Annotated in this window: 41 protein-coding genes, 11 pseudogenes and 1 riboswitch (2 of these 53 cut by a window edge); of the genes and pseudogenes, 29 read left to right on the top strand and 23 right to left on the bottom strand. The window is 61.7% G+C overall.

The window, feature by feature from the left end; translation table 11 throughout:
• Together N7E02_RS26560 and N7E02_RS26555 are read left to right on the top strand one after the other, a co-directional pair.
• Positions 1–74 carry the 3' end of a hypothetical protein gene (locus tag N7E02_RS26560; protein ID WP_286580754.1) on the top strand. The gene continues 172 nt to the left of window position 1, outside the view, so only the last 74 of its 246 coding nucleotides appear in the window; the start codon falls outside the window, past its left edge; the stop codon is at positions 72–74.
• A 323-nt stretch (positions 75–397) separates the two neighbouring features.
• Positions 398–2,224: a L,D-transpeptidase family protein gene (locus N7E02_RS26555; protein WP_374730748.1), complete on the top strand. Its 1,827-nt coding sequence runs from the start codon at positions 398–400 to the stop codon at positions 2,222–2,224.
• Between the two features lie 67 nt (positions 2,225–2,291).
• Here N7E02_RS26555 and gph read toward each other — a convergent pair whose 3' ends face one another.
• Entirely contained in the window at positions 2,292–2,981 is a 690-nt protein-coding gene (gene gph, locus N7E02_RS26550; protein ID WP_286580751.1) for a phosphoglycolate phosphatase, read from the bottom strand.
• 188 nt (positions 2,982–3,169) lie between these two features.
• Between gph and rpiA the strand changes: the two genes are divergently transcribed.
• The 3 genes and pseudogenes from rpiA (at position 3,170) to gor (ending at position 5,973) form a co-directional block, all read left to right on the top strand.
• On the top strand, positions 3,170–3,865 hold the full coding sequence (gene rpiA, locus N7E02_RS26545) for a ribose-5-phosphate isomerase RpiA (RefSeq protein ID WP_286580749.1): 696 nt from the start codon (positions 3,170–3,172) through the stop codon (positions 3,863–3,865).
• A gap of 18 nt (positions 3,866–3,883) precedes the next feature.
• Positions 3,884–4,476, top strand: a pseudogene (locus tag N7E02_RS26540) (DUF2059 domain-containing protein).
• A 107-nt stretch (positions 4,477–4,583) separates the two neighbouring features.
• Positions 4,584–5,973 (top strand): annotated as a pseudogene (gene gor / locus N7E02_RS26535) (glutathione-disulfide reductase).
• A gap of 50 nt (positions 5,974–6,023) precedes the next feature.
• Here the strand turns inward: gor and N7E02_RS26530 are convergent.
• Positions 6,024–7,343, bottom strand: a complete 1,320-nt coding sequence (locus N7E02_RS26530) for a pilus assembly protein TadG-related protein (protein ID WP_286580747.1) — start codon at positions 7,341–7,343, stop codon at positions 6,024–6,026.
• Positions 7,344–7,653: 310 nt separating this feature from the next.
• Between N7E02_RS26530 and N7E02_RS26525 the strand changes: the two genes are divergently transcribed.
• Positions 7,654–9,027 carry a class II 3-deoxy-7-phosphoheptulonate synthase gene (locus N7E02_RS26525; RefSeq protein ID WP_286580744.1) on the top strand — a complete coding sequence of 458 codons (1,374 nt, stop codon included), beginning with the start codon at positions 7,654–7,656 and terminating at the stop codon, positions 9,025–9,027.
• Positions 9,028–9,120: 93 nt separating this feature from the next.
• Here N7E02_RS26525 and N7E02_RS26520 read toward each other — a convergent pair whose 3' ends face one another.
• Together N7E02_RS26520 and N7E02_RS26515 are read right to left on the bottom strand one after the other, a co-directional pair.
• On the bottom strand, positions 9,121–10,842 hold the full coding sequence (locus N7E02_RS26520; protein WP_286580742.1) for a pilus assembly protein TadG-related protein: 1,722 nt from the start codon (positions 10,840–10,842) through the stop codon (positions 9,121–9,123).
• Positions 10,843–11,263 (bottom strand): annotated as a pseudogene (locus N7E02_RS26515) (TadE/TadG family type IV pilus assembly protein). It lies immediately after the preceding gene.
• Positions 11,264–11,437: 174 nt separating this feature from the next.
• Between N7E02_RS26515 and N7E02_RS26510 the strand changes: the two are divergent.
• From N7E02_RS26510 to bluB, 4 genes are all read left to right on the top strand, one after another.
• Complete coding sequence (locus N7E02_RS26510) at positions 11,438–13,111, top strand: NAD+ synthase (protein ID WP_286580741.1); 1,674 nt, start codon at positions 11,438–11,440, stop codon at positions 13,109–13,111.
• A gap of 74 nt (positions 13,112–13,185) precedes the next feature.
• On the top strand, positions 13,186–13,920 hold the full coding sequence (locus N7E02_RS26505; protein ID WP_286580739.1) for an NYN domain-containing protein: 735 nt from the start codon (positions 13,186–13,188) through the stop codon (positions 13,918–13,920).
• Positions 13,917–14,750, top strand: a complete 834-nt coding sequence (locus N7E02_RS26500) for a TolB family protein (RefSeq protein ID WP_286580737.1) — start codon at positions 13,917–13,919, stop codon at positions 14,748–14,750. The genes N7E02_RS26505 and N7E02_RS26500 overlap by 4 nt, the downstream gene beginning before the upstream one ends.
• A gap of 38 nt (positions 14,751–14,788) precedes the next feature.
• A riboswitch (cobalamin riboswitch) is annotated at positions 14,789–14,969 on the top strand.
• Between the two features lie 83 nt (positions 14,970–15,052).
• The gene (gene bluB / locus N7E02_RS26495; protein ID WP_286580735.1) at positions 15,053–15,739 is read left to right on the top strand and encodes a 5,6-dimethylbenzimidazole synthase; all 687 of its coding nucleotides are present in this window, start codon (positions 15,053–15,055) and stop codon (positions 15,737–15,739) included.
• 14 nt (positions 15,740–15,753) lie between these two features.
• On the opposite strand, the gene N7E02_RS26490 is transcribed toward bluB, so the two are convergent.
• Positions 15,754–16,473, bottom strand: a complete 720-nt coding sequence (locus N7E02_RS26490; RefSeq protein ID WP_286584119.1) for a hypothetical protein — start codon at positions 16,471–16,473, stop codon at positions 15,754–15,756.
• A 134-nt stretch (positions 16,474–16,607) separates the two neighbouring features.
• Positions 16,608–18,935 (bottom strand): annotated as a pseudogene (locus N7E02_RS26485) (NADP-dependent malic enzyme).
• A gap of 211 nt (positions 18,936–19,146) precedes the next feature.
• On the opposite strand from N7E02_RS26485, the pseudogene N7E02_RS26480 reads away from it, so the two are divergent.
• The 3 genes and pseudogenes from N7E02_RS26480 (at position 19,147) to N7E02_RS26470 (ending at position 21,242) form a co-directional block, all read left to right on the top strand.
• Positions 19,147–19,958: pseudogene (locus tag N7E02_RS26480) on the top strand (UDP-2,3-diacylglucosamine diphosphatase).
• Positions 19,959–20,061: 103 nt separating this feature from the next.
• Positions 20,062–20,676 carry an MFS transporter gene (locus N7E02_RS26475; protein WP_286580733.1) on the top strand — a complete coding sequence of 205 codons (615 nt, stop codon included), beginning with the start codon at positions 20,062–20,064 and terminating at the stop codon, positions 20,674–20,676.
• Positions 20,677–20,714: 38 nt separating this feature from the next.
• Complete coding sequence (locus N7E02_RS26470) at positions 20,715–21,242, top strand: MFS transporter (RefSeq protein ID WP_286580730.1); 528 nt, start codon at positions 20,715–20,717, stop codon at positions 21,240–21,242.
• Here the strand turns inward: N7E02_RS26470 and dgcA are convergent.
• A complete protein-coding gene (gene dgcA, locus N7E02_RS26465; protein WP_286580728.1) occupies positions 21,212–22,195 on the bottom strand; it encodes an N-acetyl-D-Glu racemase DgcA in 984 nt (327 codons plus the stop codon). The genes N7E02_RS26470 and dgcA overlap by 31 nt on opposite strands.
• 114 nt (positions 22,196–22,309) lie before the next feature.
• Here dgcA and N7E02_RS26460 point away from each other — a divergent pair, with 114 nt between their 5' ends.
• The 4 genes from N7E02_RS26460 to N7E02_RS26445 are packed head-to-tail and all read left to right on the top strand — an operon-like array spanning position 22,310 to position 26,304.
• Positions 22,310–23,443 (top strand): ABC transporter permease, encoded by a 1,134-nt coding sequence (locus tag N7E02_RS26460; protein ID WP_286580726.1) that lies wholly within the window; start codon positions 22,310–22,312, stop codon positions 23,441–23,443.
• A 9-nt stretch (positions 23,444–23,452) separates the two neighbouring features.
• Complete coding sequence (locus tag N7E02_RS26455; RefSeq protein WP_286580725.1) at positions 23,453–24,292, top strand: ABC transporter ATP-binding protein; 840 nt, start codon at positions 23,453–23,455, stop codon at positions 24,290–24,292.
• An 8-nt stretch (positions 24,293–24,300) separates the two neighbouring features.
• Positions 24,301–25,671 (top strand): MlaD family protein, encoded by a 1,371-nt coding sequence (locus N7E02_RS26450; protein WP_286580723.1) that lies wholly within the window; start codon positions 24,301–24,303, stop codon positions 25,669–25,671.
• An 18-nt stretch (positions 25,672–25,689) separates the two neighbouring features.
• Positions 25,690–26,304, top strand: a complete 615-nt coding sequence (locus tag N7E02_RS26445) for an ABC-type transport auxiliary lipoprotein family protein (protein WP_286580722.1) — start codon at positions 25,690–25,692, stop codon at positions 26,302–26,304.
• Between the two features lie 136 nt (positions 26,305–26,440).
• Here N7E02_RS26445 and N7E02_RS26440 read toward each other — a convergent pair whose 3' ends face one another.
• From N7E02_RS26440 to N7E02_RS26430, 3 genes are all read right to left on the bottom strand, one after another.
• Positions 26,441–27,772, bottom strand: coding sequence for a DUF1963 domain-containing protein (locus N7E02_RS26440; RefSeq protein WP_286580720.1), 1,332 nt, complete (start codon positions 27,770–27,772; stop codon positions 26,441–26,443).
• Positions 27,773–27,821: 49 nt separating this feature from the next.
• Positions 27,822–28,007, bottom strand: coding sequence for a hypothetical protein (locus N7E02_RS26435; protein ID WP_286580718.1), 186 nt, complete (start codon positions 28,005–28,007; stop codon positions 27,822–27,824).
• A 307-nt stretch (positions 28,008–28,314) separates the two neighbouring features.
• Entirely contained in the window at positions 28,315–34,608 is a 6,294-nt protein-coding gene (locus N7E02_RS26430; protein WP_286580716.1) for an apolipoprotein A-IV repeat region-like domain-containing protein, read from the bottom strand.
• A 474-nt stretch (positions 34,609–35,082) separates the two neighbouring features.
• Between N7E02_RS26430 and N7E02_RS26425 the strand changes: the two genes are divergently transcribed.
• Both N7E02_RS26425 and N7E02_RS26420 read left to right on the top strand, forming a co-directional pair.
• Positions 35,083–35,451 (top strand): Hpt domain-containing protein, encoded by a 369-nt coding sequence (locus N7E02_RS26425; RefSeq protein ID WP_374730667.1) that lies wholly within the window; start codon positions 35,083–35,085, stop codon positions 35,449–35,451.
• A gap of 137 nt (positions 35,452–35,588) precedes the next feature.
• Entirely contained in the window at positions 35,589–35,909 is a 321-nt protein-coding gene (locus N7E02_RS26420; protein WP_093000334.1) for a 2Fe-2S iron-sulfur cluster-binding protein, read from the top strand.
• A 338-nt stretch (positions 35,910–36,247) separates the two neighbouring features.
• Here the strand turns inward: N7E02_RS26420 and N7E02_RS26415 are convergent, their stop codons facing one another.
• Positions 36,248–36,868: a DUF922 domain-containing Zn-dependent protease gene (locus tag N7E02_RS26415; RefSeq protein WP_374730666.1), complete on the bottom strand. Its 621-nt coding sequence runs from the start codon at positions 36,866–36,868 to the stop codon at positions 36,248–36,250.
• 106 nt (positions 36,869–36,974) lie between these two features.
• On the opposite strand from N7E02_RS26415, the gene folP reads away from it, so the two are divergent.
• The 3 genes from folP to folK are packed head-to-tail and all read left to right on the top strand — an operon-like array spanning position 36,975 to position 38,729.
• Positions 36,975–37,847: a dihydropteroate synthase gene (gene folP, locus N7E02_RS26410; RefSeq protein WP_286580709.1), complete on the top strand. Its 873-nt coding sequence runs from the start codon at positions 36,975–36,977 to the stop codon at positions 37,845–37,847.
• Complete coding sequence (gene folB, locus N7E02_RS26405) at positions 37,847–38,212, top strand: dihydroneopterin aldolase (protein WP_286580707.1); 366 nt, start codon at positions 37,847–37,849, stop codon at positions 38,210–38,212. The genes folP and folB overlap by 1 nt, the downstream gene beginning before the upstream one ends.
• The gene (folK, locus tag N7E02_RS26400) at positions 38,196–38,729 is read left to right on the top strand and encodes a 2-amino-4-hydroxy-6-hydroxymethyldihydropteridine diphosphokinase (RefSeq protein ID WP_286580706.1); all 534 of its coding nucleotides are present in this window, start codon (positions 38,196–38,198) and stop codon (positions 38,727–38,729) included. Before folB ends, folK begins: the two co-directional genes overlap by 17 nt.
• An 8-nt stretch (positions 38,730–38,737) precedes the next feature.
• Here the strand turns inward: folK and N7E02_RS26395 are convergent.
• From N7E02_RS26395 to N7E02_RS26380, 4 genes and pseudogenes are all read right to left on the bottom strand, one after another.
• Positions 38,738–39,296, bottom strand: a pseudogene (locus N7E02_RS26395) (hypothetical protein).
• A gap of 116 nt (positions 39,297–39,412) precedes the next feature.
• Complete coding sequence (locus N7E02_RS26390) at positions 39,413–40,486, bottom strand: YcjF family protein (RefSeq protein ID WP_286580704.1); 1,074 nt, start codon at positions 40,484–40,486, stop codon at positions 39,413–39,415.
• On the bottom strand, positions 40,483–41,952 hold the full coding sequence (locus N7E02_RS26385; RefSeq protein ID WP_286580702.1) for a YcjX family GTP-binding protein: 1,470 nt from the start codon (positions 41,950–41,952) through the stop codon (positions 40,483–40,485). Before N7E02_RS26385 ends, N7E02_RS26390 begins: the two co-directional genes overlap by 4 nt.
• A 78-nt stretch (positions 41,953–42,030) precedes the next feature.
• Positions 42,031–42,501: a SixA phosphatase family protein gene (locus tag N7E02_RS26380; protein ID WP_374730665.1), complete on the bottom strand. Its 471-nt coding sequence runs from the start codon at positions 42,499–42,501 to the stop codon at positions 42,031–42,033.
• Positions 42,502–42,789: 288 nt separating this feature from the next.
• Here N7E02_RS26380 and dksA point away from each other — a divergent pair, with 288 nt between their 5' ends.
• Positions 42,790–43,209 carry an RNA polymerase-binding protein DksA gene (dksA, locus tag N7E02_RS26375; RefSeq protein ID WP_145295331.1) on the top strand — a complete coding sequence of 140 codons (420 nt, stop codon included), beginning with the start codon at positions 42,790–42,792 and terminating at the stop codon, positions 43,207–43,209.
• Between the two features lie 240 nt (positions 43,210–43,449).
• Here the strand turns inward: dksA and N7E02_RS26370 are convergent, their stop codons facing one another.
• Genes N7E02_RS26370 through N7E02_RS26360 form a run of 3 tightly spaced genes read right to left on the bottom strand, consistent with a single transcriptional unit; the run spans position 43,450 to position 44,356 of the window.
• Positions 43,450–43,704 carry a hypothetical protein gene (locus tag N7E02_RS26370; RefSeq protein ID WP_286584118.1) on the bottom strand — a complete coding sequence of 85 codons (255 nt, stop codon included), beginning with the start codon at positions 43,702–43,704 and terminating at the stop codon, positions 43,450–43,452.
• Positions 43,677–44,192 (bottom strand): flagellar biosynthetic protein FliO, encoded by a 516-nt coding sequence (locus tag N7E02_RS30150; protein ID WP_286584052.1) that lies wholly within the window; start codon positions 44,190–44,192, stop codon positions 43,677–43,679. Before N7E02_RS30150 ends, N7E02_RS26370 begins: the two co-directional genes overlap by 28 nt.
• A complete protein-coding gene (locus N7E02_RS26360) occupies positions 44,120–44,356 on the bottom strand; it encodes a hypothetical protein (RefSeq protein WP_286584117.1) in 237 nt (78 codons plus the stop codon). Before N7E02_RS26360 ends, N7E02_RS30150 begins: the two co-directional genes overlap by 73 nt.
• A gap of 255 nt (positions 44,357–44,611) precedes the next feature.
• Here N7E02_RS26360 and cckA point away from each other — a divergent pair.
• The 6 genes and pseudogenes from cckA to N7E02_RS26335 all read left to right on the top strand — a co-directional run.
• Positions 44,612–46,736 (top strand): annotated as a pseudogene (gene cckA / locus N7E02_RS26355) (cell cycle histidine kinase CckA); the annotation flags it as partial.
• An 89-nt stretch (positions 46,737–46,825) separates the two neighbouring features.
• Positions 46,826–47,218 (top strand): annotated as a pseudogene (locus tag N7E02_RS30145) (response regulator); the annotation flags it as partial.
• Positions 47,219–47,453: 235 nt separating this feature from the next.
• Positions 47,454–48,542 carry a recombinase RecA gene (recA, locus tag N7E02_RS26350; RefSeq protein WP_286580699.1) on the top strand — a complete coding sequence of 363 codons (1,089 nt, stop codon included), beginning with the start codon at positions 47,454–47,456 and terminating at the stop codon, positions 48,540–48,542.
• A gap of 193 nt (positions 48,543–48,735) precedes the next feature.
• Positions 48,736–51,391, top strand: a pseudogene (gene alaS, locus N7E02_RS26345) (alanine--tRNA ligase).
• Between the two features lie 149 nt (positions 51,392–51,540).
• Positions 51,541–52,407 (top strand): tRNA 2-thiocytidine(32) synthetase TtcA, encoded by an 867-nt coding sequence (gene ttcA, locus N7E02_RS26340; protein WP_286580697.1) that lies wholly within the window; start codon positions 51,541–51,543, stop codon positions 52,405–52,407.
• A gap of 25 nt (positions 52,408–52,432) precedes the next feature.
• The gene (locus N7E02_RS26335) at positions 52,433–53,257 is read left to right on the top strand and encodes an inositol monophosphatase family protein (protein ID WP_286584050.1); all 825 of its coding nucleotides are present in this window, start codon (positions 52,433–52,435) and stop codon (positions 53,255–53,257) included.
• A 73-nt stretch (positions 53,258–53,330) separates the two neighbouring features.
• Here the strand turns inward: N7E02_RS26335 and N7E02_RS26330 are convergent.
• From N7E02_RS26330 to purL, 5 genes and pseudogenes are all read right to left on the bottom strand, one after another.
• Positions 53,331–54,535: pseudogene (locus N7E02_RS26330) on the bottom strand (multidrug effflux MFS transporter).
• A gap of 121 nt (positions 54,536–54,656) precedes the next feature.
• On the bottom strand, positions 54,657–54,992 hold the full coding sequence (gene grxD / locus N7E02_RS26325) for a Grx4 family monothiol glutaredoxin (protein ID WP_286580694.1): 336 nt from the start codon (positions 54,990–54,992) through the stop codon (positions 54,657–54,659).
• 141 nt (positions 54,993–55,133) lie between these two features.
• Positions 55,134–55,382: a hypothetical protein gene (locus tag N7E02_RS26320; RefSeq protein ID WP_286580693.1), complete on the bottom strand. Its 249-nt coding sequence runs from the start codon at positions 55,380–55,382 to the stop codon at positions 55,134–55,136.
• A gap of 4 nt (positions 55,383–55,386) precedes the next feature.
• A pseudogene (locus tag N7E02_RS26315) lies at positions 55,387–55,622 on the bottom strand (BolA/IbaG family iron-sulfur metabolism protein).
• Positions 55,623–55,777: 155 nt separating this feature from the next.
• A protein-coding gene (gene purL / locus N7E02_RS26310; protein WP_286580688.1) for a phosphoribosylformylglycinamidine synthase subunit PurL crosses the window boundary here: on the bottom strand, positions 55,778–57,671 show its 3' portion. It continues 314 nt past the right edge of the window; 1,894 of the gene's 2,208 nt are visible here — the last part of the coding sequence; the start codon falls outside the window, past its right edge — the gene reads right to left on this strand; the stop codon is at positions 55,778–55,780.

The following is a 57,671-nucleotide window of genomic DNA, read 5'->3' as shown; positions in this document are numbered from 1 at the left end:
CATCGCGCTTCGGGGTTTCAGAAAACCCAGAAGTGATTGCCCATTTCCTTTCCATCCCTCACGCGATCGGGTAGATGGCGTGTTACTGAAGTCGACGCCGCGAACGAGACGCGGGCTTATGGTCACGGGGACTACATTGCAGCACACATCAAAAAAGACGACGCTCGCGCTCGCGCTCCTGTCGGGCTTTTCCATCTTCGCTGGCGCGACGGCGCCTGCCCACGCGATCAGTCTTCGGGACCTGCTTATGGGCGGCCCGGGCAAGCGTGATGGCGGGTCCCTGGCGGGACGTGGCCGCGAGGAGGCGATGCCGAGCGAAGGTGCGCTTGCCGATCCCGAGCCGCTGCCCAAGGTTTCCGGTCCGCGCTACTATACCTACAAGGCAGATGCGCAGCGCATGGTGAAGACGGCTGGTTTTGCTGCCGCCGAGCCGCTGCGGTCGATCGCCGAAGCCAAGGTTTCGTCGCCGAGCGATATTGCCCAGGCGCTCGAGAGCTATTACGCAACCGCGAGCCAGCCGATCTGGGTTTCGCCGGACGATATCAATGAAAAGGCGAGGGCGGTGCTTGCACTGTTCGAGCGCGCTGCCGACTACGGTCTCGATCCGGCAGACTACATGCTGACGGCTCCCACGCTGACGACGGCAAGCGTCGAGCCCGCTACTGTCTCGGGTGAGACTGCTGCTGCCGCCCCTGAGGCGGATGCAGTCGCGGCCGAGGCTGCCGCACCGGATGTCCCGAATGCGCCTGAAGCAACGCCGGTTGTCGCTTCCGAAACGCCGGCGGTTGGCGCCGAACAGGCTGCCGCTCCGGTGGTGGACGCTGCCCCGGTGCAGAATGCCGCCGAGAACTCCACGCCGGCTCAGCCGGAAGCGCCTGTAGCCGCGCAGCCCGAAGTGCAGTCCGCTGCTGCCATCGCACGCCAGCAGGAACTGATGCAGTTCGAGCTCGCCCTGTCACAGAAGGCACTGCTTTTTGCGCAGGACATGGTTCGTGGTCGCGTCGATCCCAACCGCATCTCCGGCTATCACGACCTGAAGCGCAAGACCGTCGATCTGCCGGCCACGCTTGCCGCCATCTCGCAGGGTGCTGAGGCTGCGGCCTATCTCGAAGGTCTCGCGCCGAAGAGCGGCAACTTCGCTGCGCTGAAAAATGAACTCGCGAAGCTGAAGGCCGAAGCGGCCAATGCGGGTGACGAGATCGTGCTGCCGGATAGCCTGCTGCTCAAGCCCGGCAATACCAGCGCCGACCTGCCGCAGATCGTGGCCGTGATCGAAAAGAAGGGTTCGGAAGCGCTGAAGACCGAGCATGCCGCGACACTGGCCGGCTATCAGAAGACCCCGGAATATACGCCGGAACTGGTCGAACTGGTGAAGTCGTACCAGAGCGAAGTCGGCCTGAAGGCCGATGGCGTCATCGGCGCCGCGACACTGCGCAAGATGACCGGTCATACGTCGCAGGACAAGATCGAGAAGCTTGTCGTAGCCATGGAGCAGGCACGCTGGATGCCGGATGATCTCGGTCAGCGTTACGTCTTCATCAACCAGCCGGCCTACCGGGTCTATTACCACGACCACGGCGCCGAGCAGTTCTCGATGCGTGTGGTGATCGGTTCGAAGGCACACCAGACCTTCTTCTTCAACGATCAGATCCAGACGGTCGAGTTCAACCCCTATTGGGGCGTGCCGCAGTCGATCATCATCAACGAGATGCTGCCGAAGCTTCGCCAGGACCCGAGCTATCTCGATCGCACGGGCTATGAAGTGGCCGTCAACGGCCGGGTCATGCCGTCGTCCAGCGTCAACTGGTTCGGTTCGACGAGCAACATTTCCGTCCGCCAGCCGCCGTCGAGCGACAATGCGCTGGGTGACCTGAAGATCCTGTTCCCGAATGCCCATGCGATCTACATGCATGACACGCCCTCGAAGAGCTTCTTCCAGCGCGACATGCGTGCTCTGAGCCACGGCTGCGTGCGCCTTGCCGAACCGCGCAAGATGGCTGCCGCTGTTCTGGGCGTGAGTGAGGGCGATGTCGATGCTGAGATCGCCGCCGGCAAGAACGTCGCGGAAAAGGTGACCGCCAACATCCCGGTCTACGTGTCCTACTTCACGGCATGGCCGAACAAGGATGGCGCGGTCGAGTATTTCGACGATGTGTATGATCGCGATACGGCTGTCGAGAAGGCATTCGACACCACGACCAAGGCGCGTTCGGCACGCAGCTGACGCATAGGCAAGACAAGCGTTGGAGAGGAGGCGGCAGAAATGTCGCCTCCTCTTCGTTTTGGCGATGCTATTCGGCGGCGAACTTCGAGGACATCAGGTCCTTAGCCATTGCGACGGTCAGTTCGTCGAAGCGGTCGATGATGCGATCGGGCGACAGGCTTGCCATCGGAACGTCGGAATAGCCGAAGGTTACGCCGATCGACGGGATGCCGGCGTTCTTGGCGGCAAGGATGTCGTTGATGCTGTCGCCGATCATGATGGCGGTGGATGCGGAGCCGCCAGCACGTTCGATCGTGCCGAGGATATGACCGGCATCCGGCTTGCGGACCGCAAATGTATCGCCTCCGGTGATCACCGGGAAATGTGATGCAAGGCCCAGGGTTTCGATCAGGGGAATAGCGAGAGCTTCGCTCTTGTTGGTGCAGATGGCGAGGTTCATGCCGGCTGCGGACAAGCGTTCCAGGCAATCGACGACGCCTGGGAAAGGCTTGCTCTTGCCGGGCATGTGAGCGCGGTAGTGCTCCATGAAACGCGCAAACAGCACGTCGCCCTGTTCATCCGTCAGCGCGACCTTGCGCAGCTCGAAGGCACGCTTGATCATCACGCGGGCGCCCTGACCGACAAGATGGGTGAGGTCGTCGAAGGTCACCGGTTCGAGATCGGCGATGGCGATGGTGTGATTCAGGCTGTAGATCAGATCGGGGGCGGTGTCTATCAATGTGCCGTCGAGATCGAAGATGACGATGGGAGCGCTCACGGATTACCTCATTGCTGCTCTTCAGACCGTTCCGCTTAAGCATGTCACGCCGCGATTGCCAAGCCGCGGATAGGAGGACCGAGAAGACTCCGGGTCGACGGTGTGAGAAACCGCGTCGGGGGACTTTCGTTTGCGCAAAGGGGCGTGTAAACAGCGGATCGGCTGAAACAGCGGGGAGAAGGCGGCGTATGGACGCCCGGGAAATGAAGGTCAAGGCGGCCGCAGCGGCACTCGCCTATGTCGAAGACGGAATGAAGCTCGGCATCGGCACCGGCTCTACCGCGGAAGAGTTCGTTCGGCTGCTGGCCGAGAAGGTTCATGGCGGCCTGCGCGTCGAGGGCGTACCGACATCGGAACGTACGGCGCGGCTCTGCCTTGAACTCGGCGTTTCCCTCAAGTCCCTCGACGAACTTCCCGAGCTGGACCTGACGATTGACGGCGCCGACGAAGTGGACGGCAACCTGACGCTGATCAAAGGCGGCGGTGGTGCGCTTCTTCGCGAAAAGATCGTCGCGGCAGCTTCGAAGCAGGTGATCGTCATTGCCGACGAAAGCAAGGTCGTCGAAACGCTCGGCGCTTTCCCTCTGCCGATCGAGATCAATTCATTCGGGCAGATCGCTACCCGTATCGCCATCGAAAAAGCAGCGACGCGGCTCGGTCTCTCCGGCTCGCTTTCGATGCGTAAATCGGGCGAAGATGTTTTCATGACCGACGGCGGACACTATATTCTGGACGCATCATTTGGCCGCATTCCTGATGCAGAGGCACTTTCTGCCGAATTGAATCTCATCCCCGGCGTGGTGGAACACGGACTATTCATTCATATGGCGTCCCTTGCGATCATCGCCGGCCCGGCGGGAGCGCGGACGCTCAAGGCGAAATAAAACTAGGAGCACTTACACATGATCAAATCGGCGCTTTTCGGCCGTGTATTCGCGCTTGCCTTGGCTCTTTCAGGTTCCGCCGCGTTTCAGGCGCAGGCCCAGGATGTTCCGCAGGCTCAACTCGACGCCGCCCGCAAGGCGATCACGGCGCTCAATGTTACCGATCGTTACGACAGCATCCTGCCGGCGCTTGCCGAGCGTCTGAAGGCGCAGTTCATCCAGTCCTCGCCGAACTTCCAGGACCAGATCTCGGCCATCGTCGATGAGCAGGCTCTGGCTCTCGCGTCGCGTCGCGCCGACCTCGAGAAGGAAGCCGCGACCATCTATGCAAAAGCTTCTCTGCCGAAGAGCTGGAGACGATTGCGACCTTCTTCAACACGGAAGCCGGCAAGAAGCTTCTGACGAGCACGCCGCTCGTCTCGCGCGAACTTGGCCGCGCTGCGGAAATCTGGACGAACGGCATTTCCCGTGACCTGTCGGCCCAGTCCACCGCAAAGCTGCGTGGCGTGATTGATGCAAATCCGGGTGAAATGCCGGCCGTCGAAGCCGCTCCGGCTGCCGGCGCTGCCCAGACGCCTGCTCCCACGCTCAATCTGGCGCCCCAGCAGTAATCCATAAGAACATACCAGCCATGTGAAAGCCCGGAGCGATCCGGGCTTTTTCTTGCGGTGCGAAAGGCTTATATCGGCTTGCGTTTTGCATGCTTAAGGAGAGCCAAATGACCGCCTATGACTATGATCTCTTTGTAATCGGCGGTGGTTCCGGCGGCGTGCGCGCAGGCCGCGTGGCGGCCAGTCTCGGCAAGAAGGTTGGGATCGCGGAGGAATACCGCTTCGGAGGAACCTGCGTCATCCGCGGTTGCGTGCCGAAGAAGCTCTTTGTCTATGCTTCCCAGTATCAAGAACATTTCGAGGATGCTGCCGGATTCGGCTGGACGGTCGGCGAGAGCACGTTCGACTGGAAGGCACTGATTGCTGCCAAGGACAAGGAAATCGCCCGCCTCGAAGGTCTCTATCGCCGCGGGCTGGAGAACAATGGCGCTGAGATCATCGATCTCGCGCGCCGAACTCATCGATGCCCATACGATCCGCCTGACGAAGACCGGCAAGACGGTCACCGCCGACAAGATCGTGATTGCCACGGGCGGCGTCGCCAATCCCCATGCGGCACTTCCGGGCCATGAGCTCTGCATCACCTCCAACGAGGCCTTCCATCTGGAAGAGCTGCCGAAGTCGATCCTGATCGCCGGCGGTGGCTATATCGCCGTTGAATTCGCCAACATCTTCCACGGTCTCGGTGTCGATACGACGCTGATCTATCGTGGAAAGGAAATCCTGTCGCGCTTCGACCACGACATGCGCCAGGGCCTGCACAAGGCGATGGTCGAGAAGGGTATCAAGATCATCCTGACCGACGTGATCGAGAACGTCGCCAAGGCTCCGGCCGGCGGGCTGACGGCCAAGACCAAGTGCGGCGAGACGATCACCGTCGATACGATCATGCTGGCACTCGGCCGCGATCCGAACACCGACGGCTTGGGCCTCGATGCTGCCGGCGTTGCCATGGATGAGCGCGGCGCGGTCATCGTCGACGATTATTCGCGGACGAATGTCGAGAACATCTATGCGCTCGGCGACGTCACCGATCGCGTACAGCTGACGCCGGTCGCGATCCACGAGGCGATGTGCTTCATCCAGACGGTCTACAAGGACAATCCGACGTCACCGGATTACGATCTGATCCCGACTGCCGTCTTCTCCCAGCCGGAGATCGGCACCGTCGGCCTCTCCGAAGAAGAGGCGGCCAAGCGTTATGCCGAACTCGAAGTCTATCGCGCCGAATTCCGGCCGATGCGTGCGACGCTTTCCGGCCGGGCGGAGCGGATGATCATGAAGCTGATCGTCGATGGGACAAGCCGCAAGGTCGTCGGTGCCCACATTCTCGGCCACGAGGCGGGCGAGATGGCGCAGATCATCGGCATCTGCCTGAAGGCCGGCGCGACGAAGGACGATTTCGATCGCACTATGGCGCTGCATCCGTCGGCGGCGGAAGAACTGGTGACCATGTACAGCCCGAGCTACCGCGTGAAAAACGGCGAGCGGGTCTGAGAAAAACAGTCGGCCGGCGGAAATGACGCCGGCCGATTTCGTTTGACCGTTTAATTGGTCAGTCGGAGACCCGTAGTGCCGCCGGTGGCCTGGATGAACAGCTTGACCATGGCCGCTTCCATGTCGTCATCCGGCCCCACCTCGAAGAAGAGCTCGGGTGAAGCGCATTCCTGCAGTTTCGACGCGATCTTATTGGCGAATACGTTCTTGATGTAGCCGTCCCAGGTGCCATCGCCATCCAGCGGTACATAGGTGGTATAGAGAACAGCGATCTTGATCTTCCGGTCCTTGAGAGCTTTGCAATAGGCCGTGTTGATCGGCTCGTGGCAGCGGCCTTTTTCTCCCTCCCAGCTGCCGGCGCATTTTCCGCCCGGCTTCAGGTGGTCGGCAACGCCGTCCGTGACGAAATAGACGATCTTCCCCGGATCTGCAGCGCTTGCGCCGCCACCGCCATTGCCGCTGATTTCCTTGCCGATTGCCGTAAGAGCCACGTCGAAGCTGGTGAGCGCATTGTCATTGAACCAGTCGTGGTCGGTCGTCATCAGGGCGACGTCTTCAGTCGCGTCGCCGGCGCTTTTCATGTCGAGCGTCAGAGAGGCCAGCTTGTCGATCCGGTAGCCCGGTTCCAGCGCATACTTGCCGAAGGAGTAGGATGCCACGCGATATTGCTCGTTGACGGCTGCGGTGTCGACAATCCTGTCGATCAGGGTTTTTGCCGCCTTTGCCACGACGTCGATACGAAGCGTGACCTTGTTGTTCTTGGCCACCTGATAGGTGTTCTGACTCTCGATGAATTTGCCCTTGTTATCGTAGTAGCCGACATGGCAGGCGAAGGCGCATTCGCGGCCGTTATAGGCTTGGGTCAGCTTCTTCATCCTGGCGATTTCCGCCGTGGTGGCGGCGATGCCCATGGACGGTGTGTTGTCGAGCAGCATGTAGAAGTCGGTGTAGCTTTTGCCCTGCGCACCATAGCCCGCCGTGGCGCTTCCGGTGATGGTCATCTCGTTCTTGCCGAGCAGGCGCATGAATGTCGTCGGCACGTGAGCGCTGAAGGACACGACGGAGGTTATGATGCCGGCCTTGCGTTGGACATCGATGCCCACTTCCACGGGCATGTCCGTGAAGGCGTTCTCGACACTAACGCTGCGTTGGCTTAGGAAAAGTTTCCTGCCGTCATCCTGCGCTATGGTGATCTGGCAATCCTGCTTCATCTGCTGGATAGCCTTGTAGCCTGCGGTGCCCTGACTGATGGCACCGAGTGCTGCAGCATCGGCTGCGCCCATCAATTCGTTGCGCAGGCTGAGAGCCCGGCCGAAATCGATGGCCAGTCCGGCGGCGCCGATCAGCGGCACGAGAATAAGCGCAGTCATTATTCCAAAATTACCGTGCTCGTCCTTCGACAAGCGTTTCAAAATCCGCATCTGCAGCCCCAAGCTCGATCCGCGCGCTAAAATGTGAGCGAATGTCGGATATGGGGCTGAATCAGAATTTAACGCGGTGATCCAGCCTGCGCGGCTGGTTAAGAAACGATGTTCAAGGCCGCATTTAAGCAACGATGCGTTCACTCGCGAACACGGGCGAAGGCGGCTGGTCAAAGGTGCCGTTAGGGTTTATAAGCCGGCCTCTATTTTTCAAGAGGAACGACCGCAGCGCGAAGCTGCGAGCGGACAGGTGAGTGACATGGCACAGAATTGGACCCCGAACAGCTGGCGGCAGAAGCCCATTCAGCAGGTTCCGGAATATCCGGACGCGGCCGCATTGGCGGCAACAGAAGCCCAGCTCGCAACGTTTCCGCCGCTCGTTTTTGCCGGTGAGGCGCGCCGACTGAAGAGCCAGCTTGCCAAGGTTGCCAATGGCGACGCCTTCCTTCTTCAGGGCGGCGATTGCGCCGAGAGCTTCGCCGAGCACGGCGCCGACAATATCCGCGACTTCTTCCGCTCCTTCCTGCAGATGGCTGTCGTCTTGACCTATGGCGCGCAGCTGCCGGTGGTGAAGGTCGGGCGCATCGCCGGCCAGTTCGCCAAGCCGCGCTCCTCGAACATCGAGGTGCAGAACGGCGTGGAGCTTCCGTCCTACCGTGGCGACATCATCAACGGAATCGACTTCACGCCGGAGAGCCGCATTCCTGCTCCGGAGCGTCAGCTCGACGCCTATCGTCAGTCGGCCGCGACGCTGAACCTGTTGCGCGCGTTCGCCATGGGCGGCTATGCCAACCTGGAAAACGTGCACAAGTGGATGCTCGGCTTCGTCAAGGACAGTCCGCAAGGCGAGCGCTACAAGAAGCTTGCCGACCGCATCAGCGAGACGATGGACTTCATGCAGGCGATCGGCATCAATGCCGAGAACCAGCCGAGCCTGCGCGAGACGGATTTCTTCACCAGCCACGAGGCGCTGCTTCTCGGCTATGAGGAAGCCTTCACCCGCGTCGACTCCACATCCGGCGACTGGTATGCGACCTCCGGCCACATGCTGTGGATCGGCGACCGCACACGTCAGCTCGACCATGCCCATGTGGAATATTTCCGCGGCATCAAGAACCCGATCGGTCTGAAATGCGGTCCGTCGCTGCAGCCCGACAACCTGATCGAGCTGATCGACGCGCTGAACCCGTCGAACGAGGCCGGCCGTCTGACGCTGATCTGCCGTTTCGGTCACGACAAGGTTGCCGACAACCTGCCGAAGCTGATCCGTGCCGTGGAGCGGGAAGGCAAGAAGGTCGTCTGGTCCTGCGATCCGATGCATGGCAACACGATCACGCTCAACCACTACAAGACCCGTCCGTTCGAGCGGATCCTGTCGGAAGTCGAGAGCTTCTTCCAGATCCATCGGGCGGAAGGCACTCATCCGGGCGGCATCCATGTCGAGATGACCGGCAAGGATGTGACCGAATGCACCGGTGGCGCTCGCGCGGTGACGGCCAGCGATCTGCAGGATCGCTACCACACCCATTGTGACCCGCGCCTCAACGCCGACCAGGCGCTCGAACTGGCCTTCCTGCTGGCCGAGCGTATGAAGACCGGTCGCGACGAGAAGCGGATGGTCGTCAACGGCTGATTGGGATTGATCAGGGCCGATTGGCCCTCACGATCTTCGAATAAAAGAACGGGTCGGGCGAAAGCCCGGCCCGTTTTCGGTTCCTCGACTTGGTTACTGGACCAGAACCGGATTCTTGCAGCTGGCGCCGCCGACCCGAATGTCGGCCTGGCCGATCTTGACGCCGAGCGTTCCGAGCAGGCTGTAGAGCAGCTGGTCGAGCGGGGCGGTGACGAAGTTCAGCGTGTCCAGCAGACCGCCCAGGATCGCCGTCGGCAGGACGACCTTGATGCCGAGGACATCGGCTTCGACCGTCAGATCCTTGAGCAAGGAACTGGTCAGCGTGCTGACCGTGTTCTGTGTCGAGATGTTCTTGACCACCTTCGAGCTGATGTCCGACGGCGAGAAGCTGACGCGGGTCGTGTTCATGTTGGTGGCGTTGGCATAGGCAAGCGCCGTCAGGTTGATCAGCGGGGCCTGGACGATCTTGGCTTTTGTCACGCGCGGGTCCTTGCCGAAATTGGCGAAGGCTGTGGGGTCGACGTCGCCGAGCGAGAGTTCCAGCACGCCGGGCACGGCCTCGACGCCGACAGTCGCTCCGGTCGAACCGCAGGTGATCGAGGCGAGGTTTGCTTCCGCATGGGCGACTTCGAGATAGAGCGGCAGCTTGACCTTGATGCCGAGCAGGCCGGTCAGACCGTCGACCGTGGCATTGATGGCCAGACGGGTTTGGGCGGTGCGGACGATCGTGCCGGTCTTGCCGACGGCGAGCGACGTGGCGCCGACAGGCGGTTCGCCGATGGCAAGCGAAACGCTGAGATTGGCGAGGCCGGGTATGGTCGCGCCGAGATCCAGGTCCACCTGGCTCGACCCGTGCGCGATATTGGCTGTCGTGCTGACGAGGTCGAAAATGCCGGCATCGAGTGTCAGTCCGTCACTCTGGCCGATCAGGCGGCTGGCGAGGGGGCCGACATCGACGAGATCCTTGAGCTTTACCGTCAGCTTGGTCTTGGAGACGGTTGTCTCCAGGGTCTTCAGGATGGCCGCGACGGCCGGCGTGACGCCGGTGGTCTGGCCTATGGCGTTCAACAGCGTGCCGTAGGATATGCTTGTGTTGAGAAGCTCGTCATAGGTGGCGGCCGTCAGGTTGAGCTTGATGGCGAGCTTGTCGAACACCTTCAGCAGATCGACATTGGCGTTTGCCAGCGACTGGTAATCCATGACCGAGAGGGAAACATTGGTTCCGAGAAGCTTGCCGAGCAATGCATTGACGACGCCGCCATTGAGGCTGGCGAGACGTGAGCCGACCGAGAAGGAGGCCATCTTGTCGACTGCCGCCGTGCCGCTGGCATTGAGCGTCGGGGCGGTCGCGACATTGTTGGCGAAATACAGCCCGCCCTTGCTGTAGAGCGTGACGCGGACGGCATCATAGGGAGTGGCGCCGGACTTGAATCGATTTGCGACCGCCACCATGGTGCTCGCTTGGTAGGTGCCACCGCTGACGACGGCATAGGCGTCGAACTTGCTGAACACGGTCGCCGGATCGAAGGCGACCGGGGCGCCCTTGTTCAGGAGCTGTCCGTTCTTCAGGACGGCAATGTTCTTGCCGTTGAGGCTGGCATAGGCCAGCACGCCGTTCTCCAGATTGGCCGGGGTGGCGGCCGCCGTGATGGCGGCAAGGTCGGCCGCAGTCTGGAGTTCCTGCTGCTGCAGGGTCAGGGAACCGTAGTCGACGCCGAGCGCCATGGCCGCAAGGACAATGGGAAGGCAGATGGCCGTCGAGACGGCGACATTGGCCCTGTCGCTTCTTATGAACGCGTGGATGTGCCGCAGCATTCAGACGCCTCCCACCCGCACTGTTGCAGAAGCGTCTAATCTGCTTGGCCGGCATGGCGTAACTGAACAGGTTGAAGATCGGCAGGTTGCTGGCGTCGTAGCTGAGAGAAACAGTGAACTGGTTGGGGTTCGACGGATCGACCTGGACCTGAAGAGAAAGGCGCGACTTGTCCAGGAGCGCATGGTTCATCGTGGTCCGGCTGACGAAATCGGCCACCAGGGTTTCGCGCTCGGTCTCGTTAAGACCTGCGACCGCCGTGCGGGCCGCGTCCGCTGCCAGTTGCTGGACCGAATGGGCTGCGGAGAAGTAGATCCCGTATGCGATGAGGCTCAGCAGTGTGAGGAAGAAAAGCGGGGCGATCAGTGCGAATTCGACTGCTGCAGCCCCTGAATTGTTGGCACCATATCGACGAATGAGCATCCGTCTCTCCCCCGTGTTTTTGCTTGGGCTTTATTATTGATTTCACTTATTAAGAACACGCTAAAATAAAGATGTGGGATGTAATGGATGCGCGATTGGGGCGGTACGCCTGACCAAGTCGAAATTTGACGACTTGCCGTTGCGGCAATCGCAGGGTCGGATTAAATCGGAACCATGACCCAGGAAAATCTCCAGACCTTGCGCATCGCAATCGCACAGCTCAATCCAACAGTCGGCGACGTCGCCGGCAATCTCAAGCTCGCGCGCGAGGCGCGCGCCGACGCAGCCCGCGAAGGGGCGGATCTGATCCTGTTCACGGAGCTGTTCCTTTCCGGCTATCCGCCGGAAGATCTGGTTTTGAAACCGGCTTTCCTGAAAGTCTGCCTGAAGGCGGTGGAGGAGCTTGCAGCAGAAACCGCCGATGGCGGGCCGGGCATGATCATCGGCTTTCCGCGCCAGGGCGAGGAAGGGCGTCACAATTCGATCGCCGTGCTCGATGGCGGCAAGATCGTCGCCATCCGCGACAAGATCGATCTGCCGAATTACGGCGAGTTCGACGAGAAACGCGTCTTCGTGGCTGGTGCCATGCCGGGACCGGTCAATTTCCGTGGCGTTCGGATCGGCATTCCGATCTGTGAGGATATCTGGGGTGAACTCGGTGTCTGCGAAACGCTATCGGAAAGCGGTGCGGAAATCCTGCTCGTGCCGAACGGGTCTCCCTATTATCGCGGCAAGGTCGATATCCGCCATCAGGTGGTGCTGAAACAGGTGATCGAGACGGGGCTGCCGCTGGTCTATGCGGCGCAGCTCGGCGGTCAGGACGAGCTGGTCTTCGACGGCGCGAGCTTCGCCTTCAATGCCGACAAGTCGCTGGCCTTCCAGCTGTCGCAGTTCGAACCCGCGGTCGTCGTCACCGACTGGAGACGCGAGGAAGATGGCTGGCGCTGCCTGCCGGGGCCGATGGCGCATATTCCGGAAAAGGAAGAGGCGGACTATCTCGCCTGCATGCTTGGCTTCCGCGACTACGTCAACAAGAACGGCTTCAAGTCCGTCGTGCTCGGCCTCTCCGGCGGCATCGACTCGGCCGTCTGCGCCGCGATCGCCGTCGATGCGCTGGGCGACGAGAGGGTGCGCACGATCATGCTGCCCTATCGCTATACGTCCGAGGATTCGTTCAAGGACGCAGCAGATTGCGCCAAGGCGCTCGGATGCCGCTATGATATCGTTCCGATTTCCGATCCGGTTGAGGGGTTCCTTTCGTCGCTTGCTGATATGTTCGAGGGAACGGAACAGGGGATCACCGAGGAGAACCTGCAGAGCCGCACCCGTGGGACGATCCTGATGGCGATCTCCAACAAGTTCGGCTCGATGGTGGTGACGACCGGCAACAAGTCGGAAATGTCGGTCGGCTATGCGACGCTCTACGGCGACATGAATGGCGGGTTCAACCCGATCAAGGACCTCTACAAGATGCAGGTCTATGCGCTGGCCGAGTGGCGCAACCGCCATGTGCCGGCAGGCGCCTTTGGGCCGTCCGGCGAGGTGATCCCCGTCAACATCATCTCCAAGGCGCCGTCGGCCGAGCTTCGGCCCGACCAGACCGACCAAGATTCACTGCCGCCCTATCCGGCGCTCGATGACATTCTCGAATGCCTCGTCGAGATGGAAATGGGCACGGAAGAGATCGTTGCCCGCGGCCATGACGTAGCGACCGTCCATCGGATCGAGCATCTGCTTTACCTTGCCGAATACAAGCGGCGGCAGTCGGCTCCGGGCGTGAAGATCACCAAGAAGAATTTTGGTCGCGATCGGCGCTATCCGATCACCAACCGGTTCAGGGATCGCTAACCGAGTCGGCGAAAATTCCTTCCCGATCGCGGTAACTTGGAGTTTCCTGCAGGCAGCTTGGTCTGGAGGAACTCATGGCGGTCGTGGGCAGCAAGGTTGGTGTGTTCATAGATGCGGAAAATCTGCCGCCAAGGGTGATACAGCGGGTGCTGGACATCGCCGCCTCGTGCGGCCCTATCGTGGAACGGCGCGTCTACGGCGATTTCACCCGAGAGATGCTGCGGCCGTGGGTCGATGTGGCCTCACGTCACGCGCTATCTCTCCAAACAGCGCAGGTGACGATTTCGGGCAAGAACAGCAGCGATATTCTGCTGGCGATCGATGTCACGGAGATGATGTGTAAGTCGGAGATCGGTACCTACTGTATCATCTCCAACGACAGCGATTTTATCCATCTAGCGACTAGGCTGAGAATGCGAGGAAATCGGGCCGTGGGCATTGGAGGCAGCAAAGCCTCTAGCGGACTGAGGGTGGCCTTCGACGAATTTTTCGATCTCGACCTGGAGAAGATGGCGGAGGCCAAGGTTGTCACACTCAAGCGTACCAAGGATATTCGTCCTTATGTCATCAAGGCGCTTGCGATATTGGGTAAGGACGCTGGCGAATGGGTGAAAGTCGGCCATCTTGCTTCTGCAATCAGGCAAGCCAATCCGGGGTTTCAGACGAAGAGTTTTGGCTTTGTGAAGTTCAGCACGGTGCTCAAAAAGTCCGAATCTCTGGAAATACGCAACGAGGGGACGGTAGACATGGAGGTCCGGGTGAGATCCTCCGCCGGTGCGATTGTACAAACCAAGGATAAGACAGGATGACGCGCAGTTCCGTCGAGATCTTCAACATCCGCACCCGGGAAAACCGGGTGGTCTGGCAGACCGAAGAATTGTTCGAAGCGCCGAACTGGTCGCCGGACGGCAGATATCTCATGCTCAACAGCGAGGGGCTGATCTATCGCCTGTCTCTGAGTGGTGATGTGATGCCGGAGAAGATCGATACCGGCTTTGCGACCATGTGCAACAACGATCACGGCATTTCGCCGGACGGGTCGCTGATCGCGATTTCCGACAAGGTCGAGTTCGGCAAGTCGGCGATCTATGTGCTGCCGGCTGCTGGCGGCACGCCGAGGCTGGTGACCGAGAACCTGCCATCCTACTGGCACGGGTGGTCGCCGGACGGCAAGACCTTTGCCTATTGCGGTATTCGCGACCAGGTCTTCGATATCTATACGATCGGGATCGACGGGCAGAACGAGACGCGGCTGACCCATGGCGAGGGCCGCAATGACGGGCCCGATTATTCACCCGACGGGAAATGGATCTATTTCAATTCCAGCCGCACCGGCCTGATGCAGATCTGGCGCGTGCCGGCGGCAGGCGGTGAGGCGGAGCGGATCACCACGAGCGACTACGGCGACTGGTTCCCGCATCCGTCACCGAAGGGCGACAAGGTCGTCTTCGTTTCCTATGACGCAGACGTGTTCGATCATCCACGCGACAAGCAGGTTCGGATGCGGCTGATGGACCCGGATGGCGGCAATGTCGAGACGCTGTTCGAACTGTTCGGCGGGCAGGGGACGATCAACTCCCCCAACTGGTCACCGGATGGTGATGAGTTTGCCTACGTTCCCTACTTCCCCGAAGCATGACGTATGACCGTCGGCCTTGCGTGGTGAAGCGCTGCCCGGCATAAGGTCAGGCGTCAGGTGCCCATCGTCGATGGGAGAATCGGGAAGCCGGTGAAATTCCGGGACGTGCCCAACGCTGTGAGGCGGACGGCTATCGCAACATGCCACTGGTTTGTCCGGGAAGGCTGCGATGGCGGGACGAAGCCAAGTCAGAAGACCGGCCTGACGATATGGACCGATCCGCGCGGACGGCGGACAGGTTGAGGGCGTTTGCGTCGGGCCAGTGATGGTCTTCGCTGCCGCTGCATTGTTGGGGATAAACGATGCGACCTGAAATGATGAGCCACGGCCTGCAGGCGGCCGAAGCATTCGACGAGCGAGACCGCGACGCCGTGTATCGCGCCATCCGAACGCGCCGGGACGTGCGCGACCAGTTCCTGCCCGATCCGATACCCGACGATCTTATCCGACGTTTGCTGGAAGCGGCGCATTCGGCGCCGTCAGTGGGCTTCATGCAGCCGTGGAATTTTGTCCTTATACGCGACGAGGCCGTGCGGCTTGCCGCTTGGGAGGCCTTTTCGAAAGCCAATGCCGAGGCAGAGGCAATGTTTCCAGAGCATCGCCGAGACCTCTATCGCGGCCTCAAGCTCGAAGGCATCCGCAAGGCGCCGCTTTCGATCTGCGTGACCTGCGATCCCGACCGGGCCGGGCCTGTCGTGCTGGGGCGCACGCACAATCCGCGCATGGACAGCTATTCAGCGGTCTGCGCGGTGCAGAACCTCTGGCTCGCGGCTCGGGCGGAAGGGATCGGCGTCGGTTGGGTCAGCATTTTTCATGATGCTGACGTCCGCGCGCTGCTCGGCATTCCGGACAGGATCGAGATCGTCGCCTGGCTCTGCCTCGGCTATGTGGACGAACTTTATAGTGAGCCGGAACTGGCGATCAAAGGGTGGCGTCAGAGACTGCCGTTGGAAGAGCTTGTGTTCAAGGATGGCTGGGGCCGGCGCTGACGGCCACTTCGCTGTCAGCCGAGCGCGCTATTGCTGCGGCTGCGCTCCGACGAGTTTCGGATTGGCGAGATCGATCTTCCGTTCCGGAAAGAAGCGCGGTCCGACCATGCGGACCTTCCTGCTCGGATCGTAGGGCGCTCCGGCGGAAACTCGATCTTCTCTTCTTTCGGCACGATGGCGACCGGTTCTCCGAGATGGGTGATGCTCGAGTTCGTGTCCGGTCCAGGCAAGGCGATACCCCGGATGCGCATGCGCTCCTGCTCGTCGATCGCGGTCTGCACGTCGAGATCGGCAGGTGTGCAATTGTTCTGGCGGATGGCGGCGAGGATGGCGACTCGTTCTTCCGAGGGCTGTGACAGGCTGCGGCTGCTGTTGCGCTGTTCGGCCAGCGCCCTGCGCTGCGCCTCCAACGCATCCAATGCCTCCTGCATCTGATGGCAGACAGGATCGGTAGAGCGTCCCAGTGTTACGATGCTGCCGCCAGCGCCGCCCAGCCTGGGGCGGCAGCCCTGGTTGCGCATGTCGATCCTCAAATTACGGATATCGGCATTCTGCTGGCTAACCTCGGCCGCATAGCGGCGCATGTCGCCGCCCGTGCCGATAATCTGCGGGGCATTGCTCAATTCGCGATAGAGATTGGCGCAAATCTCCACATCCCGCGCGCTGGCCGCCTGCGGGACGGAAAGGGCTCCGAGAGCCAATATCGCCAGTCTCAGTCCATTGACGCGCGTCATTTCCCACCTGTCGCATCTTTCTGCGGCTGGCTTCAACACTAGGGCATCGAAGGCGAAAACAGAATCGCCTTCGATGCCCTAGGTTTTTCTTTAGCAATTCCGGCATGCGGGAAACTTGCCGTGAGCCCTGCAGCTTATTTGACGAGCTGCAGGGGCTCCGGCTGGGAGGCTTCGACGACGGCGAGTGCCGCCATGTTGACCACACCACGCGAGGTGACAGAGGGCGACAGAATGTGGGCGGGCATTTTCGTACCGAGCAGGATCGGGCCGACATGCAGCGCGTCCATCATCATCCGTACCAAGCCGAGCGAGATATTGGCGGCATCGAGATTCGGGAAGACCAGAAGATTGGCTTCGCCGGTCAGCGTGCTGTTCGGCATGGCGCGCTTGCGCAGCGCCTCGTTGAGCGCCGAGCCGCCCTGCATTTCGCCATCCACTTCCAGATCCGGCGCTGTCTGGCGGATGATATCCAGGGCAGCGCGCATCTTGCGGGCGCTCTCCGAGATCGCGCGAGCCGAAATTCGAGTGGCAGATCAGCGCTGCCTTGGGCTCGATGCCGAAGCGGCGCACTTCCTGGGCCGCCAACACCGTGATTTCCGCAATCTCTTCGGCCGTCGGATTGTAGTTGACGAACGTGTCGGTGAAGAAGATCGCGCCGCGCTGGGAGATCAGCAGGCTGAGGCCGGCATTGGTGCAGGCACCCGCCCGCTTGCCGATGATCTGGTTCACGTCGCGCAGATGCCGATCGTAACGACCTTCGACGCCGCAGATCAGTGCATCCGCTTCGCCGCGCTTGACCGAGAGGGCACCGATGACGGTGTTGTTGGTGCGCACGATTGTGCGTGCGCCTTCAGGATTGACGCCCTGGCGGCCGACGAGCGCGATATAGTCGTCTACATACTGGCGATAACGCGGATCGTCTTCCGGGTTGACGACGGCGAAGTCGACATTCGGGCGGATGCGGATGCCGAAGCGCTTCAGGCGTGCCTCGATCACCGAAGGACGGCCGATCAGGATCGGCTGGGCGGTTTTTCTTCCAGCAGGATCTGGGCTGCGCGCAGCACGCGCTCGTCTTCGCCTTCGGCAAAGATCACGCGGTTCTTTTCCGCTGACTTGGCAGCCGTGAAGATCGGCTTCATGACGAAACCGGAGCGCCAGACGAAGCGGTTCAACTGATCGAGATAGGCTTCGAAATCCTGGATCGGACGAGCTGCGACGCCGCTTTCGGCTGCGGCACGTGCGACTGCCGGGGCAATGCGCAGGATGAGGCGCGGATCGAAGGGCGAGGGGATCAGGTAATCGGGGCCGAAGACCGGGGTCTCGCCGGTATAGGCCTTTGCGGCCACGTCGGACACTTCCTCGCGGGCCAGTGCGGCGATGGCCTTGACGGCGGCCATCTTCATTTCCTCGTTGATCGTGCGCGCGCCGCAATCGAGCGCGCCACGGAAGATATACGGGAAGCAGAGGACGTTGTTGACCTGGTTCGGGAAGTCCGAGCGGCCGGTGCAGATCATCGCGTCGGGACGCGCCTGGCGGGCGAGTTCCGGCATGATTTCCGGCGTCGGGTTGGCGAGCGCCATGATCAGCGGCTTCGGCGCCATGCGGGCGAGAAGCTCGGGCTTGAGGACGCCTGCGGCCGACAGGCCGAGGAAGACGTCCGCGTCGTCGATCAGATCGGCCAGCACGCGCTTGTCGCTGTTCTGGGCGAAGACCGACTTCCACTCGTCCATAAGCTCGGTACGGCCTTCATAGACGAGGCCTTCGATGTCGTGGACCCAGATATTCTCCTTCTTCGCGCCGAGCGAAACGAGGAGGTTGAGACAGGCGAGCGCCGCGGCGCCGGCGCCCGACGTGACGATCTTGATGTCGGTGATCGACTTGCCGGCGAGTTCCAGGCCATTCAGGATCGCCGCGGCGACGATGATCGCGGTGCCATGCTGGTCGTCGTGGAAGACCGGGATGTTCATCTTCTCGCGGAGCTGGCGCTCCACCTCGAAACATTCCGGCGCCTTGATGTCTTCAAGGTTGATGCCGCCGAAGGTGGGCTCCAGCGCCGAGACGGTGGAGACCATCTCGCCAATGCTGGCGGCGTCGATCTCGATGTCGAAGACGTCGATGCCGGCGAATTTCTTGAACAGGACGGCCTTGCCTTCCATGACCGGCTTGGAAGCGAGGGGGCCGATATTGCCGAGGCCGAGCACGGCGGTGCCGTTGGAGATGACCGCCACGAGGTTGGCGCGTGCGGTGTAGTCCGCAGCCACGTCAGGGTTGTCGCGGATGGCAAGGCAGGGCGCCGCAACACCGGGCGAATAGGCGAGCGCCAGATCGCGCTGGTTGCCGAGCGGCTTGGTCGCCTGGATCTCGAGCTTGCCGGGACGCGGGTAACGGTGGAAAAACAGTGCCTGTTCGTCGAGATCGGCGCTGGTCGGCACAGCCGACTTCTGGTTTTCGTTCGCGTCCATAGTCACTCCTGCCTTGCTCTTAAATCTTCGTCCATGTGGGGAGGATGCACCCTCTTACATCAATCGCCAGCGGCGAACAGCAGGTAATTTCAGCTCGTGGCGGAAATTGGAACATGCGCAGATACGCGCGGAGGAGACCGGCTCCTGTCATCATCCTGAAACACGAGTCTGGTTTTCAAACCGCGGGGCAGGCTATGAAAGGACGGCTTCCGTGACAGCGACATTCGAGACCCGGCAATTCAGGACCTTGTTCATCTCGGACGTGCATCTCGGCTCGAAGGCCGCACGGACGGATCTGCTGCTCGACTTCCTCAAATACCACGAGGCCGACACGGTGTTTCTGGTCGGTGACATTGTCGACGGATGGCGCCTGAAGCGCAGCTGGTTCTGGCCGCAGGGATGCAACGACGTGGTGCAGAAGCTGTTGCGCAAGGCGCGCAAGGAAGCCGTATCGTCTACATTCCCGGCAATCACGACGAGTTTCTGCGGGATTTCCCGGGCACCCATTTCGGCGGGATCGAAGTTGCGGATCGCGCGACCTACGAAATGGCCGACGGCAAGAAATACCTGATCCTGCACGGCGACGAGTTCGACGTCGTGGTGCGCAATGCGCGCCTTCTCGCCTATCTCGGCGACTGGGCCTATGACGCAGCAATCGTGATCAATATCGGACTGGCAGCCATCCGCCGCAAGCTCGGCATGCCCTACTGGTCGTTCTCTGCCTGGGCCAAGCTGCAGGTCAAGCACGCCGTCAACTTCATCGGCGAATTCCAGAAGGTCGTTGCTGACGAAGCGCGCCGCAACAAGGTGGACGGCGTCATCTGCGGCCATATCCACCACGCGGTGATGACCGACATCGACGGCATCCACTACGTCAATACCGGAGACTGGGTGGAAAGCTGCACGGCAATCGCCGAGCATCACGATGGTACGCTGGAACTGATCTCTTGGCAGACGATCAAGGCAACCGCGGAACTGCATGCGCTGCCGAGCCCGGAGATCAAGGGCATGCAGGCCGCCTGATTCCGGCCGATCGCATTTCATCCGAGAAAATGTGCCCGCATAACGTGTAAGCTGCGGGCGTCTATGCTAGGTCTGGCGGACCTTCACAGATAGTTGTGATTCCGTGACAACCGCCGAACCTTCGCTCGCTGCTCCTCCGCAGTTCCAGCTTCGTTGTGCCCTGGCCTATGCCGCACCGATTTCGGTGAACGGCATATTGCTGCCCTATCTTCCGGTCTGGCTTCACAGTCTAGAATTCAGCGCGCCGGAGATCGGTGCGATCCTCGCGGTTCAGGTCGTGCTGCGGGTGCTGATGGCACCGCTGACCGGACCATTGGCCAACATGGCGCGTCAGCCGACGACGATCCTGACCTGGTCCGCGGCGCTCTCCTTGATCGCCTTCCTGGGCCTCTTTATCAGCCGTGATTTTTCGGTGGTTCTCATCGTTGTCGCTTTGCAGGCGGCACTTTTCGCGCCTTTCGCCCCGACCGTCGAGGCCATGACGATCAGCGGCGTGCGACGCTGGGGACTGCAATACGGCTTCATGCGCGTCTGGGGATCGATCGGTTTTGTCGCGGCGACGCTTGCTGCCAGTGGCTTTTCTTCGCTGGCCGGGCCGGATGTCATCCCTGTCATGGTGACCGTCATGCTCGCACTGGCCGTCGGAATCGGCTGGTCGGCTCCGCGGGTCTCGATGGCGACGAAGGCGAGCGCACGGGGGCGCGGGCATCTCGTATAGAAAGGCCGGATATCCACGCGCTGCTGATCGGAGCGGCTGTGATCCAGTCCAGCCATGGCATGTTCTACGGTTTCAGCACGATCCAGTGGCAGGATCTCGGCTTCTCCAATGGCATGATCGCGGCCTTCTGGAGTGCCGGTATCTTCGCGGAGATCATGGTGTTCTTCGCGGCCGGAAAGCTGGCAAAGCGTTTCTCGCCCTGGCGCCTGATGCAGATCGGTTGTCTTGTTGCGATCGTGCGGTGGACGCTGTTTCCCTTCGAGTGGAGCGCTGCGGGCTATATAGTGCTGCAGATCGGCCACGCTTTCAGCTTCGCCTTCACCCATCTCGGCCTGCAATATCGGCTGGCGGAAGCGGTGGAGGAAGACCGCCAGGCCTCGGCGCAAGGTGCTTACGTCTTCTACAACGGCGCGTTCCTGGCTGCCTCGACGCTGCTCTCCGGCATCATCTATCGTTCGGCGGGCCTGAATGGCTATTTTGCCATGGCATTGCTTGCTCTCGCCGGCCTCGGCATTCTTGCTGTTGCGGCGCGGCTTCAGCCCCAGAGATCGGCCGTCGGCGGGTAAACGAGCGAGCCTTCATAGCGCAGGCCGCCTGGGCGGTCCTTGGCCAGCAGCAGCGGGCCGTCGAGATCGGCGTAATCTGCGCCTTGCGCCAGAAGCACGGCCGGCGCCATGGCGAGCGACGTGCCGACCATGCAGCCGATCATCAACTGAAAGCCCAGGTGGGTCGCCGCTGCCTTCATGTTCAGGGCCTCCGTCAAGCCGCCGGTCTTGTCGAGCTTGATGTTGACCGCGTCATAGCGGTTGCGCAGGGCGGCGAGATCGGCGGTTGAATGGACACTTTCGTCGGCGCAGATAGGGACGAGCCGCTCGATGCGTGACAGGAGGTCGTCGCTGCCGGCGGGCAGCGGCTGCTCGATCAAGGAGATGTCGAGTTCACGCGCTATGGCGAGGTGTCTCGCCAAATTGGCTTCTGTCCAGCCTTCGTTGGCATCGATGATGATTTTCGATCGAGGCGCGCCGACACGGACAGCACGCATGCGGTCTTCGTCGTTCTCGGTGCCGAGCTTGACCTTGAGGAGAGGCCTCTCGCTGTTCTTGCGGGCGTCCTCCGCCATAGTCGCGGCATCGGCAAGGGAGAGAGTGAAGGCGGTGAGGAGGGGATCCGTCGACGTCGCAGCGATCATCGCCGCGACCGTGTTCTTTGCCTGCCTGGCTTCGAGATCCCAAAGGGCGCAGTCGACCGCGTTGCGCGCAGCGCCGGGCTTCATCCGGGTCTGAAGCTCCTGCCTTGAGAGGCCTCGTTCCAGTTCTGCGGCTATCGTGAGAATATCCGCCATGACGCCATCCAGGCTTTCGCCATAACGCTTATAGGGTACGCATTCCCCGCGGCCGGTGATGCCGTTTTCGGATATCGTGCAGACGATCACCTCGGCTTTTGTCTTCGAACCTCGCGAGATCGTGAAACTGCCGGCGATGGGGAAGGCCTCGATTGTTGCTTCAAGGTGACGGCTCATGGCTTTCGGATGTCCTCTTGTGGCAAATCGGCACGAGCCGTCTATATTGCGGGTTCCTGGAATGCGATCAACGCATTGCCAGATTCGACCCAATGAAACGAGCGCCCGCGGCCTGTGAATTCCAATATCGCAAAAATCCAGACGGAAGACCTGCCGGGCGGCGGTCAGCGCTACCTATTGACGGGCGATTGGCGCAACCATTCCGTTTCGCATGTCCTGAAGGACCTCGATGCCGCCGGGAAAGCCGGTGATCAGGGTGCCGTCGAGATCGATGTCTCCGGCATTGAAGGTATCGACACGGCAGGCGCCTGGCTGATCCGACGGCTGATGACCGCCAAGGGCGGCGAGCCCAAGCTGTCGGGCGGCAACGGCACGATCGAGGAACTGGTCGCGGCGCTGCCCGAGGAGACACCTGCTCCACCGAAACCGGGCCCGGACAAGCGCAGCCTGTTCGAGCGCGTGTTCACGCCGCCCGGCAGGCTTGTCGCGGAACTGGGTGGCGATCTCTATTCGGCGATGCATATTCTGGGCTCGGCCGTCCGGGGCGCGCAGCTGAAATTCGGCCGCGGGGCAGGCGTTTCGCCGGCTTCGGTCGTGACCCATATCGATCGGATGGGCGTGCGCGCCGTGCCGATCATCGTGCTCATGTCCTTCCTGATCGGCGCGATCATCGCGCAGCAGGGCGCGTTCCAGCTGCGCTATTTCGGTGCCGAAATCTTTGTCGTCGACCTCGTCGGTATTCTGCAATTGCGTGAGATCGGTGTTCTCTTGACTTCGATCATGATCGCCGGCCGCTCGGGAAGTGCTATCACGGCCGAAATTGGCTCGATGAAGATGCGCGAGGAAATCGACGCATTGACGGTTATCGGCCTCAATCCTGTCGGCGTGCTGATCTTTCCGCGGCTTGTCGCCTTGACGATCGCGCTGCCGCTTCTGACCATCGTCGCCAATTTCGCTGCGCTCTATGGTGCGGCGGTGGTCGCCAATCTTTATTCCGGGATTACCTTCGACACCTATCTGTCCCGCCTGCATGAGGCGATCGACCATACGTCTGTCGCATCCGGCATGATCAAGGCGCCGTTCATGGCGCTGGCGATCGGTATCGTCGCGGCCGTGGAAGGCATGAAGGTCGGCGGCAGCGCCGAATCGCTCGGCCAGCATGTGACGGCCTCGGTGGTCAAAGCCATCTTCGCCGTCATTCTCATCGATGCGCTCTTCGCCATCTTCTACTCCGCGATCGATTTCTAAGGGGTGGTGATGTCAGACGAAGAACAGAAGACGATGGAGAAGACCCCGGCAAAGGACGAACGCAAGGTCGTGCTGTCGGTGCGCGATCTGACGGTCGGGTTCGGCGACAAGCTGGTGCTCGACAAGCTCGATCTTGATGTCTATCGCGGCGAAATCCTCGGCTTCGTCGGGGCATCGGGTACGGGCAAGTCGGTGCTGATGCGCACGGTGCTTCGGCTTCTGCCGCATCGCTCGGGCAAGATCGAATTGCTGGGCACTGACTACGATCATGCGAACGAAGAGGAGCGCATGGCGCTCGATGCGCGGCTTGGCGTGCTCTTCCAGCATGGCGCGCTGTTTTCGGCGCTGACGGTCAAGGAAAACATCCAGCTGCCGATGCGGGAATATCTCGACCTGCCGCAGTCGCTGATGGACGAACTCGCCTATGTGAAGCTCGAAATGGTAGGTCTGCCGCCGGATGCGGCGGACAAATATCCGTCCGAGCTTTCCGGCGGCATGATCAAGCGCGCGGCACTGGCGCGCGCGCTGGCGCTCGACCCGGATCTCGTCTTCCTCGACGAGCCGACATCGGGTCTCGATCCGATCGGTGCGGCGGATTTCGACGCGCTGATCGCCAAGCTTCGCGATACGCTCGGACTGACCGTCTACATGGTGACGCACGATCTCGACAGCCTGTTCTCGGTCTGTGATCGTATTGCCGTGCTCGGACAGAAACGGGTATTGGTGGAAGGCACGCTGCAGGATATGTTCGACTGCGATGATCCGTGGGTTCAGTCCTATTTCCGGGGAAAACGCGCGCGTTCCGTTGTAACAGATGACAATAAAACCCCGGTAGACGCAGGGAAGTGAAGTAACCCATGGAAACCAAAGCGAATTATGCCCTTGTTGGCTTCTTCACGCTGCTGGTGATCGCGGCCGCCTTCGGCTTCGTCTATTGGATGGCGCAGTCCGGTCGGGGCGGGCCGACGGCTGAGCTGGCGATTCGCATTCCGGGCTCGGCTAACGGTCTTTCCGTGGGCTCGCCGGTGCGCTTCAACGGTATTCCCGTGGGTTCGGTGCGCAACCTGACGATCGACCCGGATGACCCGCGCTATTCGATCGCCTTCACCGAGGTGAGGGCGGATGCGCCGGTCTACCAGTCGACCAAGGCCGTGCTGGAAGTGCAGGGCCTGACGGGTGCCGCCTATATCGAGCTTTCCGGCGGCGCCAAGGGCGAGGAAAACATCCTGCAGAAGGCGATGGAGGCGGGCCGTCCGGCCGTGCTGATCGCCGACCAGTCGAGCGTGACCAACCTGCTTGCGACGGCGGACAAAATCCTGGAGCGCGCCGATCAGGCGATCGGCGACATACAGGGCTTTGTCGGCGATGCGCGCGGGCCGTTGACGCAGACGATCCGCAATGTCGAGACGTTTACGGGCGCTCTCGCCAACAATTCCGGCAGCATCGACGAATTCCTGCATAGCCTGTCCAGCCTCTCGGCCACGGTTGATCGCGTTTCCGGCACGTTGAATTCGACGCTCGAGGCAGCGGATCAACTGGTCCGGGCCATAGATGCGGAGCGGATAAACCAGGTCGTTACGAATGCCGAGCGGGTATCGCGTAATGTTGCCAATGCCTCGGAGGATTTCGGTCCGCTGGTCGCGAATGTGCGCACCGCCGCGGAAAGCTTCGCGAAGGTCGGCGACGATGCGCAGAGCGTTCTGCAGCGTGCAGACGGCCTGCTGGCCGCCGTCGACCCGAACCAGGTCGGCAAGGCGATCCAGAATATTTCGGCCGCTTCCGAGGACGCGCGCCAGACGCTGGCATCTGCCCGCACCGTCGTTGACGACGTGGCGCATCGCTCCGAGGACATCAACAACGCGATCACCGACTTCACGCAGCTGGCGACCAAGCTCAACGACGCCTCGACCCAGGTCAACGGCATCCTGGCCAAGGTCGACGGGCTGGTGTCGAGCGACGAGTCGCAGGGCCTGTTTGCTGAGGCGCGCAGGACGCTGGAATCGTTCCGTACCGTTGCCGACAACATCAATGCCCAGGTCGGCCCGATCGCCGCGAACCTGCAGCGCTTCTCGGCGACGGGTCTCAGGGACATCCAGACCCTGGTCACCGATACGCGGCGGACCGTGGACAATCTCAATCAGACCATCACTAATTTCGACGATAATCCGCAGCGGCTGATCTTCGGCGGCGAGACCGTCAAGGAATATGACGGCAGGACAAGGCGCTAGAGGCAGGGGTAGCAGTTAATGAGCGTTTCCAAGTACCAGGGACTGCCGACCGGGCGCCGGGCGTTGCTGTTGACTATGCCTGTGATTGCCGCGCTGGTGACGGGCTGTGGCACCAAGGCGAACAATGACACGTTCGATCTGTCGCTGACGCCGACGGCCGCAGGCCCGTCCGCCCGCAACCGGCAGATCCTGGTGCCGGAACCGACCGCGGTGAAGATGCTCGACAGCGAGCAGGTCGTGGTGCGTGTGTCACCTTCGGAAGTGCAGTATCTCGCCAATTCCCGTTGGGGCGATCGCCTGCCGCGTCTGGTGCAGTCGAAGCTCGTCGAGGCTTTCGAAAATTCCGGCCGTCTCGGCGGTGTGGGAAAGCCGGGCCAGGGGCTCGCCATCGACTATCAGGTCGTGACCGATATCCGTTCCTTCGAGGTGACGACCGATGGCACGCGGGTGGCGACCGTCGAGATTTCCGCGAAGATCCTCAACGATCGCAATGGCACCGTGCGCGCCAGCAGCGTGTTCAAGGCGACATCGCCGGTTTCCGGCAGCGCCAACAGCGCTTTCGTCGAGGCGCTTGATCGCGCGTTTGCGAAGGTTGGCGCGGAGATTGTGGATTGGTCGCTGAAGGCGATTTGATAAAAGCAGACCGGTCATCAAAGGCAGGCGTTATCATGGCCTGCTCGGTGTCGGTGCAGCGCGATTAGTGCTTGTTTGCCGAGATGGCATTCTCGGAGCTCTAAGCTAGCAGCCGTGGTAAAATTGGCCGAAATCTTTAGCCGGACTCTACAAAGGCGTAAGCTCGCGTGAAGTCTCCCCTCGCGGCGTCGTTGCGGTTGACCATGAAGATATAGTCACCGTGGTCGGAGAAGCTGAAATCGGCTTCCCCGCCGGAGGCGATCTTGGCGAGGATGAACCAGCCGTCGGGCGAAGCTATGTCGGTCCATCCGTTTTTAGCGGCATGGTCGGCGGCCATTTTCTGGAGGGTGGCGAGATCGCGGACGCCGGTGATGCCAAACATCTGATGCTGCGGGCCATCGCCAATTCTGAAATGGTCTCCGATCGCGATGGCGAAATCAGATGGGTCGTCGATACCAAGATCGGCATAGGCTTTTGGGTTGTTGTTCGTCCCTGGCTGGCCGAACGGTGCGCTGAGCGAGCGTTCAAGCCTTAGAGACTGCGCCGATCGGCTGAACTCGTATTCGGAAGCGAAGGCCATGACGGGCTCGGCCCCGCGTTTGAACGTCAGGCGGCCCGTTTCATCCGCTTCGACCGACAGGCCATCTACGCTTGACCCGTCCGCCACAAAGCGCGCAAGGGCGCTGTCCCACGTAACCATTTCAAGGGCTGCGATTGCCGTGTCCATTGCGTTTTCAGGGAGTGCGCGATGCTCAAGCTTGGCGTCTGCTGGAGTATAGAGGACGTGCCAGTCGGTATAGTCCGTTCCGGTGAAAAAGGAGATCAGTCCGGCTTCCGGCAAGATTTCGGGGCGGTCCGGCAGGTCGGCGAGATTGACCTGAGCAAGAAAGTTCAGATGAAAACCGTTATCATTGCGTGGCCATTCCTGGCCAACAGCGAGGTCGGGGCCGCCGCCGATGCGGCTCAGGCCAACAAGGGTAGGGTCGGCGATATCCAGCTCAGTCATGGAGACTGTCGGCATCACGATCCGACGTAGCGCGTCGCGCTTGTCTTCCAAGCCGGCCTCGGCCACTGCATCATCGAAGCGTTTCTCGATATCGGTCAGTGGAGCTTGCGCGTTCGCAAGCCTCTCGACGCGCCGCTCTTCCTCGCTCTGCGCGATGCGGATGGCCGAAGCCCTCTCCATGTTGTTCTTCAATTTCTCAATCACCGCTGATTTCTCGGCATCAGCCGCCGCTTTGGCCATCTCCGCAGCAGCGCCCTCTAGCTTGACGCGGATTGAACCGAGTAGACGCGTGAAGTCCGTTTCGATCTCTGCAAGATCCGGTTTACTTGCCATGGCCGTCGCGTGGTACCAGGTAGACCCGTCGGCAGAGACGAGGACTGCCCGCAAGCGATACCAATCCCGTTTCTTCCTTGTGTCCCAATCCTCGAGCCGATCTTTCACCTTGCTGATCTCACCGGCCATGCCCGCCAACGCAACAGTGCTGCGCCCGATAATTTTGCCCCCATCTCTCTCAAGAGCATCGGTCAGCCAGTCCTGCGGTGATGTCTTTTTCTGCCTTTGCAGACCACACGCTCATCTGCGGCGAGAACGCCGTTTCCGGTTGCTGCCGCAAGCCGATCGAGCCCGCAAAAATGCGAGCGTTCTCAAACATCGGATTGGCCTCGATCGAGAATTCCGGTGTTTCGACAAGCTTCATATGGAGCTCCTGTGCGGACGTGTTCGTTGGGAAAAATGCAATCGATAAAGTGACAGCCAAGACGCACGGATACGCCGTTCTGGCTCGCTGAAGGCCTTTCCGCGCAGAATGCGCTGGCCGACTGACAAGAGGTCGCGATGCAGTGAAATCATCGGTCACGAATGGGCCGCTCTCAGTCTCAGATCCGTCGTCCATAATTCTAGGGTCGTAACGGGGCAGATCAACCGCGGGACAGCAACACTCTGCTCGAAACTAAAAGGCCGCCTCGGAGGGCGGCCTTTTTATGTTTTTCTTGTCATTCCGCCAATCAGCCGAAGCGGCCGGCTGCGTGGGCGAGCATGGTATAGACCTTGCCGGTATCGGAGGTCAGGTAGCTCTGGGTCACGGTGCGGTCGCGATCGGTGCGGGCGACGTCTGCGAGCAGCTTTTCGAAATCGGCGATGTAGCGATCGACGGCGGTTCGGAATTCCGGCTCGCGGTCATACTTGCGCTTGATCTCGTCGAAGGTCTGCTGGCCCTTCAGCGTGTAGAGGCGACGGGTGAAGACGTCGCGCTCGCCGCGCTGGTAACGGCGCCACAGATCGACAGAGGCATCGTGATCAATGGCGCGGGCGATGTCGACGGAGAGCGAGTTCAGCGATTCGACCATATGGCGCGGATTGCGATTGTCGCCATTGGCCGTGCGCGGAGCCGGGGCGGCTTCCGGAGCCGGACGGGCAGGGGCGCGTGCCGCTGCCTGCTCGGCCTGCTCGTCGCGCGATGCGCCACGCAGCAGATCGCTGATCCAGCCACCCTGACCCGTCTGGCCACCCTGAGCAGGCTGTTCTGCCGCCGGGCGGATCGGCGAGGACGGAGCGGCAGGCTTGTCGAGCGACAGGCCGCCACGCAGAAGGCCGGCGTTGTAAGGATCGTTGCGCGGAGCAACCGGCGCCGGCTGAACCGGAGCCTGCTGCTGGGGCACCTGCTGTTGGGGCGGCTGCGGCAGAGGCTGCGGCTGCTGGCGAACTGGAGCTGCCACGGGCGCAGCGGGTGCACGCGGCTGAGTGGCTTCGGCCACTTCGAGCTGCTGCGACGAGCGACCGACCAGCTGCGAGATTTCCTGCAGGGCCTTGATCTGCTCGCTGACGGCGCGGCGCATGGCGGCAGCACTTTCCTTCGCCTCTTCCGGGAGATCGAAGGCGCCGCGCTTCAGTTCGGTGCGGGTCGCATCGAGCTCCTGGCGGATGTCCTGTGCCGAGCGGCGGATTTCGTCCGTGGCACCGGAGAAGCGGCCGACCGCATCTTCGACCGACAGACGGAGCGTTTCGCGCAGCTGGTTTGCTGCCGTGTCGGAACGCTGTGAAGCCTCGCCGAGGACGCGCTCGACTTCCGACAGTGAGCCGGAAAGGTTGCCGCGCATCTGATCGGCGAGATCACGGGCGCGACGTTCGGCCTCCGACAGGGTCTCCTCGATCGTCCGGTTGGCTTCGCCACCGGCATCGAGAAGGGCAGCGCGCATGGCGCTTGCGGTCTGTTCCGCGCGCTGCTGGGTTTCGCCCAGGCGGCGGCCGATATCGGCGAAGGAGGCCTGCAGACCGTCACGCAGCTTGTCGCCGACATGGGCCGTGCGTTCTTCGGCACGTTCGAAGGCGCCGTCGACGAGAGCCGTGAGGTGCTTGAGTGTCGCCTCGATCTCGTCGGAACGCTTGACCAAGCCGGCCGAAAGACTGCGCAGGGCGTCCTGACGTTCGTCCAGCGTGCTGGCAAGGTTGGACTGGGCAGCGCCCAGAAGTTCGGAGGCTTGGCCGAGAACCTTGGAGTGATCCTCGAAGCGACCGACGATGCCGCCGACCTGGCTGAGTGTCTGGCCGGAAATCGTGACCAGGCGATCGATATTGTTTTCGAGCAGTCGGCTGGAGCCGGACACCAGATCCGCAGCGGAGCCTGCAGAATGGGCGAAGCGTGCCGCCGTGTCGTCGAGCTTCTGGTCGGCAGCTGCGAGCTGACCGGCCGCCTGTTCGACGAGCGAGGCGATGTTGACGTTGCTGTGCGACAGGCGCTCGATGATGCCGTCGACATTGGAGAGCAGGCTCTGCTCGGCGCCGCGCATCATCTGCGACGCGGCTTCGCTGCGCTGGCCGATGGCTGCGAGCGTCTCGTTGGCGCGGGCAGCGATCGCATCGACGAGCGCCGCGTTTTCCTGGCGGATGCGAGCCGAGGTCTCCTGAGCGGCGTTGGCGAGCTGTTCAGCTGCCGTGCGGCCGGTTTCGGCATAGGCTTCGACCAGCGGCTTGGCCTTCTCATCCAGCAGGCGCGACAGTTCTTCCGAGCGGCTGGACAGCATGGAGTTGAGATCGCGCGAGCGGCTGTCGAGTGCCGTGCGGATAGCATCTCCGCGGGCCGCAAGCGCGCGGTCGACGGCATCGAGAGCCTGATCGAGTTCGCCGGCCGTGGAAGTGAGTGTCGAGCGGATCGACTGGCCGCGGCTGTCGAGTGCTGTTTCCGCTTCACCGAGGGCAGCCGAGATGGCGTCCACTTGCTGCTTCACCAGCTTGTCGGCTTCCGCCACCTTGCTGACGATCGCGCTGCCGGCCTCCGAGAAGGCCTGGGCGACGGTTGCAGCCTGACCGGCAAGACGGTTCTGCGTCTCGGAAATGCGGCCGACGATCTCGTTGCTGCGTTCCTCGATGGCGCGGGTGAATTCGGTGTTGCGGTTGTTGAGTTCGTTGGTGAACTCCGAACCGGCGCGGGCGAGGGCCTCTGCAGAGCGGTTCGCCTCGGCATCCATCTCATGCGCGGCAGTGGAGACGGCTTCGCGAAGGGATCCTGCGAGACCGACCGCCTTGCTTTCGATCGTCTTCGAAACATTGTCGAGGCCGATCGAGAGGGCGCGGTCCATGGTGCCGAAGCGTTCTTCGATATGGGCTGTGCGGCCGTCGAGGGTCTCGGTGATGCGGAGCGTCGCGTCGGCGCTGCTGCGTTCCAGGGCGCCGGTACGCTCGCTGAGGGTACGGGCGATATGTTCGGCAGCTTCGCTGGATGCGAGTTCAATGCCCATGCTGCTGCTGCTCGCAGCCTCCGAGATCCGTTCAGCGGTCGCATTGGATGCCTGACGAAGAGCGTCGGCCTGCTCGTTAAGCGTGCGCGCAATGTGCTCTGCGGCCTCGCTGGATGCGAGTTCGATACCCATGCTGCTGCTGCTGACGGATTCGGAAATCCGCTCGGCCGTTGCGTTCGATACCTGCTGTAGGGCGTCTGTCTGTTCGCTGAGTGCACGGGCGATGTGCTCAGCAGCTTCACTTGCTGCAAGTTCGATGCCCATGCTGCTGCTGCTGACCGATTCCGAGATACGATCGGCTGCCGCGTTCGAAACACGTTCGAGGTCGGCCGTGCGGGCGCCGAGGGTGTCGGCAAGATTGCTGCCGGCATTGTCGACCATGGCCGAAACATTGCCGATTTCTCCGCGGATACGGTCTTCCAGGCCGCCGAAGGTGACTTCGATGCGGTTGCCGGCATCGTGAAGGGCCGTCGATACTCCACCGACGGTCTGTTCGACGCGTGAGGTGAAGGCTTCGGTCGAATGGCTGATTTCGCGGGCGGCATCGCTGATCTGGCCAGCAATGGAGCCGATATCGGTCTGCAGGCTGCCGGCAAGGGTTTCGCTCGCCTTGTCCAGCGTCTCGCGCAGTGCTTCCTGCTGACCTTCCAGCGACATTTCGAGCATGCCGGCGCTGGTGGCGATGGTCGTGCCGATCGAGGTAGCCTGATCCATCAGCAGGTTGCCCAGCTGATCCTGGGCGTCGGTGATCGTGGCCGAGATCAGGCCGGTGCGCTGATCCAGCGTGGTGCGCAGGCGATCATGGCCGGCATCGATCGTTTCGGAGATGTCACGATTGGCTTCGCCGAGGACATTGGCCATACGCAGATGTGCGGAGCCTACGGTCTCGCCCAGCGCTTCGCCATTGGTCGTCAGCGTGTCGGCGATCTGGCGATGGGCGGCCTCAAGCGAGGTCTCCATGCGCTGCAGGCCATCACCCATCGTGGCATCGAAACGATCGGTGCCCTGGGTCATCGCGTTCTCGATGCGGCCGGCGGCGCCACCAACGGTCTGTTCAAGACGCTCGCTGCCGTTGTCGAGCAGGCGAGCCAGTTCGGACGTGCGGCTCTCCAGCGAGATATCGAGATTGAGCTGGTTATCGGCAAAAGCGTCGCGGATTATCTCGGCACGCTTGTCGAAGGATTCTTCGATGCGCGCAGCTGCACCGCTGACGGTCTGCTCCAGACGATCGCCACCATGCTCAAGCAGGCGGGCCAGCTCGGAGGTGCGGCTTTCGAGCGAGATGTCGAGGTTGAGCTGGTTATCGGCAAAAGCGTCGCGGATGACATCGGCGCGCTTGGTGAAGGCTTCTTCCAGGCGCGTGTCGGCTTCGGACACGGTCTTGACGAGGTTCGTCGCGTGATCGGTCAGCGTGGTGCTGAGGCGATCTTCGTGCAGCGAGATGGAGGTGGCGATCTCCATCGACTTGTCGTCGAGGATTTCGGAGAGCCTGTCGCGGTTGGATGCAAGCGTCGTGTCGAGGGCGGTTGCGCGGCGGTCCATTTCATCGGTCAGGCGCAGTTCGCTTTCGGAAAGCGCACGGGCGATGGCTTCGCTCTTAGTGTCGAGGATCGAGGCGAGGCGATCCGGCGTGTCAGCCATCAGCGACTGGAGGGCGGATGCCTTCTCGTCGACGGCGCCGGCAAAGCGCTCATGGCTGTCGGTGACGGATTCGATGATCGCGGCGGTGCGGCTCGAAATGCTGTCTTCGAAGCGCTTCTGGCTGTCGGCGAGGCTTGCGGAAATCTCGCCGCCGCGGGCCGCCATGACCATGTCGATCTTGTTGTGGGCATCGCCAAATGCACCGGCGATATCGCTGCTGCGGGCGGCAAGCGCGTCGGAGAATTCCTTCGAGCGGCTTTCCAGCATGGAATCAAGCACTTCCTGGCCGGTTCCGAGCGTGGTGGCGATCGCAAGCTGCTGATCCGTCAGCGCGTTGCCGATCCGCTCGATGCTGGTCGACAGGATGCCGTCAATCGCATCGGACCCGCCGGCCACTGTCTCGTTGATGCGGGCAAGGCTTTCCATCAGCTTGCTGTCGAGGCTGCCGGCGCGCTGGTCGAAAGCCGTAGTGAACTGCGTGAGGCCTTCGTCGAACGTCGTGCTGAGCTGGCCGACCGTCGAATGCAGGCGCTCTTCGAAGAGGCCCGTGCGCAGGTCGAGATCCATGATGGCATCGTCGGCAGCGGTCTGCAGGGTCTGACGGAAAGATGCGCCGCGTTCGTCGATCGAACGGTTAAGCGAGGAGAGGATGCCGTCGAGCGAGCCGGTCAGCGTGCGCTCGCTGCTGGAGAGGCCTTCTGTGATCTCGCGGGTGCGGGCGAGCAGGGTCTCGTTCAGCTGGCGGGTACGGTCGGCGAGAGCTGCGTTGAGCTTTTCGGTATTGGCGTCGAGGCTCGAGGCACGGGTCTCGAATTCGCTGAGAATCGCATTGCCGCGCTCGTTGAGCGTCGAGCTAAGCCCTTCAAGGCGCATGTCGAATTCGGTGGAAAGTGCGATGCCCGACGTGGTCAGGGTATCGATCAGGCCTTCCGTCTTGGCGGCCAGCAGCGACGCGATGGCATCGCCGGCAGCGTCCGACTTCTCCATCAGCGATGCGGCGCGCATGTCGATCATCGAGGCGAAGGCTTCGCCTGAGGTCGCAAGGCGGATCGAGATCTCCTCGGTGGCGAGCGACAGCTCTTCCTTCAGCTGATCATGGGCGCCGACGATGGACGAGCGGATGCGCTCGGCATGATTGACGATTGCGTCGCGTTCCGAGCCGAGTTCCTGGACGAGACCGCGCACGCGCAATTCGTTGTCAGTATAGCTGCGCTCGAGCGCATTCACTTCGGAGTGAACCAGCGTTTCCAGTTCGGAGGCACGGGCGATCGTGCGCTCGATGCCTTCGTTCATCGCCGACACTTCGCGGCGTACCGCCTGGCCGACGCTCATGATCCGTTCGGAGGCGATCGTTTCCGGCTCCGACAGGCGCAGGGCGACCTCTGCCATCGAACGGGCAGCGTTTCGCAGGTCCTGGGCGCGGGCCATCATGATGGAGAATGCGAAGAAGAGCAGGATCGGCAGAAGAATGCCGGCGGCAAGCGCGACAAGGCCGGGAGCGGCGAGGACGCCAGCTACCGAGTTAACCTGCCAGAGCTGGTTGCCGTAGATAAGCTGGCCAAGGCCTACGCCGGCGATCGCCCAGAGGACCGACATGATGAGCGCGTTGCGGATGGCGCCACGCATGGAACCACCGTCCAGCGAACGCAGAATGGATGCCGGGTTGCGGCGGCCTGCGTCATTGGCCGGCTCGAAGCTCGGCTGGCGCGGTGCCTGTTCCGCGGCAGCGGGACGGGCTGGCTCTGCCTGGGGCTGGCGCGTGCGGGCAGGGCGGGTACGGGACGTGTCTGACACTCTGGCCTCCGAGGCAGGTGGAGCGGACTTCGCGCGGGGCGTCTCTTCGTTGAAGTCGATCTTCAGCGCATCTTCCAAAGCCTGGAATGCAGTCTCATCGATCGATTCATTGCTGGTGTTCTTCGCCATGCGGTTACGCCTCGTTACATACTCGCCCGGCACCCCGCTCCACGTGCTGCCGCCTGCAGAGCGAAACAGCGGGATACTCTTGCGGGAAATGGAGATGCCTCACGGCAAGCTCGATTGCCCATTCATGTTCCAGTCGGAGAGCCGTTCTTTCAAACGGAAGATAATGAAAGCTTACCGTTCCTCCGACACCGGCTACCAAGTGTCTCAGGCAGCCGACTAAACCGTACTGTAGTGGCACATCTGTGCATTGGGCACAATTGAAACGGGTCGAAGCGGTACCGGATGCGATTGCTTGTTAACAGGATTTAAACCATGTTTTCGGGCGAATGTCCTGTAATCACGGGAGTTTAACGCGAATTAACCATTCGCGAAGATTTGCGCCGCGATTGTGCCGAAATTTAACGGGATAGCCATGGCTCGGCCGGATGATCCGGACATGTCCACGCTATAAAGCAAGGAAAGAACGAGATGGCAATGGCAGCGGCAAAGATCGCATTCGAGGCGCCCGACAATCACAGGATCGCCTGTCCATCACAGTCGCGGCCGGTGGATCTGGTTCATCTGGCAAACCAGACGATGGGTGACAAGGCGCTTGAAGCCGAAGTGCTGCAGATGTTTGCGCGACAGGCGCGGGCACTGATGCAGGAAATGGCCACCGCCGATGCCACGCGCATGACCGCTCTCGCGCATCGTCTCCAGGGTGCGGCCAAGGCGATCGGCGCATTCACCGTTGCCACCAAGGCAGAACGGCTGGAAGCCAAGCCGGATGATGCTGCTCTTCTGGCATCGGTCCACTCGGCGGTCATCGAGGCCGACAATTTCATTATGGGACTTTGCCGCTGATATAAGACGGCTTCGGCGTCGGCAGCAAAGCCGGCGTCGCCCGCGTGATTGACGGGCGCGGCATTTTGGTGGCAGAGACGGCCTATGCGAGGCCTTTACCCGAAGGGTCTCTTCCCCAACTCTCGGATTTTCCCATCATGACGAAATTGACCATCGTAGCCTTCGACGGAACCCGCTTCGAACTCGACGCGGATAACGGTTCGACGGTGATGGAGAATGCAGTGCGCAATTCCGTGCCCGGTATCGAAGCCGAATGCGGCGGCGCCTGCGCCTGTGCCACCTGTCATGTCTATGTCGACGAGGCCTGGACCGAAAAGGTCGGGCCGCCGGCGGCCATGGAAGAAGACATGCTGGACTTCGCCTTCGACGTTCGTCCAACGTCCAGGCTTTCCTGTCAGATCAAGATCAAGGCCGATCTCGACGGTCTTGTGGTCAACGTGCCTGAACGTCAGGCCTAACTCTCTCTCAGTTTTCAAAGAAATGCCTCGCCGCAGGCGTGCGAGCGAGGCGAGGCGGGCGCATGGCCTGTAGGTGAGGGAGGGATCGCCTGCAGACCTTCAACACGCGCCGGGGGAACGCGAGGCATTCACATGTGTTCGAACCCGTATATCTTCCGGGTTTTCGCGCGGCTTGGACGCGACGGCTGCGGGTCTCCGATTGCCGTAGGAACCCAGCATTAATGTCCAAATGTTTAGTTGGATTCTGTCGATTAGTTTACTCTAATAAATAATCCATCATTCACCGGAGCTTGCGCATGCGTTGCGCAAGCTTCGGTCATGGCGGATCTCAGGCTTGATCAGTCGATGCGCTGGTCGATGCGGTATTGCAGCAGACGCATCATCCGGGCGTCAAAGTTCTTCGATTCGATCTGGTCAAATCGGACTTGCTGCTTGTCGTGTTCGGCGAGCATCCGCTTGGTCAGTTCCGAAACGAGGGTTTCCACATCGTCGCAACTGCGGCGGCTCGGAAGGGCGAGCAACTCCCGCTCGAGCCTGCGGGCATAATTGCGGGCAATTTCCGCGTGGCGTTCTTCATGGCGCTTGATATCGGCAGAGAGCGTTCCCCAGATGAAGCGCAGGTCCTTGGCTGCCCGTCTCTGGTTGCTCCAGCGGGGCAGGATTATGTTGGTGCGCAAGGTCACCTTGGCGCCGCCGACCGAGCATCGGCCGCCACGCTCGACATAGGTGACTTCGCCGCCGAACTTGATCTCGGTGGCGCCGGGATGGCGGTTGCCTGTCGTGTGAGTGACCGGCCCACGGCGCTCGAGTTCGCGGTCGAGATCTTCGGCCGTGCGGCCACCGATGCGGAAGTAGGAATAGGTCTTCGTGATGACAGGTTCGGCATGGGCCGTCACCGGGATCACGCAGAGGAGACAAGCTGCGCCGAACAACCGGCGGACCCTGCGCATCAAAAACATTCTCGAACCTGGTACGTTGAACTTCGCCCAAGCTTGGGGCATAGCCACGGCAAGCGCAACACAGAGGCAGCCAAAATTGCGTTACTTTCAGAAAGATGGATGGCCGGTGACATCATCGCGCAACAGCACCTGGCGTCTGGCGCATGGGCGAAAACTCGCGCTCGGGACCAACGCCTGCGTCATGGCGATCGTTAATGTCACGCCCGACAGTTTTTCCGATGGCGGCCGGTATGACGATGTCGAACGGGCGGTCGCCCACGGTCTGGCCTGCGTTGCCGAGGGAGCTGCGATTCTCGATATCGGAGGCGAATCGACCCGACCGGGTGCGGCGCCCATCAGCGCGGCGGAAGAGCAGGATCGGGTGCTGCCGGTGATCGAGAGGCTGCGCGGGGAGACCGATGCGCTGATTTCGGTCGATACCTATCGTGCCGAAACCGCCAAGCTCGCTGTCGAGGCCGGAGCGCATATCATTAATGACGTCTGGGGATTGCGGCATGACCCGGATATGGCCGGTGTCGTTGCACAGACCGGCGCCGGTGTCTGCATCATGTACACGGCCCGCGGGCGGGAGGATCACCATCCCGATATCGTTGCCGACGAAATGGCGTTTCTGACGCGTTCAATCGATACCGCGAAGTCTGCAGGCATTGCCGAGGAGGCGATAGTGCTGGATCCGGGTTTCGGCTTCGTCACCAGCCAGGCAAACGACATCGATCTGATGGCGCGACTTGGCGAGCTTCACGGGCTCGGTTTTCCGCTGCTGGTCGGGACATCGAGGAAGCGCTTCGTCGGCGCGGTCTCGTCGCGTGAACTGCCGGCCGAGCGGGATTTCGCAACGGCCGCGACGACCGCAATGCTGCGGCTGGCCGGTGCCACGGTATTCCGTGTCCACAACGTGTCCGGAAATCTCGATGCGCTGAAGATGGCGGATGCCGTGCTGGAGAGCCGCCGGCGGATGCTCGGAGCAGGAGCGAACTGATGGCCATCTACCAGATCAACTTGAAGAACTGTGCGTTTTTCGCACGACATGGCGTGTTCGAGCAGGAGACCGCGCTCGGTCAGCGCTTCTTCGTCGATGTGCTGATGGATGTGGACGGTGGCGATGCGCTGGTGTCGGACGATGTCGAGCAGACGGTGCATTACGGGCTCGCCTACGAGTTGGTTGAGAGAGTTATGACCGGTACGCGTCGCAACCTGATCGAGACGCTGGCGAGAGATGTGGCCGTTGCGCTGTGCGCCTGGTCGCCACTGATCCGTCGGGTGGAGGTTGCCATCCGCAAGCCGAGCGCGCCGATCGCCGGTATTCTCGACTACGCGGAGGTTCGCATTGAGCACCACGCCTGATCGCTCCTGGGAGATTGCGGCCCTCGGTCTTGGTGGCAATATCGGTGATCCGCCAGCCGCCATGGGCCATGCGCTGCGGGCAGTCGACGCCCATGAGCACTGTCGCGTGACGGCCGTTTCGCGGCTCTATCTGACGCCGCCCTGGGGAAAGACCGATCAGGCCGATTTCTTCAATTGCTGCGCGCTGGTGGAGACCCGGCTGGAGCCGGAAGACCTGCTGGATCTCTGTCTTGCGATCGAGAAGGACATGAAGCGGGTGCGCGACGAGCGCTGGGGACCGCGCACGCTTGATATCGATATTCTTACCTATGGCACGCTGGAGCGGAAAACGGAGAGGCTAGAATTGCCGCATCCGCGGATGACGGAGCGGGCATTCGTGATGCTGCCGCTCGCGGATCTTGCGCCGCAGATGATGATCCTGGGCAAAAAGGCGGAGACCTGGGCCGGCGGTTTGAATTCCACCGGTATCCGCATCGCGAAAGGCGACGGCCTCTGGTGGCGGTCGCCAGCAGCCTGACCGGCTGATTATTCCTTGATGGAGCCGACGGCGATCGAGATCGAGATCGCGGTCGAGCGACAGGCCGATGACCGGAACCATCTGGTCGGCAACCTTGACCGAAATCGTGATATTCATCTTGTTCTCGCCGCGCAGGCTGGCGACCATGGCGCCGTTAAGCTGGGCGCGGTTGATGCCCATCACGACCTTGTCGCCATTGACCGAGCCCGAAATGATGTCGAGGCCCTTACCTTCGGCGCCATCCAGGAACTTGCCGGTATAACCGCGGCCTTTCTGGGTGATGACGGCGGACATGGGCTGCTGGAATACGCCGACGCGGCAGGTGCCGTCCAGTTTCATGCCGGTGTCGCCATCCGGTGACGGCATGCCGGTGAGGTTGCAGCTGAACTTCGTGCCCTTGTATTTGCCGGCGACGATCTCACCCGGGCCTTTCCAGACACCGGAAACCTGCTGGAAGAACATCTGGTCGCGGGAGGCAGCCTCGGCCTGGGGCGCAAGGGCAGTGCCGGCGGTTGCAAGCGTCAGGGCCGCGAGCCCGCCGAAGAGCGAAAAGATGCGAGAATACATAGGCTTTCCCCTGGGGACGTGATTGCCGAAATAGGCAATGTTTAGTGAGCCCGAAATTAGGGGAAAATGGTTAATGGTTCGTATCTTTTGGGCTTGAGCGATCCTTGCCGAATGACCTAGTCGTCCTGTTTTCCGCCACCCGCTGCGACGATATCGGAAAGAAAATCACCGATCCCGGGCCGCGGCAGCGCCCTGAAAGGCAACGGGCGGCAGAGGTCCATCGCGGCGATACCGATTCGAGCCGTCAGCAGGCCATTGATGACACCTTCGCCCAATCGACGGGACAGTCGTGATGCCAGTCCATGGCCGAGAACTTGTTGGGCGAGGCCGTCGCCAACGGCAATCGAACCGGTCACCGCGAGGTGAGCGATGACATCGCGGATCAGGCGCAGGAGGCCGAGCTTGCCGGGGCGGGCGCCATACAGCTCGGCCATTGCGCGCACGAGGCGGGTTACCTCGAAGAGCACGTAGGCGAGGTCGACGATGGCGCGGGGGCTGATTGCGGTGACGACCGCAACCCGCTTCGACGCATTGAGGATCAGGCCGCGCGCCTTGCGATCGAGGGGCGAAAGCAGCTCTTTCTCGGCGAAATCTAGAAGATGCGGGCCGTCGATGATGTCATCCTTGGTGGCGTCCAGCGCGGCGCGACCACGCGCAGTCTCCGCCCGGTGACTGAGAAGAGATGACAATCGATCCGCGACCTTGCGTGCCGGCGCCGGCAACACGGAGGCAGCGGCCTCCTCGGCTTCCGCCTTCAGGGACTGGACGGCGGCGAGCTTGGCGATGCCGCTGATCTCGCGCCCGAGAATGACCAACAGGCCGAGCGCGGCGAGGGACAGCGCGGTGATGGCGGCGTATCCCAGCCAGTCGGCGCGGGTGAAGAGATCGCGGATGACCTGATCGGCCCAGAGGCCGAATGCCAGTGACAGAAATGTTCCAAGGGCTGCCGCGGCAAGACCGGCAAAGGAAAAGCGCCTGCGCGGCCTTGGGGTTGCGACCGGCAGCGCTGCGGCGTCAAGGTCTGCGGATGGGGCAAACGGATCATCCGTTTCGGCGATGACGGATTCGGGCTGGTCGAAGCTTTTCGGGCCGCGCGAAACAGGTCTGACAGTGGCAGCGGGCGTGTCATCCTCCACCTGGAAGGACGACGGACGACGGCGATCGGGATCGCGGGTGCTGGTCGGTCTCATGCGAGGCGGTCCCCCAGAAGAAACTGAAGTGCGCGGTCCAGCCGGATATGAGGCACGGCGATCTTCATCGCACCGGCTGCGTCATCCAGCGCGGGCGGACGGAACCGCACGAAATTGATATCCGGCAGATCAGGATTTTCCCTGTCGAGGCTGCGGAACATCTGGTCGGGATCCTCAGGGAGATCGCCCGGGAATATGGCCGTCGTCTTGATGCCGTCGAAGCGTTCACCGTTGATGGTTTCGCCGGCGATCGGCGTGCCGACGATGACGGGCAGGAGATGGTTATCCTCCTTGACCCTTGCTTCGCGGGTCGCGCGGACGGAGGCGAGCGCCATCACCTCCAGCCCGGCACCGGACATGCCGATGCGCTGGATCGCGCGATCGACGAGGCGGCTGGTCAGCCGTTCCAGGCGGTCATGGCTTTCGTGATGGAGATGATCAGCCTTGGTGGCCGCGATCAGCACCTTGTCGATACGGCGGCCGACGAGCGACGAAAAGAAGCTGTTATGCCCGGGACGGAAGCAGGCAAGCACGTCCGCCAGCGCCCGCTCGAGGTCGAGCAGCGCCTCCGGGCCGCGATTGATGGCCTGCAGTGCGTCGACCAGCACGATCTGCCGGTCCAGCCGGGCGAAGTGATGGCGGAAGAAGGGTTTGACCACCACGGACTTGTAGGCCTCGTAGCGTCGCTCCATCATGGCTCTCAGCGAGCCCTTCGGCGCGGGACCGTCGGGGATCGCAGGCAGGGGCGCGAAAGTGAGGGCAGGCGAGCCCTCCAGGTCTCCCGGCATGAGGAAGCGTCCGGGCGGCAGGGTCGACAGCGACCGTTCATCAGATTTGCAGGCGCGCAGATAGGCTGAAAAGGCTTCGAACAGACGGCGGGCCGTCGTTTCGTCAGCGGGCGCATCCATGTCTATGCCGGATGACAATTGCAGCCAGTCGCTGGCGAGCTCGCGACGGATACCGGTCCCGGCCAGGTCGACCGTCGCGGCGCTGAAGGCCCGATAATCCTGCGTCAGCAATGGCAGGTCGAGCAGCCATTCCCCGGGGTAATCGACGATATCGAGCGAGAGGCGGCCGGGAGAGAACAAGCGATTCCAGCCGCTGGCGCTCTGATAATCGATCGTCAACCTCAGTTCGGAAACGGCGCGAGTTGAATCGGGCCAAATCCGGTCACGCACGAGCGCCTGGATATGATCCTCGTACTGGAAACGCGGCACGGCGTCGTCCGGCTGCGGTTCAAGTCGTACATCCGAAACGCGTCCCGATCTCATCGCATCAAAGAGCGGAAGTCTTCCGCCATTCAGGAGATTATGGACGATCGAGGAGATAAGAACCGTCTTGCCCGCGCGCGACAGGCCGGTCACTCCGAGCCTGATCGTCGGGTGAACCAGGGCAGAGGCTCGATCCGCGATATTGTCGAATGCGATGCGAGCGTCGTCGGTAAAACTTGTCAGCGATGGCGCCAATGCATGATCCCGGAGAAATGTTTTTCCCTATATAGGACGCTGCCGAAGGCATACAACGGCCCGCGATGACGCCATCCATCAGGGCTTCACGAAATCGTGCAGTATCCAGTCAAAGCCTTCCTCGGCGCGGTCCGGCGCATGATCGAGCACGGCTATACCTGCCGTCGGATAACCGCCCACGAGTGCGGAGCGGCGGGCTGCGCTGCCAATAAGGCCTTCCAGAAGCTGGTCTATCGTCGGGTTATGGCCGACCAGCATGACCGAGGTGTTGGACGATTGGCCGGCGATGATCGTCGCATAGGTTTCCGGCGTGCTGTTGTAGAGCGCATCGACGAACTCGATATCGAGGCTCTCGCTCACCGACCGGCGAACGATTTCCGCGGTCTGCCGGCAACGAATTGCCGTTGAGCTGACCAGACAATCGGGAGTGTAGCCCAGGTCGATAGCCTTGTCGGCCACAAGCTCTGCTTGCGCATAGCCCTGGTCGCTGAGTGTACGATCAAAGTCGCGGCCGCTAGCCGCACTCGACACGGCCTGAGCGTGACGCATCAAGTAAATCCGGGATGGATGAGGTTCAATCATCATGGCCCCCATAGATGAGCAAGCAGTAAAACGGGTAGCGTTGCCGGGGGTGAACGTCAACCGTCAAAAGGTCCCCAGAGTTGTGGAGAACGGTAGCCGGGCAAATTCATTGGCGCCGTTAAGCGGTTAAAAAATAGTCACTTAGCTGATTTTTGTGACAATTTTAAAACTGCCTCAATCAGGGGCATAAGGCTTGAATCGTCCCCCGCTAATAGGGTATAGGGGCCGCACGAGATGTTCTTCAGGAGAATCGCGTTGAGTGAGAAGATCGATCTTAGCAATTATGTACTCTCAGAAAACGATGAGTTCATGAATGCAAATCAGAAAGCATACTTTAGAGCTAAGCTGATCGCTTGGAAAAACGACATCCTCAGGGAAGCGCGGGAGACGCTCGACCATCTGGCTGAGGAAAGTGCCAATCATCCGGATCTCGCCGATCGTGCCTCCTCGGAGACCGACCGGGCGATCGAGCTTCGGGCCAGGGATCGTCAACGAAAGCTGATTTCAAAAATCGATGCCGCCCTGCAGCGGATCGACGACGGCACCTACGGTTATTGCGAAGAGACCGGCGAGCCGATCGGTCTCAAGCGCCTCGACGCCCGACCCATCGCGACATTGTCAATCGAGGCGCAGGAACGCCACGAGCGACGCGAAAAAGTCTATCGCGACGAGTAGTCGACGCAAACGACATCAAAAAAGGCACGCTTTCGGGCGTGCCTTTTCGTTTCTGCGAAGTTGGCCGGAGACCGGCCAATCGTCATTTGTCTCGGCTGGCCGACATTTCACCGAAAATGCGGGCGACTTCTGCCTGCAGCGGCGGATCCTGTCGCTGTGCGCCGGGGATAGGAACTGTGGGGCCGGCGGCTGTGGTGTTTGTTGGATTGGGCTGAGGAAGCGGGCGGCTGCCGCGGCCGATCAGGGCTGCGTCGCGGGCGGCGAGATTACTGGCCATCTCCTCTTCGAGGATTTTTCAAACTCGCTGCCGAGCGCGGTCGGGTGCTGGCCAACGGGCGCTGCGGGGCGTGCTGCCGGAGCAGGCGCCTGGGGCTGAGCCTGAGCGGGGCGTTCGGCAAACACCCTGTCGCGGGCGCTGTCGAGGAGCTTTGCGGCATCGTCCAGCGCAGGGGCGGAAGGTGTCACCACTATCTCGGGCGTGCGCTGGATGGGCATGACAGTGGCCTTGGCTGGGCCGTTCGAATTTGGCGCTTGTGAGGGGTTGCGACCTCCTGAATGGCGGGCGCGGCCGGAGCGGCGACAACCGGCGCATTGACGGAGACCGACGACGGAGCCGTATTGACAGGCGCGACGGCGGCAGGTTGCGTGGCGCGAATGTCGCGGGCTGGGAGTTCTCTTGTTGTTTCACGTGGCGGTTCCGTGCGCGGCTGAGGAATTGCAGCCGTTTCGGCCGCAGCGGCTGGGCTGGCTACCGGGGCCGGGATAGGCTTCGCAGGCGCCGACAATGGAGCGGGGGCCCCCGCCACAGCCGCATGCGGCATTCCCTGCGGCCGGCTGTCTGCTCCCTTCGGCTGCGATGACGGAGAAATGCGGCTTTCGATGACGATATCGGTCGGGCCTCCGATCATGATCAGGTGCTCGACATCATCGCGGCGAACCAGGACGAGGCGGCGGCGGGTATCGACCGCGGCGGCATCCAGCACCTGAAGGCGGGGATTGCGGTTGCGGCCGCCGCGCACGAAGGGCGAGGGCCTCGCCGGCCGCGCACTATCCACAGAATTCCGATGAGGCAGAGGAGTGCCGCGCCGACGCCCAGGACGGCCACGACCAGCCGTCCGCCATAGGCGCCAATCAGATCTTCGAACATGTCTTGTTACTCCTCATGCGAACTATACTGTCGAGCAGACGATTTTTTGCCGCGGAGACAAGCGCGACTGCCGCTTGTCTCCGCTAATTAACACCTCGAAGCTGCACAGATAGGGCGCGGAACTGGCCTGTCCCGTGTTTTATCAAGCCGTGGAGCTTTTTGCGACATGCGCAAATTGCTAAGAGAGAATCGCGGGCTCACATTCGGTGCGCACCGTGGCTTCGGCGCTTCAGCGCTGCGGAACGTGAGGTATTGATGACGATGTCGCCGAAGGCCGGCCACGACGAAGCGCCGCTGGTCAATCGCGGAGCGCGCGGCGGCACTGCCGTACGGATCATCCTGTTGGCGGTTGTGCTGCTTGGCGTAGCTGTCGCCTTTGTGGTTTTTCAGCGTGCTTTGGACAACGAGGTGGTGCTCGGCCTGCTCGGCATTCTTGCCATGGTCGGCATTTTCTTCATCGTGTCGTCGCTGATCGGCCTCGTCGAAGTGATGCCGCAATCGCGATCCGACGAGCTGGCGCGCAGTTTTCTCGCCAATCACCCGGACGGTATCGTCGTCACCGACGCCAAGGGCCGCGTCGTCTACGCGAACGCCGCCTATGGCCGCATGACGGGGCTGCCAGCGGCCGCGCCGTGCAATCGCTGGAAACTCTGCTTTCCAAGACACGCAGATCGACCGAGGCGCTGTACCGCCTGACAACCGCGCTTAGGGAAGGTCGGGAAGGGCATGAGGAATTCCGGCTTCTCCAACCGCTCGGCCGCAGCAACGGCAACAATTCCGACGCGCACTGGTATCGCCTGAAGGCTCGTATTCTAGGCACGGGCGGCAAGAATGCGCTCGATATATGGGAAATAACCGACATTACCTCGGAGCGGGATGACCAGGAAAGGTTCTTCCGCGAACTCCAGAACGCGATCGACTATCTCGACCATGCGCCGGTCGGTTTCTTCTCGGCCGGCAAGAAGGGTGAGGTCTTCTATATCAATGCGACGCTGGCGGAGTGGCTGGGCGTCGACCTGACGAAATTCACCCCGCGCTCCATGACCATGTCCGATCTGGTGGCGGGCGAAGGCATGGCGCTGATCCAGTCGGTTCAGCCAGCGCCGGGCCTGAAGCGCACCGAGACGCTCGATCTCGATATGCGCCGCACCAACGGCCAGAGCGTGCCGGCACGTCTCGTTCATAGCGTCAGCGCTGCCCGTGACGGCGCGCCGGGTGAAAGCCGCACGGTCGTGCTGATGCGGTCGAAGAGCGCCGAGGGCGACCAGTTCGCATCGGCCATGCGCTTCACGCGCTTCTTCAACAACACGCCGATGGCAATCGCTTCCGTCGATGGCGACGGCAAGATTTTGAGAATTAATGCGCCGTTCCTGCGGTTGTTTTCTGGTGCGGTGTCGCGCGACGATGTCGATGCCGGCGTGCAGCTTGACCGCATCGCCCATGATGGGTCGCGTGAGCAGCTGATGGATGCGCTTGCCGCTGCCAAGGACCGGCAGGGCGACATCCCGCCGATCGAGATCACGCCATCCGGCCGACGAGAACCGTTATGTGCGCTTCTACGTCAATGCCGTGATCGACGAGAGCGACGAGGCCCCGGAAGAGGCGGCCATCGTCTATGCCGTCGAGACGACCGAGCAGAAGGCGCTCGAAACGCAGATGGCGCAGACGCAGAAGCTGAACGCGGTCGGCACGCTCGCCGGTGGTATCGCCCACGATTTCAACAACGTGCTGACGGCGATCCTGCTTTCCTCCGATCATCTTCTACTGCAGGCGCGGCCCTCCGATGCAAGCTTCGCCGACCTGATGGAAATCAAGCGCAACGCGAACCGCGCCGCCGTGCTGGTGCGCCAGCTTCTGGCCTTCTCGCGCAAGCAGACCATGCGCCCGGCCGTGCTCAACCTGACGGACGTCGTCGGCGACTTGCGCATGCTGGTCGACAGGCTGATTTCCGGTACTAACGTGAAGCTGGAAGTCGATTACGGCCGCGATCTGTGGCCGGTGCGCACGGATCTTTCGCAGTTCGAGCAGGTGCTGATCAACCTCTGCGTTAACGCGCGCGACGCTATGCCGGGCGGTGGCACGATCCTGATCAAGACGCGCAACGTGACCGCGCAGGAAGCGGCGGGTTTCCCGCAAGCCGAACTGCCGGCGGACGATTTCGTCATGGTCGAGGTTTCCGACAACGGGACCGGCATTCCGCCCGAAATCATGGACAAGATCTTCGAGCCGTTCTTCACCACGAAGGAAGTCGGCAAGGGGACGGGCCTTGGCCTGTCCATGGTCTATGGCATCGTGAAGCAGTCCGGCGGCTATCTATATCCCGAATCGGAAGTGGGCCGGGGCACCAGTTTTCGAATCTTCCTACCGCGGCATATCCCGGACGTAGTGCCACAGGCACCTGCGGGTACGCCAGAGGCTGCTGCCGCGAGTGTCGCGAAAATCGAGACCGCCGCCGCGGCCTCGACTGCCGAGCCGCTCGATCTTACCGGCAACTCTGCCGTCGTTCTCCTCGTCGAGGATGAAGAGGCGGTGCGTCGCGGCGGCAAGCGGATGCTGGAGACGCGCGGTTATACCGTGCACGAGGCAGGCTCGGGCACCGAGGCTCTCGACATCATGGACGAGCTCGAGGGCAAGGTCGACATCGTCGTCTCCGACGTTGTCATGCCCGAGATGGACGGACCAACGCTGCTGACCGAATTGCGGAAATCCTATCCGGACCTGAAGTTCATCTTCGTTTCGGGATATGCGGAAGATGCGTTTGCGCGAAACCTTCCGGCGGATGCCAAGTTCGGTTTCCTGCCGAAACCGTTCTCGCTGAAGCAGCTTGCAGTGGCGGTACGCGAAATGCTCGATTCGGAGTGAGGCGGCGGTCTCGGCAAGCACGAGATCGTGTGTTGTCATATGGACGCGAAGCATTTGATTTAAGTCGGGATTTTCAGATGCGCAGCGGGCGTGAACGTTCGCAGAACGGAATGGAAATAACGATTTTCTCACAATGGCTTAAATGGCCCTTGGCAAATGAGAACAAAATGAGTACGAATATCCCATCGGCTGCTTGATTGCTTGCGCGGCGGCAATAACCTAAAGGTGGGATCTCATGGCACAGAACACATTGCGGCTCGTAGAGGAAAAAGGCGTGGACAAGAGTAAGGCCCTGGAAGCGGCACTATCGCAGATCGAACGTTCCTTCGGGAAGGGCTCGATCATGAAGCTCGGGCAGAATGAGAATCTCGTCGAGATCGAGACGGTATCGACCGGCTCTCTCAGCCTCGACATCGCGCTCGGCATCGGCGGCCTTCCGAAGGGCCGCATCATCGAGATCTATGGTCCGGAAAGCTCCGGTAAGACGACGCTGGCGCTGCAGACGATTGCTGAAGCCCAGAAGAAGGGCGGCATCTGCGCCTTCGTCGACGCCGAACACGCGCTCGATCCGGTCTATGCCCGCAAGCTCGGCGTCGATCTGCAGAACCTTCTGATCTCGCAGCCGGATACCGGCGAGCAGGCGCTCGAAATCACCGACACGCTGGTTCGCTCCGGTGCGGTCGACGTTCTGGTCGTCGACTCGGTCGCGGCTCTGACGCCGCGCGCTGAAATCGAAGGCGAGATGGGTGACAGCCTGCCGGGCCTCCAGGCTCGTCTGATGAGCCAGGCGCTGCGCAAGCTGACCGCTTCGATCTCCAAGTCGAACTGCATGGTCATCTTCATCAACCAGATCCGCATGAAGATCGGCGTGATGTTCGGTTCGCCGGAAACGACGACCGGCGGCAACGCGCTGAAGTTCTACGCCTCGGTGCGTCTCGACATCCGCCGTATCGGCCAGGTCAAGGAGCGCGAGGAAGTCGTGGGCAACCAGACCCGCGTCAAGGTCGTCAAGAACAAGATGGCGCCTCCCTTCAAGCAGGTCGAGTTCGACATCATGTATGGCGAAGGCGTGTCGAAGACGGGCGAGCTCGTCGACCTCGGCGTCAAGGCCGGCATAGTCGAGAAGTCGGGTGCCTGGTTCTCCTATAACAGCCAGCGTCTCGGTCAGGGCCGGGAAAACGCGAAAACCTTCCTACGCGACAATCCGGAACTCGCCCGCGAGATCGAAATGTCGCTGCGCCAGAATGCCGGCCTGATCGCCGACCGCTTCCTGGAGAATGGCGGTCCGGACGCAGGCGAAGGCGGCTCTGACGACGATCTGTAATCTTTGAGATAAGTAAGCGGTTCCGCCGCACTCGGGATATCCGCCAGACATCCTAGCCGCTTACGGTTGCCGGCCGCCATCTGAAGATGTGCGGCCGGTTTTTTGTGTTCGGCTGGACAGTGCTTGAAGCGGACGATACAAGCCTCTGGACTTGAAATTATGGTACCGCATCGGCGGTTGAAAAGGGCGTAGCATGAGCGGCGTGAATGACATCCGGTCGACCTTCCTCGACTATTTCAGCAAGAACGGGCACGAGGTCGTTTCGTCCAGCCCGCTGGTTCCGCGCAACGACCCGACGCTGATGTTCACCAATGCCGGCATGGTGCAGTTCAAGAACGTCTTCACCGGTCTGGAGAAGCGTCCTTACTCGACCGCGACGACCTCGCAGAAATGCGTGCGCGCCGGCGGCAAGCATAACGACCTCGACAATGTCGGTTACACCGCCCGGCATCTGACCTTCTTCGAAATGCTCGGCAACTTCTCCTTCGGCGACTATTTCAAGGAGCAGGCGATCGAGCTTGCTTGGAAGCTGGTCACCGAAGGGTTCGACCTGCCGAAGAGCCGACTTCTGGTGACGGTCTATTCCGAAGACGAGGAAGCTGCGACGCTGTGGAAGAAGATCGCCGGTTTTTCCGACGACAAGATCATCCGCATTCCGACCTCCGACAATTTCTGGCAGATGGGCGATACTGGTCCTTGCGGCCCGTGCTCGGAAATCTTCATCGACCAGGGCGAGAATGTCTGGGGCGGCCCTCCGGGTTCGCCTGAGGAAGATGGTGACCGGTTCCTCGAATTCTGGAACCTCGTCTTCATGCAGTTCGAGCAGACCGCTCCTGGCGAGCGTTCGCTCCTGCCGCGTCCGTCGATCGATACCGGCATGGGTCTCGAGCGTATGGCCTGCGTGTTGCAGGGCAAGCAGAGTGTCTTCGATACGGACCTGTTCCGCACGCTGATCGGCACGATCGAGGACGTCATGGGCGTCAAGGCGGAAGGCAGCGCCAGCCACCGCGTCATCGCCGACCATCTGCGTTCCTCCGCCTTCCTGATTGCCGATGGCGTTCTGCCGTCGAATGAAGGTCGTGGCTACGTGCTTCGCCGTATCATGCGCCGCGCCATGCGCCATGCGCAGCTGCTCGGTGCAAAAGAGCCGGTCATGTACAAGCTTCTGCCGACGCTGGTTCAGGAGATGGGCCGCGCCTATCCGGAACTGGTACGCGCCGAGGCGCTGACCTCCGAGACCCTGAAACTGGAAGAAACCCGTTTCCGCAAGACGCTGGAACGCGGCCTTTCGCTGCTCTCCGACGCGACGACGGATCTCGACAAGGGCGACATGCTGGATGGCGAGACCGCCTTCAAGCTCTACGACACCTATGGTTTCCCGCTCGACCTGACCCAGGATGCGCTGCGTGCCCGTGAGATCGGTGTCGACATTGCCGGGTTTACCGATGCCATGGAGCGCCAGAAGGCGGAGGCTCGTTCACACTGGGCCGGTTCCGGCGACAAGGCGACCGAAACCGTCTGGTTCGAACTGAAGGAAAAATTCGGCGCGACCGAATTCCTCGGCTACGACACCGAGACGGCAGAAGGCGTTGTCCAGGCGATCGTGCGCGACGGCAAGGCCGTCGATAGTACTGCAGCCGGCGAAGACGTCCAGATCGTCGTCAGTCAGACGCCGTTCTATGGCGAGATCCGGTGGCCAGATGGGCGATACCGGCGTGATCGCGACGGATCATGCCAAGGTTGCCGTTTCCGATACACAGAAGAAGGGCGAGGGCCTGTTCGTGCATGTGGCGAAGGTTGCCGAAGGCACGCTCAAAGTCGGCGATGCCGTGGCACTGACGGTTGATCATACCCGTCGCTCGCGCCTGCGTTCCAACCACTCAGCCACCCACCTGCTGCACGAGGCGCTGCGCGAAGTGCTCGGCACCCATGTCGCGCAGAAGGGCTCGCTCGTGGCGCCCGAGCGTCTGCGTTTCGACGTCTCGCATCCGAAGCCGATGTCTGCGGAAGAACTGCAGCGCGTCGAGGACATGGCGAACGCCATCATCATCCAGAATGCGCCGGTGACGACGCGCCTGATGAGTGTCGACGATGCGATTGCGGAAGGTGCGATGGCGCTGTTCGGCGAGAAATATGGCGATGAAGTCCGTGTCGTTTCCATGGGCAAGGCAATCGACGGCCCGAAGGCCGGCAAGCCTTACTCGATCGAACTCTGCGGCGGCACGCATGTGAATGCGACGGGCGATATCGGTCTCGTCCGCGTCCTGTCGGAAAGTGCCGTCGGCGCCGGCGTTCGTCGCGTCGAAGCTGTCACCGGCGAGGCCGCGCGTGCCTATCTCTCCGAGCAGGACGAGCGCGTGAAGACGCTGGCCGGCGCGCTGAAGGTCCAGCCTGCCGAAGTCGTCGCGCGCGTCGAGGCGCTGGTTGATGAGCGTCGCAAGCTCGAAAAGGAACTGGCAGATGCCAAGCGTCGGCTCGCCATGGGTGGCGGGCAGGGCGGTTCTACCGATGACGTCCGCGAGATCGCAGGCGTGAAGTTCATGGGCAAGGCGCTGGTCGGCATCGATGCCAAGGACCTCAAGGGGCTGGCGGATGAAGGCAAGGCGAGTCTCGGTTCGGGCGTCGTGACGCTGATCGGCGTCTCGGAAGACGGCAAGGCAAGCGCGGTCGTGGCGGTGACGCCGGACCTGACCGGGCGTTTCAGCGCCGTCGATCTGGTTCGCGTGGCATCGACCGCTCTCGGTGGCAAGGGTGGCGGCGGACGGCCTGACATGGCCCAGGCCGGCGGACCGGATGGGGCCAAGGCGGACGAGGCCTTGGAAGCAGTGGCTGCCGCGCTTGGCGCCTGAGACGATCAGAAAAGCGGGCTCTGCCCGCTTTTCGCTTTATATGGCCGGGCATTCACACGGATGCCGGAAAAGACATTTAGATTAGCGACTACGCATCAAGCCTTCCGAAACTGATTGAAGGTGTAGGGCTTGATGCAGCGGGAGATAGCATGGGCGTGAACGCCAACATTGCGGATGAACTGGACGACGTCGTCGAGGGCCTCGTGCCTGCGCTGTTCAGGGATGCGCCGAGTTCCGTGTCGTTCAACAAGCTGCGGAAGCGCCTGCTGCGGCAGGTGCGTCAGGCCTTTGACGATTTCGGTATGCTGAAGGATCAGAAGCGCTGGCTGGTGGGCCTGTCCGGCGGCAAGGACAGCTATTCGCTGCTCGCCGTGCTGCTCGACCTGCAATGGCGCGGGTTGCTTCCGGTGGAGCTGATCGCCTGCAATCTCGACCAGGGCCAGCCGAATTTTCCAAAACATATCCTGCCGGACTATCTCGCGTCGGTGGGCGTGAAGCATCGCATCGAATATCGCGACACCTATTCGATCGTGAAGGAAAAGGTGCCGGCGGGCGGGACCTATTGCTCGCTCTGTTCCAGGCTGCGCCGCGGCAATCTCTATAGGATCGCGCGCGAAGAAGGTTGTCAGGCACTCGTGCTCGGCCATCACCGGGAAGACATTCTCGAAACCTTCTTCATGAACTTCTTCCACGGCGGGCGTCTGGCGGGCATGCCGGCCAAGCTTCTGAACGACGAAGGCGACCTGATGGTGCTTCGGCCGCTCGCCTATTGCGCCGAGGACGATCTGGCGAAATTCGCGGCCGCCATGGAATTTCCGATTATTCCCTGCGACCTCTGCGGCTCGCAGGACGGGCTGCAGCGCAATGCGATGAAGCAGATGCTGGCCGATATCGAGACACGGATGCCTGGCCGCAAGGATGCGATGCTGCGGGCGCTGGCGCATGTGAACCCGTCCCATCTCCTCGATCCCAAACTCTTCGACTTTGCCGGCCTTGCGGCCAATCCCGCCGACTGACTTTCAAACACAGATTGGATATCGAATGACCTTGCCGCTCGACGTCACGAAGCTCGCCGATCTTTTGCGCGATGCCGCCAAGATCGAGATCCTGCCGCGTTTTCGCAGGCTTGGCGGAGACGATGTGCGTGCCAAGAGCGAGCCGTCGGATCTGGTGACCGAAGCTGACGAGGCGGCGGAACGGATGATCCGGCGGGAGCTGGAATCATTTGCTCCGGGCGCACTTTTTATCGGCGAGGAATCGGTCGCGGCCGATCCCGCACTTCTCGGAAAGCTCGCGGATGCGGATTTTGCGGTGGTGGTCGATCCTGTGGACGGCACGTTCAACTTCGCCTCCGGTATTCCGGCCTTCGGCGTGATGGCCTCGGTCGTCTGGAAGGGCGAGACGGTGGCCGGCATCATCTACGACCCGATGGGCGACGACTGGATCATGGCCGAGAAGGGCGCGGGCTCCTTCCTGCGCCGTCCGGGCGGTGAGGCGATCCGCCTGTCTGTCGACAGGCCGAAGCCGATCAAGGACATGGTGGGCATGGCGTCGGCCGGTTATTTCTTCGGCGACGAGCGCGAGCGGATCCTCTCCAACCTTGCCAAGGTACGGATGTTTGCGAGCTATCGCTGTGCGGCTCACGAGTATCGTACCTTCGCCAGCGGCCATGTGCAGTTCGTGCTCTACAACAAGCTGATGCCCTGGGACCATCTGGCCGGCACGCTGATCGGGACGGAAGCAGGCGGATACGTCGCCCGCCTCGATGGATCGCCCTACCTGCCGCACCATGTGGAAGGCGGACTGCTTGCGGCGACGGACAAGGAAAGCTGGCAGGAACTGCGCAATGAGATCATCGGGCATTGATCCGAGCCGAATGACAGAACAAGAAAAAGGCCGGAGAGATCCGGCCTTTTTCTTTGCTTGTTCAGGTAGCTGATCAGACGCGCGGATTATGCGGCTGGAAGAGTTTTCCTTCTCGCCAATCAGGACAAATACCAGGCCGATCACCGAGACGGTAAAGAAGCCTGCGACCATCGGCGTCGCCGTGCCGTTGAAGGCCTGGCCGATCGACGCGCCGATGATGGCGCCGCCGACCGTGCCCATGAAACCAAGCACCGACGAGGCGGTGCCTGCGACATGGCCCAGCGGCTCCATGGCGAGCGAGTTGAAGTTCGATGCAATCAGGCCGAACAGGAACATCGCCATGGCGAAGAAGGCCAGGAACAGCAGGAAGGGCATTGGCTCCGACGAGAGGAGCTGCACCGCCAGCCACAGGAAGGTGACGCCGACGAAGCCGACCACCGCACCATGGGAAAGTCTGCGCATGCCGAGCTTGCCGACCCAGCGGGAGTTGAGGAAGGCGGAGATCGACATGAAAAGCGCCACGGCGGCAAAGGCGACCGGGAACCAGACGCCGAGCTCGTAGATGCCGACATAGACCTGCTGTGCCGAGTTGATGAAGCCGAACAGGGCGCCGAAGATGAAGGTACTTGCCAGCGTGTAGCAGAGCGCCACACGGTTGGTCAGCACGATCATGAAGCCGCCCAGAATCGAGGAGGCGGTCAGCGGGCGGACGTCTGCGGGATCGAGCGTTTCCGGCAGGCGCTTGTTGACCCAGGCGGTGACGATGATGCCGACGACAGCGATGAAGACGAAGATCAGGTGCCAATCGCCGAAGAAGAGTACGAGCTGGCCCGTGCCCGGCGCGATGATCGGCACGATCATGAAGACCATCATGATCAGCGACATGACTTCGGCCATGGCGCGACCGCCATAGACGTCACGCACGATCGAAACGGAGATGACGCGGGTTGCGGCCGAACCGATCCCCTGGGTGAAGCGCAACAGAAGCAGGCCCGCGAAGGAAGGCACGAAAACGACGGAGATTGCCGAGATGATGTAGATGGCAAGGCCGATCAGCAGCGGCTTGCGGCGGCCGAAACGGTCCGAGATCGGGCCGTAGAAGAGCTGTGCAATGCCAAAGCCGAAAAGGTAGGCGGAGACCACATACTGCCGGTGGTTTTCATTCTCCACGCCGAGTGCGGCGCCGATCTGCTGCAGGCCGGGAAGCATGATGTCGATGGCGAGCGCATTAAGCGCCATGAGAGCTGCCATCATTCCAATGAATTGCACCTTGCCCATGCCCTGCAATTTGGCTGGCGTGGTTTGTGAAGAATTTGTCACAGCGCTTTCCTAAACAATGGGAAAGGCGCCGCGGGGGCGGCGCCTTCAAACTTGGCGGCGATGAGGTGGACGGTGGCGATCAGGCCGCGCCGCGCACACTCACTCCCTGGCCTTCGAGGTGACCCTGAAGCTCACCCGACTGGAACATTTCGCGGACGATGTCGCAGCCGCCAAGGAACTCGCCCTTGACGTAAAGCTGCGGGATGGTCGGCCAGTTGGAATAATCCTTGATGCCCTGACGAATTTCCGCGTCGGCCAGGACGTTGACGCCCTTATAATCCACGCCGAGGTAATCCAGGATCTGGACCACCTGGCCGGAGAAACCACACTGCGGGAACTGCGGGGTGCCCTTCATGAAAAGAACGACGTCGTTCGTCTTCACTTCGTTGTCGATTAAATCGTGAATACCGCTCATATCCTATCCTTTCACATGCGGTTTCAAGGACCGCTGCGCTTGTCCTGTTCTAGATAGCAAGGGAAACTTACTAATTCCAGCGCTATTGCGGCAAAAGCGAAGGCTGTTTTCCGCTATGCCGAAAATCGCAACGCGGCCAACTCAACGGCTGCGCTGCTTGCTGCGGCTTGCTGTCGACCGTCGCTTGCTAACCTGTTTCTTTGCCGGTTTTGCGGCGCGCGTGCGCGTCGTTTTCTTGACGAAGCGGCCGGTCGTCGCAGAACGGCCTTCCGTCGTGCGTGCCTGACGTTTTCTGCGCTTGCTGGCCGTTTTGCCGTGGGACTTGCCGAGAAGTTCCTTGACGACACTTTCGACCACGCCGGTGACAATCTGCCTGACGAGATCGCTCATGGCATCAATCCGTCGGGGCGGAGGTCTGGAGAGCGAGTGCATGCAGGACGCCGCCCATATTGCCCTTCAGCGCCTCGTAGACCATCTGGTGCTGCTGTACACGGGTCTTGCCGCGGAATGCTTCTGCAACGACTTCGGCGGCGTAATGATCACCGTCCCCGGCGAGATCGCGGATGGTCACCTTGGCGCCGGGAATACCGGCCTTGATCATGTCTTCGATTTCCCGGGTCGCATCGGCATTTTGTTGTGTCCTTTTCCTCAAGACCTGGAATCGTTCCAGACCAGTCGTTTGAAAGAACACTGCCCCAAACGAGCGGCGCGGTCAAAGCGACAATGCCGGCAAGTGGTACTCGCCGGCATTGTATTTGTTTCGAGTTCCGCTTGAGGGGCGCGGATCAGGCCATGAAGGCCGGGAACCATTCCTCGTGCGCTGCCGTCAGTTCAGAAACGGCCACGTTAATGACGCCTTCGACGACGAGGCGGTCGCCGCTGACCTTGCCGAGCGTGCGGAACGGCACACCGGCGCTTTCGGCGCTGGCGCTGACGAAGCCCGCGAGATCGGCCGGAACGGCGATGACGTAACGAGCCTGGTCTTCACCGAAAAGAAGCGCATGCGCCGGACCCTGCTGGTCTGCGAGGCTGACATTCAGGCCCTTGCCGGAAGCCATCGCCATTTCGGCAAGCGCCACGCCGAGACCGCCGGACGAAATGTCATGGCAGGCTGTGACCTGTGCATTGCGGATGACGGCGCGGACGAATTCGCCATTGCGGCGTTCGGCGACGAGATCGACCATCGGCGCCGGGCCGTCGATCGTGTCGAGGATGTCACGGAGGTAAACGGAAGAGCCGAGGTGGCTGCCGTCGGTGCCGATCATGATCAACACGTCGCCATCCTTGGCCGAGCCGATGCGGGCCATCTTCTGCCAATCCCCGAGCAGGCCGACGCCCGCGATGGTCGGGGTCGGCAGAATGGCGATGCCGTTGGTCTCGTTGTAGAGCGAGACGTTGCCGGAAACGATCGGGAAGTCGAGTGCCGTGCAGGCTTCGCCGATGCCCTTGATGGCGCCGACGAGCTGGCCCATGATTTCCGGCTTTTCGGGGTTGCCGAAGTTGAGGTTGTCGGTCGCGGCCAGTGGTTCAGCGCCGGTCGCGACGATGTTGCGCCAGCATTCGGCAACCGCCTGCTTGCCGCCCTCATACGGATCGGCCTCGACGTAACGCGGGGTAACGTCGGAGGAGAATGCGAGCGCCTTCGACACATGGCCTTCGACGCGCACGACGCCGGCGTCGCCGCCGGGCATCTGCAGCGAGTTGCCCTGGATCAGCGTGTCATATTGCTCCCAGACCCAGCGGCGGCTGGACTGGTTCGGGGAACCGACGAGCTTCAAGAGCGCGGTGTTGTAATCCGAGGGTTCTGCGACCTGGGATGCGGGCAGGGGCTCGCGGCCGTTATGCTGGATCCACGGACGGTCGTATTCGGGCGCCTGGTCGCCGAGATCCTTGATCGGCAGGTCGGCGACTTCCTCGTCCTGGTGAATGACGCGGAAGCGCAGGTCGTCGGTCGTCTTGCCGACGATGGCGAAGTCGAGGCCCCACTTGACGAAGATCGCCTTGGCGACTTCTTCCTTGGAGGGCTCGAGAACCATGAGCATACGCTCCTGGCTTTCCGAGAGCATCATTTCGTAAGCGGTCATGCGCTCTTCGCGGACCGGAACCTGATCGAGATAGAGTTCGATGCCGAGGTCGCCCTTGGCGCCCATTTCGACCGCCGAGCAGGTGAGGCCAGCGGCGCCCATGTCCTGAATGGCGATGACCGCACCGGTCTTCATCAGTTCGAGGCAGGCTTCGAGCAGGCATTTTTCGGTGAAGGGGTCACCGACCTGAACGGTCGGGCGCTTCTCTTCGATCGACTCGTCGAATTCGGCCGATGCCATCGTCGCGCCACCGACGCCGTCGCGGCCGGTCTTTGCGCCGAGATACACGACGGGAAGGCCGACGCCCTTGGCTTCCGAGAGGAAGATGCCATCAGACTTGGCAAGGCCGGCTGCAAAGGCGTTGACGAGGATGTTGCCGTTATAGCGCGGGTCGAACTCGACCTCGCCGCCGACAGTCGGAACGCCGAAGGAGTTGCCGTAGCCGCCGACGCCGGCAACGACGCCGGAGACGAGGTGCTTGGTCTTGGCATGATCCGGCGCGCCGAAACGCAGCGCGTTCATGGCAGCGATCGGGCGGGCGCCCATGGTGAAGACGTCGCGCAGGATGCCGCCGACGCCGGTTGCCGCACCCTGA

The sequence above is a fragment of the Terrirhizobium terrae genome, from assembly GCF_030323265.1.
GTDB lineage: Bacteria > Pseudomonadota > Alphaproteobacteria > Rhizobiales > Rhizobiaceae > Neorhizobium.
This window is presented reverse-complemented; position numbering and strand designations above follow the sequence as displayed.

Coding starts and splice junctions, on each gene's coding strand:
- folB (WP_286580707.1), top strand. CDS start 37,847: ATGGCCATCTACCAGATCAACTTGAAGAACTGTGCGTTTTTCGCACGA.
- N7E02_RS26425 (WP_374730667.1), top strand. CDS start 35,083: ATGGCAGCGGCAAAGATCGCATTCGAGGCGCCCGACAATCACAGGATC.
- recA (WP_286580699.1), top strand. CDS start 47,454: ATGGCACAGAACACATTGCGGCTCGTAGAGGAAAAAGGCGTGGACAAG.
- N7E02_RS26490 (WP_286584119.1), bottom strand. CDS start 16,473: ATGACGCGCGTCAATGGACTGAGACTGGCGATATTGGCTCTCGGAGCC.
- grxD (WP_286580694.1), bottom strand. CDS start 54,992: ATGAGCGGTATTCACGATTTAATCGACAACGAAGTGAAGACGAACGAC.
- N7E02_RS26420 (WP_093000334.1), top strand. CDS start 35,589: ATGACGAAATTGACCATCGTAGCCTTCGACGGAACCCGCTTCGAACTC.
- N7E02_RS26530 (WP_286580747.1), bottom strand. CDS start 7,343: ATGACTGCGCTTATTCTCGTGCCGCTGATCGGCGCCGCCGGACTGGCC.
- N7E02_RS26440 (WP_286580720.1), bottom strand. CDS start 27,772: ATGGCCGGTGAGATCAGCAAGGTGAAAGATCGGCTCGAGGATTGGGAC.
- N7E02_RS26430 (WP_286580716.1), bottom strand. CDS start 34,608: ATGGCGAAGAACACCAGCAATGAATCGATCGATGAGACTGCATTCCAG.
- N7E02_RS26445 (WP_286580722.1), top strand. CDS start 25,690: ATGAGCGTTTCCAAGTACCAGGGACTGCCGACCGGGCGCCGGGCGTTG.
- N7E02_RS26510 (WP_286580741.1), top strand. CDS start 11,438: ATGACCCAGGAAAATCTCCAGACCTTGCGCATCGCAATCGCACAGCTC.
- bluB (WP_286580735.1), top strand. CDS start 15,053: ATGCGACCTGAAATGATGAGCCACGGCCTGCAGGCGGCCGAAGCATTC.
- N7E02_RS26380 (WP_374730665.1), bottom strand. CDS start 42,501: ATGCGTCACGCTCAGGCCGTGTCGAGTGCGGCTAGCGGCCGCGACTTT.
- N7E02_RS26390 (WP_286580704.1), bottom strand. CDS start 40,486: ATGAGACCGACCAGCACCCGCGATCCCGATCGCCGTCGTCCGTCGTCC.
- dgcA (WP_286580728.1), bottom strand. CDS start 22,195: ATGAGCCGTCACCTTGAAGCAACAATCGAGGCCTTCCCCATCGCCGGC.
- N7E02_RS26500 (WP_286580737.1), top strand. CDS start 13,917: ATGACGCGCAGTTCCGTCGAGATCTTCAACATCCGCACCCGGGAAAAC.
- N7E02_RS26505 (WP_286580739.1), top strand. CDS start 13,186: ATGGCGGTCGTGGGCAGCAAGGTTGGTGTGTTCATAGATGCGGAAAAT.
- N7E02_RS26520 (WP_286580742.1), bottom strand. CDS start 10,842: ATGCTGCGGCACATCCACGCGTTCATAAGAAGCGACAGGGCCAATGTC.
- N7E02_RS26335 (WP_286584050.1), top strand. CDS start 52,433: ATGACCTTGCCGCTCGACGTCACGAAGCTCGCCGATCTTTTGCGCGAT.
- N7E02_RS26360 (WP_286584117.1), bottom strand. CDS start 44,356: ATGTTCGAAGATCTGATTGGCGCCTATGGCGGACGGCTGGTCGTGGCC.
- N7E02_RS26415 (WP_374730666.1), bottom strand. CDS start 36,868: ATGTTTTTGATGCGCAGGGTCCGCCGGTTGTTCGGCGCAGCTTGTCTC.
- N7E02_RS26455 (WP_286580725.1), top strand. CDS start 23,453: ATGTCAGACGAAGAACAGAAGACGATGGAGAAGACCCCGGCAAAGGAC.
- N7E02_RS26370 (WP_286584118.1), bottom strand. CDS start 43,704: ATGCCCATCCAGCGCACGCCCGAGATAGTGGTGACACCTTCCGCCCCT.
- N7E02_RS26555 (WP_374730748.1), top strand. CDS start 398: ATGGTGAAGACGGCTGGTTTTGCTGCCGCCGAGCCGCTGCGGTCGATC.
- N7E02_RS26435 (WP_286580718.1), bottom strand. CDS start 28,007: ATGAAGCTTGTCGAAACACCGGAATTCTCGATCGAGGCCAATCCGATG.
- N7E02_RS26320 (WP_286580693.1), bottom strand. CDS start 55,382: ATGAGCGATCTCGTCAGGCAGATTGTCACCGGCGTGGTCGAAAGTGTC.
- N7E02_RS26525 (WP_286580744.1), top strand. CDS start 7,654: ATGGCACAGAATTGGACCCCGAACAGCTGGCGGCAGAAGCCCATTCAG.
- ttcA (WP_286580697.1), top strand. CDS start 51,541: ATGGGCGTGAACGCCAACATTGCGGATGAACTGGACGACGTCGTCGAG.
- N7E02_RS26450 (WP_286580723.1), top strand. CDS start 24,301: ATGGAAACCAAAGCGAATTATGCCCTTGTTGGCTTCTTCACGCTGCTG.
- rpiA (WP_286580749.1), top strand. CDS start 3,170: ATGGACGCCCGGGAAATGAAGGTCAAGGCGGCCGCAGCGGCACTCGCC.